At 46.0% G+C, this 57671-nt stretch carries 52 protein-coding genes (2 of these 52 running past the window's edge); 24 read left to right on the top strand and 28 right to left on the bottom strand.

The window, feature by feature from the left end; genetic code table 11:
- From obgE to AC1DFM_RS16220, 4 genes are all read left to right on the top strand, one after another.
- Positions 1-653 carry the 3' portion of a GTPase ObgE gene (obgE, locus tag AC1DFM_RS16235; RefSeq protein ID WP_477077778.1) on the top strand. 361 nt of this gene lie to the left of the window's left edge, so the window shows 653 of its 1014 coding nt (coding positions 362-1014); its start codon lies off the left edge, out of view; it ends in the stop codon at positions 651-653.
- 76 nt (positions 654-729) lie between these two features.
- Positions 730-1437: a hypothetical protein gene (locus AC1DFM_RS16230; RefSeq protein WP_477077777.1), complete on the top strand. Its 708-nt coding sequence runs from the start codon at positions 730-732 to the stop codon at positions 1435-1437.
- A gap of 29 nt (positions 1438-1466) precedes the next feature.
- The gene (locus tag AC1DFM_RS16225) at positions 1467-2216 is read left to right on the top strand and encodes a hypothetical protein (RefSeq protein WP_477077776.1); all 750 of its coding nucleotides are present in this window, start codon (positions 1467-1469) and stop codon (positions 2214-2216) included.
- A 1-nt stretch (position 2217) separates the two neighbouring features.
- Complete coding sequence (locus tag AC1DFM_RS16220; protein WP_477077775.1) at positions 2218-2901, top strand: DUF2306 domain-containing protein; 684 nt, start codon at positions 2218-2220, stop codon at positions 2899-2901.
- 6 nt (positions 2902-2907) lie between these two features.
- On the opposite strand, the gene AC1DFM_RS16215 is transcribed toward AC1DFM_RS16220, so the two are convergent.
- The 5 genes from AC1DFM_RS16215 to AC1DFM_RS16195 form a co-directional block, all read right to left on the bottom strand.
- Positions 2908-4032 (bottom strand): tetratricopeptide repeat protein, encoded by a 1125-nt coding sequence (locus AC1DFM_RS16215; RefSeq protein WP_477077774.1) that lies wholly within the window; start codon positions 4030-4032, stop codon positions 2908-2910.
- Positions 4033-4161: 129 nt separating this feature from the next.
- The gene (locus AC1DFM_RS16210) at positions 4162-4704 is read right to left on the bottom strand and encodes an N-acetyltransferase (protein ID WP_477077773.1); all 543 of its coding nucleotides are present in this window, start codon (positions 4702-4704) and stop codon (positions 4162-4164) included.
- Positions 4691-5056 (bottom strand): DUF7674 family protein, encoded by a 366-nt coding sequence (locus AC1DFM_RS16205; protein WP_477077772.1) that lies wholly within the window; start codon positions 5054-5056, stop codon positions 4691-4693. The genes AC1DFM_RS16210 and AC1DFM_RS16205 overlap by 14 nt, the downstream gene beginning before the upstream one ends.
- Positions 5057-5428: 372 nt before the next feature.
- Entirely contained in the window at positions 5429-6700 is a 1272-nt protein-coding gene (locus AC1DFM_RS16200; RefSeq protein WP_477077771.1) for a PepSY-associated TM helix domain-containing protein, read from the bottom strand.
- A gap of 164 nt (positions 6701-6864) precedes the next feature.
- Positions 6865-7164: a YbaB/EbfC family nucleoid-associated protein gene (locus AC1DFM_RS16195; protein ID WP_477077770.1), complete on the bottom strand. Its 300-nt coding sequence runs from the start codon at positions 7162-7164 to the stop codon at positions 6865-6867.
- Positions 7165-7329: 165 nt separating this feature from the next.
- On the opposite strand from AC1DFM_RS16195, the gene AC1DFM_RS16190 reads away from it, so the two are divergent.
- From AC1DFM_RS16190 to AC1DFM_RS16180, 3 genes are all read left to right on the top strand, one after another.
- On the top strand, positions 7330-8565 hold the full coding sequence (locus AC1DFM_RS16190; RefSeq protein WP_477077769.1) for an NAD(P)/FAD-dependent oxidoreductase: 1236 nt from the start codon (positions 7330-7332) through the stop codon (positions 8563-8565).
- Between the two features lie 63 nt (positions 8566-8628).
- A complete protein-coding gene (locus AC1DFM_RS16185) occupies positions 8629-9666 on the top strand; it encodes a DUF2891 domain-containing protein (RefSeq protein ID WP_477077768.1) in 1038 nt (345 codons plus the stop codon).
- Between the two features lie 95 nt (positions 9667-9761).
- Positions 9762-12290, top strand: a complete 2529-nt coding sequence (locus AC1DFM_RS16180; RefSeq protein ID WP_477077767.1) for a DUF3857 domain-containing protein — start codon at positions 9762-9764, stop codon at positions 12288-12290.
- Here AC1DFM_RS16180 and AC1DFM_RS16175 read toward each other — a convergent pair.
- The 3 genes from AC1DFM_RS16175 to AC1DFM_RS16165 form a co-directional block, all read right to left on the bottom strand.
- Complete coding sequence (locus tag AC1DFM_RS16175) at positions 12287-13480, bottom strand: FtsX-like permease family protein (RefSeq protein WP_477077766.1); 1194 nt, start codon at positions 13478-13480, stop codon at positions 12287-12289. The two genes, AC1DFM_RS16180 and AC1DFM_RS16175, sit on opposite strands and share 4 nt — an antisense overlap.
- 9 nt (positions 13481-13489) lie before the next feature.
- Positions 13490-14140, bottom strand: coding sequence for an ATP-binding cassette domain-containing protein (locus tag AC1DFM_RS16170; protein ID WP_477077765.1), 651 nt, complete (start codon positions 14138-14140; stop codon positions 13490-13492).
- Positions 14141-14257: 117 nt separating this feature from the next.
- Positions 14258-16063, bottom strand: a complete 1806-nt coding sequence (locus tag AC1DFM_RS16165; RefSeq protein ID WP_477077764.1) for a hypothetical protein — start codon at positions 16061-16063, stop codon at positions 14258-14260.
- A 226-nt stretch (positions 16064-16289) separates the two neighbouring features.
- On the opposite strand from AC1DFM_RS16165, the gene AC1DFM_RS16160 reads away from it, so the two are divergent.
- A complete protein-coding gene (locus AC1DFM_RS16160; RefSeq protein WP_477077763.1) occupies positions 16290-16556 on the top strand; it encodes a YciI family protein in 267 nt (88 codons plus the stop codon).
- Positions 16557-16611: 55 nt separating this feature from the next.
- Here AC1DFM_RS16160 and AC1DFM_RS16155 read toward each other — a convergent pair whose 3' ends face one another.
- Positions 16612-17628, bottom strand: coding sequence for an SRPBCC family protein (locus AC1DFM_RS16155; RefSeq protein WP_477077762.1), 1017 nt, complete (start codon positions 17626-17628; stop codon positions 16612-16614).
- Positions 17629-17716: 88 nt separating this feature from the next.
- Positions 17717-18208: a peptide-methionine (R)-S-oxide reductase MsrB gene (gene msrB, locus AC1DFM_RS16150; RefSeq protein WP_477077761.1), complete on the bottom strand. Its 492-nt coding sequence runs from the start codon at positions 18206-18208 to the stop codon at positions 17717-17719.
- Between the two features lie 323 nt (positions 18209-18531).
- On the opposite strand from msrB, the gene mutL reads away from it, so the two are divergent.
- Positions 18532-20436, top strand: a complete 1905-nt coding sequence (gene mutL, locus AC1DFM_RS16145) for a DNA mismatch repair endonuclease MutL (protein WP_477077760.1) — start codon at positions 18532-18534, stop codon at positions 20434-20436.
- An 81-nt stretch (positions 20437-20517) separates the two neighbouring features.
- Here mutL and AC1DFM_RS16140 read toward each other — a convergent pair whose 3' ends face one another.
- Complete coding sequence (locus AC1DFM_RS16140; RefSeq protein WP_477077759.1) at positions 20518-21993, bottom strand: gluconokinase; 1476 nt, start codon at positions 21991-21993, stop codon at positions 20518-20520.
- Positions 21994-22075: 82 nt separating this feature from the next.
- Between AC1DFM_RS16140 and AC1DFM_RS16135 the strand changes: the two genes are divergently transcribed.
- The 3 genes from AC1DFM_RS16135 to AC1DFM_RS16125 are packed head-to-tail and all read left to right on the top strand — an operon-like array spanning position 22076 to position 26022.
- The gene (locus AC1DFM_RS16135) at positions 22076-23815 is read left to right on the top strand and encodes a GMC family oxidoreductase (protein WP_477077758.1); all 1740 of its coding nucleotides are present in this window, start codon (positions 22076-22078) and stop codon (positions 23813-23815) included.
- A gap of 17 nt (positions 23816-23832) precedes the next feature.
- Entirely contained in the window at positions 23833-24525 is a 693-nt protein-coding gene (locus tag AC1DFM_RS16130; protein ID WP_477077757.1) for a gluconate 2-dehydrogenase subunit 3 family protein, read from the top strand.
- Between the two features lie 48 nt (positions 24526-24573).
- On the top strand, positions 24574-26022 hold the full coding sequence (locus tag AC1DFM_RS16125; RefSeq protein ID WP_477077756.1) for a Gfo/Idh/MocA family protein: 1449 nt from the start codon (positions 24574-24576) through the stop codon (positions 26020-26022).
- A gap of 74 nt (positions 26023-26096) precedes the next feature.
- On the opposite strand, the gene AC1DFM_RS16120 is transcribed toward AC1DFM_RS16125, so the two are convergent.
- Both AC1DFM_RS16120 and AC1DFM_RS16115 read right to left on the bottom strand, forming a co-directional pair.
- Complete coding sequence (locus AC1DFM_RS16120; RefSeq protein ID WP_477077755.1) at positions 26097-27860, bottom strand: RagB/SusD family nutrient uptake outer membrane protein; 1764 nt, start codon at positions 27858-27860, stop codon at positions 26097-26099.
- Positions 27861-27870: 10 nt separating this feature from the next.
- Positions 27871-30942, bottom strand: coding sequence for a SusC/RagA family TonB-linked outer membrane protein (locus tag AC1DFM_RS16115; protein ID WP_477077754.1), 3072 nt, complete (start codon positions 30940-30942; stop codon positions 27871-27873).
- Between the two features lie 702 nt (positions 30943-31644).
- On the opposite strand from AC1DFM_RS16115, the gene AC1DFM_RS16110 reads away from it, so the two are divergent.
- Complete coding sequence (locus AC1DFM_RS16110; protein ID WP_477077753.1) at positions 31645-33045, top strand: carboxypeptidase-like regulatory domain-containing protein; 1401 nt, start codon at positions 31645-31647, stop codon at positions 33043-33045.
- 105 nt (positions 33046-33150) lie between these two features.
- Entirely contained in the window at positions 33151-33804 is a 654-nt protein-coding gene (locus tag AC1DFM_RS16105) for a hypothetical protein (RefSeq protein WP_477077752.1), read from the top strand.
- On the opposite strand, the gene AC1DFM_RS16100 is transcribed toward AC1DFM_RS16105, so the two are convergent.
- The 3 genes from AC1DFM_RS16100 to AC1DFM_RS16090 form a co-directional block, all read right to left on the bottom strand.
- The gene (locus AC1DFM_RS16100; RefSeq protein ID WP_477077751.1) at positions 33801-35093 is read right to left on the bottom strand and encodes a D-alanyl-D-alanine carboxypeptidase/D-alanyl-D-alanine-endopeptidase; all 1293 of its coding nucleotides are present in this window, start codon (positions 35091-35093) and stop codon (positions 33801-33803) included. The two genes, AC1DFM_RS16105 and AC1DFM_RS16100, sit on opposite strands and share 4 nt — an antisense overlap.
- A 108-nt stretch (positions 35094-35201) precedes the next feature.
- Entirely contained in the window at positions 35202-36533 is a 1332-nt protein-coding gene (locus AC1DFM_RS16095) for a Gfo/Idh/MocA family protein (protein WP_477077750.1), read from the bottom strand.
- A 36-nt stretch (positions 36534-36569) separates the two neighbouring features.
- Entirely contained in the window at positions 36570-37535 is a 966-nt protein-coding gene (locus AC1DFM_RS16090) for a formylglycine-generating enzyme family protein (RefSeq protein ID WP_477077749.1), read from the bottom strand.
- Between the two features lie 180 nt (positions 37536-37715).
- Between AC1DFM_RS16090 and AC1DFM_RS16085 the strand changes: the two genes are divergently transcribed.
- From AC1DFM_RS16085 to AC1DFM_RS16070, 4 genes are all read left to right on the top strand, one after another.
- Positions 37716-38648 carry a hydroxypyruvate isomerase family protein gene (locus AC1DFM_RS16085; protein ID WP_477077748.1) on the top strand — a complete coding sequence of 311 codons (933 nt, stop codon included), beginning with the start codon at positions 37716-37718 and terminating at the stop codon, positions 38646-38648.
- 122 nt (positions 38649-38770) lie between these two features.
- Positions 38771-39121, top strand: coding sequence for a phage holin family protein (locus tag AC1DFM_RS16080; RefSeq protein ID WP_477077747.1), 351 nt, complete (start codon positions 38771-38773; stop codon positions 39119-39121).
- Positions 39122-39153: 32 nt separating this feature from the next.
- On the top strand, positions 39154-41127 hold the full coding sequence (locus AC1DFM_RS16075) for an alpha-ketoacid dehydrogenase subunit alpha/beta (RefSeq protein WP_477077746.1): 1974 nt from the start codon (positions 39154-39156) through the stop codon (positions 41125-41127).
- A 70-nt stretch (positions 41128-41197) separates the two neighbouring features.
- Positions 41198-41341 carry a hypothetical protein gene (locus tag AC1DFM_RS16070; protein WP_211970874.1) on the top strand — a complete coding sequence of 48 codons (144 nt, stop codon included), beginning with the start codon at positions 41198-41200 and terminating at the stop codon, positions 41339-41341.
- A gap of 85 nt (positions 41342-41426) precedes the next feature.
- Here AC1DFM_RS16070 and AC1DFM_RS16065 read toward each other — a convergent pair whose 3' ends face one another.
- The 4 genes from AC1DFM_RS16065 to AC1DFM_RS16050 all read right to left on the bottom strand — a co-directional run bounded on the left by AC1DFM_RS16065 (position 41427) and on the right by AC1DFM_RS16050 (position 44826).
- Positions 41427-42803: a redoxin family protein gene (locus tag AC1DFM_RS16065; RefSeq protein WP_477077745.1), complete on the bottom strand. Its 1377-nt coding sequence runs from the start codon at positions 42801-42803 to the stop codon at positions 41427-41429.
- Between the two features lie 100 nt (positions 42804-42903).
- Positions 42904-43446 (bottom strand): O-acetyl-ADP-ribose deacetylase, encoded by a 543-nt coding sequence (locus tag AC1DFM_RS16060; RefSeq protein WP_477077744.1) that lies wholly within the window; start codon positions 43444-43446, stop codon positions 42904-42906.
- A 3-nt stretch (positions 43447-43449) separates the two neighbouring features.
- Positions 43450-44232: an NYN domain-containing protein gene (locus AC1DFM_RS16055; protein ID WP_477077743.1), complete on the bottom strand. Its 783-nt coding sequence runs from the start codon at positions 44230-44232 to the stop codon at positions 43450-43452.
- 123 nt (positions 44233-44355) lie between these two features.
- Positions 44356-44826, bottom strand: a complete 471-nt coding sequence (locus AC1DFM_RS16050) for a Dps family protein (protein WP_291916070.1) — start codon at positions 44824-44826, stop codon at positions 44356-44358.
- 175 nt (positions 44827-45001) lie between these two features.
- Between AC1DFM_RS16050 and AC1DFM_RS16045 the strand changes: the two genes are divergently transcribed.
- A complete protein-coding gene (locus tag AC1DFM_RS16045) occupies positions 45002-46186 on the top strand; it encodes an MFS transporter (protein ID WP_477077742.1) in 1185 nt (394 codons plus the stop codon).
- 130 nt (positions 46187-46316) lie between these two features.
- Here the strand turns inward: AC1DFM_RS16045 and AC1DFM_RS16040 are convergent, their stop codons facing one another.
- The 4 genes from AC1DFM_RS16040 to AC1DFM_RS16025 form a co-directional block, all read right to left on the bottom strand.
- Entirely contained in the window at positions 46317-47816 is a 1500-nt protein-coding gene (locus AC1DFM_RS16040) for a DNA recombination protein RmuC (protein WP_477077741.1), read from the bottom strand.
- Positions 47817-48009: 193 nt separating this feature from the next.
- Positions 48010-49086 carry an iron-containing alcohol dehydrogenase family protein gene (locus AC1DFM_RS16035; RefSeq protein ID WP_477077740.1) on the bottom strand — a complete coding sequence of 359 codons (1077 nt, stop codon included), beginning with the start codon at positions 49084-49086 and terminating at the stop codon, positions 48010-48012.
- Between the two features lie 20 nt (positions 49087-49106).
- The gene (kdsB, locus tag AC1DFM_RS16030; RefSeq protein WP_477077739.1) at positions 49107-49832 is read right to left on the bottom strand and encodes a 3-deoxy-manno-octulosonate cytidylyltransferase; all 726 of its coding nucleotides are present in this window, start codon (positions 49830-49832) and stop codon (positions 49107-49109) included.
- Positions 49833-49926: 94 nt separating this feature from the next.
- Positions 49927-51117, bottom strand: a complete 1191-nt coding sequence (locus tag AC1DFM_RS16025; protein WP_477077738.1) for a DegT/DnrJ/EryC1/StrS family aminotransferase — start codon at positions 51115-51117, stop codon at positions 49927-49929.
- A gap of 118 nt (positions 51118-51235) precedes the next feature.
- Here AC1DFM_RS16025 and AC1DFM_RS16020 point away from each other — a divergent pair, with 118 nt between their 5' ends.
- Positions 51236-51673 (top strand): YybH family protein, encoded by a 438-nt coding sequence (locus AC1DFM_RS16020; protein WP_477077737.1) that lies wholly within the window; start codon positions 51236-51238, stop codon positions 51671-51673.
- Between the two features lie 472 nt (positions 51674-52145).
- Entirely contained in the window at positions 52146-52691 is a 546-nt protein-coding gene (locus AC1DFM_RS16015) for a CAP domain-containing protein (RefSeq protein WP_477077736.1), read from the top strand.
- Here AC1DFM_RS16015 and AC1DFM_RS16010 read toward each other — a convergent pair whose 3' ends face one another.
- Positions 52692-52979, bottom strand: coding sequence for a hypothetical protein (locus AC1DFM_RS16010; protein WP_477077735.1), 288 nt, complete (start codon positions 52977-52979; stop codon positions 52692-52694).
- Positions 52980-52997: 18 nt separating this feature from the next.
- Positions 52998-53738: a glycoside hydrolase family 25 protein gene (locus AC1DFM_RS16005; RefSeq protein WP_477077734.1), complete on the bottom strand. Its 741-nt coding sequence runs from the start codon at positions 53736-53738 to the stop codon at positions 52998-53000.
- 130 nt (positions 53739-53868) lie between these two features.
- Here AC1DFM_RS16005 and AC1DFM_RS16000 point away from each other — a divergent pair, with 130 nt between their 5' ends.
- From AC1DFM_RS16000 to AC1DFM_RS15990, 3 genes are all read left to right on the top strand, one after another.
- Positions 53869-54894, top strand: coding sequence for an SPASM domain-containing protein (locus AC1DFM_RS16000; RefSeq protein ID WP_477077733.1), 1026 nt, complete (start codon positions 53869-53871; stop codon positions 54892-54894).
- A gap of 113 nt (positions 54895-55007) precedes the next feature.
- Entirely contained in the window at positions 55008-55370 is a 363-nt protein-coding gene (locus AC1DFM_RS15995) for a BlaI/MecI/CopY family transcriptional regulator (protein WP_477077732.1), read from the top strand.
- A gap of 5 nt (positions 55371-55375) precedes the next feature.
- A complete protein-coding gene (locus AC1DFM_RS15990) occupies positions 55376-57034 on the top strand; it encodes a TonB family protein (protein WP_477077731.1) in 1659 nt (552 codons plus the stop codon).
- Here the strand turns inward: AC1DFM_RS15990 and AC1DFM_RS15985 are convergent, their stop codons facing one another.
- Positions 57035-57382, bottom strand: a complete 348-nt coding sequence (locus AC1DFM_RS15985) for a hypothetical protein (RefSeq protein ID WP_477077730.1) — start codon at positions 57380-57382, stop codon at positions 57035-57037.
- Positions 57383-57402: 20 nt separating this feature from the next.
- Positions 57403-57671: the 3' portion of a hypothetical protein gene (locus tag AC1DFM_RS15980; RefSeq protein ID WP_477077729.1), read on the bottom strand. 208 nt of this gene lie beyond the right edge of the window; only the last 269 of its 477 coding nucleotides appear in the window; its start codon lies beyond the right edge, outside the window; it ends in the stop codon at positions 57403-57405.

The following is a 57671-nucleotide window of genomic DNA, read 5'->3' as shown; positions in this document are numbered from 1 at the left end:
TTCCAGGCGGACAAGGAGGTAAAGGCAACGCTTATTTTAAGTCTGCCACCAACCAAACCCCCGAATATGCCCAACCAGGTATGCCAGGCACAGAAGGCTGGAAAGTAGTAGAATTGAAGGTGTTGGCAGATGTGGGCCTCGTTGGCTTCCCCAATGCCGGCAAATCCACCCTGTTGTCTACTATTACCGCGGCCAAACCCAAAGTGGCCGACTACGCCTTTACTACACTCACTCCCCAGCTGGGTATGGTGGAATACCGCGACAGCAAATCGTTCTGTATTGCCGATTTACCCGGTATCATCGAAGGCGCTCATGAAGGAAAAGGATTAGGTCATCGATTTTTACGACATATTGAAAGAAACGCCGTATTATTATTTCTTATTCCAGCAGATAGTGCCGATCACCGCAAAGACTTTGAGGTACTCGTCAACGAACTGGAACAATACAATCCCGAATTGCTGGATAAACAGTTTCTGCTGGCCATCAGTAAAAGCGACATGCTGGATGATGAGCTGAAAGCCGCTATATCAGCGGAGCTACCGGAAGATGTACCACATGTATTCATCTCCTCTGTTACCAACCAGGGCCTCAGTGAACTGAAAGACATTTTGTGGGAAGCCCTGAACAGAAAAATAGATACACAGGTACAGTAACCGCAGCATAACTGTTGCCGGATTTACGGGGAAAACTATTTTCGACGCCAATGTTCGTTACAGTATCCCGTATACCATGAAAACATCCTTTTTCTTTGCAGCGCCCCTGCTATGCGTAACTGCTTGTCAACACGCGCCCAAGCCTGAAAGGGCCAGAGCGGTACAAATTGATACGATGCAGCTGGTAGCACCCCCTGCTCCATCCGTCAAAGTGGCCTCCAACGAAGTACATGTAGTAACCCGCGATACTACTACGTATATCCGTTTCGGTGATTGCTATTTTTCACTTGACTGGATCAAACCGGATGCAAAACGGAACGACTTCGAATTGCATCCGGACACCCTTTTTTTTCAACAGGATTATACACACAGCATTGAAGGACAAATGCTCGCTGTAACCACCGGGGAAACACAGAAAATTCAGGTGGATCAATCTTACGAAACCAGCGCTGTTATTGATCAGGAGCCGTTGCTCCACTGGAAACATTACCGCTCCCCCTGGGAACATCTCTACCCCGAAGCCAGCAACTTCTTCATCTGTAAAAAATATACGCCGGCAGAAAAAAAACGCTTCCCTCCTGTCAGTATTTTTCAATTAAAACAATACCTGAAACAACATGGTTCCCCTGCGCAATACGCGGCAGTTGCCCATTTGAATAACTTCCCGGCGCCTCCCGTTCGCATTGCCATCACCCGCTACTACATCCGACTGGATGGATTCACCTCCAAACCAACCGATAAAATCAGTAAACTACTCATTATCGAAGTAGTATTTAAAAGCTGATAACATTTATATTTACAAAAAAACACCCTGTGAAATTATTATCCAGCGCACTGCTGGCTGTACTGCTGTTGATTTTTGCCTGCAAACCCGCAGCCACCAACACCACCGAACAGCCCACTGCCAATGACGACACACTTGCCGTAGTAAAACTGCCAGGTACCTATATGGGCGACTTCGGCAGTGGCAACATTTACATTACCCTGAACTACTCCAATGGGAAACAGGTAGCTGGCTATAACGTACACAAAGGCCTGCGCCGTAACCTGCGGGGAGAAGTAAAGAGAGATAACGATAACTGGATCGTTACCCTCACGGAACCCGGCGACCACCCCTTTGATGGAAAATTTGAACTCACCTTCGATCATCAGTTTGCCAAAGGAAAAGGATCATGGACACCGTTAAATAATACAACACTAAAAGCAAAATCATTCAACCTGCAAAGAACAGAGGACGGTGGTGGTATGAGTGGCAGCACCTTCAACATGTTCCTGATAGAATCTTCCAACAATAAAAGTGATCTCACTTTTGACTTAGATGGTAGCTGCTTATTACAGTACTATCCAAAAATTAATGACTCCACCTTTGCGGAACAAATGATTAAAATCAAAGGCACTTATCAAAAAGCGACAGATAGCACGGTGACTGTTAACTGGGAAAAAAATTCCCTTTTTAAAGAGCGCACCAACACCTACAAGCTAAAAGGTAATGAGGACAACAGCGGTACCCCTTATTACTATGGTATCGTCGTTGATAGCTTAGAATTTGTACAGGGACCTTAATATGTCATTGATAAAAAAAATTGGATGGGCACTAACAGCAGCGGCTATACTCTACGGGGCATGGCTGATGCTGTTACTCACCCTCCCTTATACTACATTTGAAAAGTATACCGACTTTCTCATCACGAAACAAAGAGTATATCCTATCCGCCACTGGCGTATTAGCTTTTACCTCCACGTTTTTGTAAGTATCTCTGTGCTGATCACCGGATTACTACAATTCAGCAAATATCTGCTGGATAAGCATCCCCGGCTACACCGCAATAGCGGAAAAATTTATGCAATAGTGGTCATTTTCCTGAGTGGCCCTTCCGGACTGGTAATGGGATTTTATGCCAATGGTGGGATCTATGCACGTATCAGCTTTGTATTGTTATCTATCCTCTGGATCTTTTTCACTGCCATGGGCTGGAGAACTGCGATGCAGGCTCGTTGGCCGGAACATATTACCTGGATGCTACGTAGTTATGCCCTGACTTTATCTGCCCTTACCCTTCGGCTTTATGCTTTATTACTGGGACTCATGCACATGCCATTAAGACCAGTAACAGCCTATATCACGATCTCCTGGTTAAGCTGGACGGTTAACTTGTTGCTGGCAGAATTATTATTGAAGCGGGTATTGATAAAAAGGATGGGGATAAAAACTGCGGTATCTCCGGATGGAAACACCGCAGCCATATAAATTTAACTAGCGATTGAGGGCCAGTTGTTGTGTTTTCGGTGTAAAGTGCCCGTCGTCTGTAATCGCGAAGGCGGTTCTTTTGGTTTCTGTTCTTGACTTTTCCGGATTGTTGACAAAGCCATTTTCTGAAGGATTTTTCTCATATTCAATATGATACTCCGTTACTTCAAACTCACTATTACCCGGCATTTTCAGCAGACGATACGGATCTTCAATAAGCCGCTGTCCTGATACCAACATTTTGTCAATCAGCTTTCCGGTGTTATCGTAACTCACTATGAAGTAGTAAGCTGGCACAGGTGATACCTGCTCATCTGTGTCATAGATCTCATCGCTTACCGCGTATATCAGGGTTTTGAAAGTTGCTGTTTTTTTCACCAGTCCTACATAATAAAAGTTGCTGCCTACGTCCCTTGAAAATTTGGAATCCCGCATTTCAGCTACATAGATTTCAAAGTCGTAAGGAATGAAGTTTTTACCCAGCTGCCGTACGTAAGCGGTGTCAATAGTAAGCGGCATCGGCAGTTGTTTGAACTGACTGGAAAACAGGTTCCATTCTATTTTATCCGTCTCCCCTGCTCCACTGAAGGCAGCCATCACTTCTGTCTTAAAATTATAATTCTCTCTAAAATAAGACAGATCCGGATCGTTCATGATATTCTTCATGTTATTATATCCAAATTCAATGGCGGCCAGCAGGCAATGGCGGGCAGAATCTGTTTTTTCAGAAAGGGAATAGGCACAGGCCTTGTTGTACAGCAATTTGGATAATGGCTTGTAATCCAGCGCTTCCGCCATATTATAGGCCTGGATAGCATCTGTAGTTTTACGGAGATCCAGTAATGCATTTCCCAGTTCATAATAGCTTTTCCCCTGCGGCTGCAGCAGAATGGATTTAATAAACTGATCAATACCACCTTTGGGGTTCTTCTTATTCCGATAGATATCAATGCCTTTCAGAAATTCTTTTTCTGCCGCATTGTTTTTCTGAGGCGTATTAGCAACTACCCATTTTACGGAGTCGGCATTATAGATGCTGGATAATGAAAGCTTTGCAGACTGGTCCACCTTATTTCCTGTATGGCAGGAGGCTAACAGTACACCAAATGCAAACAAAGGTATTAAGCGCATAAGGATAGAATTTGGGCTATAAAGATAGGGAGAAAAACCACGTTTCTATCAAAAGGAAAACCGGCCATGCAAAAGCAACGCCGGTGTTCAKGTTATTGGCTGTAATTTTTCACTGTAAATACTTCCTGTTTATTGTGGGTGGAACAGCATGGCTGTACACAAACAGTTTTTAAAGTTTTTAGCGGTCAGAATGGGATAGTTCACACAGCTTTTACAACCTTCCCAGAAAAGTGGGTCATGTGGCAGCTGATCATATGTGACTGGCTCAAACCCCAACCGGCTATTTAATTTCATGACTGGCAAGCCAGTGGTGATACTGAATATATCGGCAGACGGATACATCATTCGGCTTAACTCGAATATTTTGTGTTTGATAGCAGCGGCTACCTTCAGTTTCCGGAAGGCGGGTGCTACTATCAGTCCGCTGTTGGATACAAAATGGCCTTCTTCCCAGGCCTGTATATAGGAAAATCCTGCCCAGATACCATCTGCTGTAAAGGCGATCACCGCTTTTCCTTCCAGGATCTTTTTCCTGATAACGGCCGGATCTCTTTTAGCGATACCTGTACCTCTTGCTTTAGCAGATGCTTCCATTTCTGCTACAATGGGTAGGGCAAAATCTACGTCCATGGCAGTAGCCAGGCGGACGACTATTTCCTCATCTGTTTCCATTTCCTGTGAGTTGATGTTGTATGTAAAGTGGATAAATTGCGTCTGGAATAAGGCCATACAAGCGAATCCTGCTTACGGCATCTGCTAACGGAACGCTGCAGAGAACGGGTAGAAATACGCGGGTAATGGCTTCTTTCACCACCGGATTGCCCCGTTCATATAATTTACCGGCTACTTGCAAACAGGTGGCTGCCACCTGAAAGTTTTGTTCCCTTAGCTGCTGATCGGTGTACTCACTGAAGCAACTAACGGTGTCGTATATATGAAATGTAGCGGGGAACTGGTGAAGTGCTTTTCTCAATGCCGGTATAGCGTCTTCGATACAGGCTGGTACTTCATATTGATTAATCATAGTTCATTGTTTTACACCTTGTGTAATAATTCAACCAGAATAGAAATCGTAATAACGCCGACAGCTATATAATACATTGATCTGTGATTCGGAACCGGCGGCTTTGGATATGCTCGCATTGTTGTTTCATTTCTTACTGTATGCCAAATGCTATTCCAGATTGTAAACATGGAATGTTAAAACTTAGTACCCGCAAGGCTTTGCAAAAAAAATGTTAAAGGAAACGGGATGGGACCAACTGAAAAAGCCTTCCGTTTCTGAAGGGTCTTTTTAAAAATGGTAGCCCATTTTGCTGAAACAGAAAGGTATAAATAAGAAGAGGTGACCTCCTGACAGGAAATCACCTCTTCTCTTTGGGGAACTAAAATTAGTTTATGCCGTCTGCGTTACCAGGTTTTCCTGAGTGCGCTTAGCTGGTTTTGTTTTCTTCTTCTTCCGGGTTCTGTTGATCCACATGATGGTACCGGTAGCAGGGAAAATAGCGCCCAGTAAGGCCAGGCAGAGGGCAAATATTTTAGACGGCGTGCCAAAGATGGCGCCGGTATGTAACGGTTTAATGGTGCCGCGGATCTTTTGTCCGAGGTTTCTTTGCGCAAAAGTTTGCGACTGCAATACCTTTCCGCTAAACTGGTCCAGGTAATACGTGGTGGTAGCTGCTTCCTGGAAAGCATCTGCTGGCAACAGGCTTACCATAAAGGATGCGGCACTGTCTTTCGGCGCAGCCATGGAATAGAATATCGCATCCGGCACCTGTTGTTTAACGGTGGCCAATGCGGCTTCATAAGAGATATGCTGGTTGGTTGCTTCTGCCACTGGTGCCGACACCGGCGCCGCCATTGGCTTAGGAGAAGTACCCAGTGCCGCATAAAAGCCATTGCTGAACCACTCATACGACCAGGTTAAGCCCGTAAAAGCGGATACAAATAAAAAGATAGACGCGTAGAAACCTAATACCACATGCAGGTCGTTGGTCAGGCGTTTCCATCCGCCGTCCCATTTTACTTTCACGCGTTGCTTTAAAATATTCCTGGTTTTAGGCCACCAGAGAATAATACCGGTGATCAGGATGAATAAAAATATCAGGGTGCTGGCGCCAGTAATGGCTTTACCAGTAGGACCTGCCAGCAACCAGCGGTGCAGGGAAAATACCTGGTAATAAAATGTTTTGGAATAGCTATACAACTCTATCACCTTGCCGGTGTAAGGGTTTACAAAAGCTGTTCGGCCAGCTGCTTTTTCTTTTTTGGGGGCGCCTCCTTCTTTTTTATCTTTCTGGTCGCCCATGGAAGCTACTTTTCCTTCTTCTTTCCCAGCCGCTTTCCGCTCTCCTTTTGCCTCGCTTTTACCTTCTTTTTTTCCGCCTTTCTTTCCTTCTTCCAACTGTACCTGTAGCGTCCGTGACGGATCTGCAAAAAGCTGTATCCGGGAAATACGGGCGCCGGGCACTTGTTGTTGTACCATTTCGGCTACTTTGTCCAATGACAGCCGTTCGCCAGCTGGCTGCACATAGTAGCGGTCGTGGTTAAACATTTCTGTTAACTCTTTTTCAAAAACCAGTAATGCACCAGTCAGGCAGCTGATGGTGATTACCAGGCCGGCAGCGAGGCCCAGGTATAAGTGAATGCGTCTAAAAAAAATTTTCATATCCAAATTGGTCGTGGTGCAAAGAAACTACGCGCGCGGGGTATTGGCAGATCGAAACCGGAAAATGATTTATCTAAAGCGGAAATTCTGTGGAAATTGGCTGGTATAGGGCATAAAAAGGCGCCTCGCTTTCAGCGGAGGCGCCTTTTTATATTATAAATATATTACATTAAACCGCCCAGCATACCGCCGGCAGCGTTCTTCATTTCTGCTTCCCAGGAATTTTCCGCGTCTTTCAGTGCACGATTTAATGCTGTCAGCAGCAAATCTTCCATTTCTTCCTTGTTCTCTGGTGTTAACAGATGTGCAGCGACATCGATGCTTTTCACCTGGCGATTACCGTCAACGGTTACTTTTACTGCACCATCTCCGGCCTCTCCGGATAAAGTGATGGTGGCTAAACGCGTTTTCCCTTCCGCCATTTTTTGCTTGATCTGCGTCAGCTTTCCAAGTATATCAAACATGTTTCGTGTGTTTTATAAGAACCGCAAATATAATGTTTTCCGCCTTCGGCGGAAGAAATTGTCCGGTAACCACTTCTCAAATATTAATACTATTCAACATACAAAACGGGGCAAGCAACAATTACGTATCTTACTGGCACGTAACCATACATTTATTATAACCGGATGAAGACAAAAGTTTGTATCATAGGAGCAGGTCCCGGCGGAGCCACCGCAGCCCTGCAATTGGCCCAGCTTGGCATTGAGTGCATAGTAGTAGATAAAGCAGTATTTCCGAGAGATAAGGTTTGTGGAGATGGATTAAGCGGTAAAGTATTGACATTGCTCGAACGCATCGATAAAGGGATCGGACAACGCTTACAGGAAGCCATGTTTAAAATGGATAGCTGGGGCGTCACCTTCGTAGCGCCCAATCGCATTGGTATGGACATCCCCTACCGCCCGGACTACCAGCAGGATATGAGCAATCCCCGCGGGTTTGTATGCAAACGCATTGACTTCGATAACTTCCTGGTAGATGAACTGAAACGCCGCTCTGAAATTCGTTTATTCGAGGGCGTGAGCATCGATAAATACGACCTTCAACCGGATGGCTACCTGCTGTCCAGCAAAGACGGCACCTTCCAGGTAAAAGCAGATATCGTAATTGTAGCCAATGGCGCACACTCCGGCTTTACCAAAGATGTAGCCGGCATTAAAATGGAACCGGAGCACTATGTGGCCGGCATCCGCGCTTACTACAAAGGCATTACGGGCTTACATACCGATGCCTTCATAGAACTGCACTTCCTGAAAAATATGCTCCCGGGTTACCTGTGGATATTCCCGCTCCCCAACGGCGAAGCCAATGTGGGCGTAGGTATGCTCAGTAATTCCGCCCGTAATAAAAAGGTGAATCTGAAACAGCTGATGCTGGATACCCTGGCTACCGACCCGGTGATGAAAGAACGCTTTGCCAACGCAGAACTGGTGGGAACTATTGACGGCTACGGTCTTCCCCTGGGTAGTAAAAAAAGAAAGCTGCACGGCGACCGCTACATGCTCGTAGGTGATGCTGGTTATCTGATTGATCCTTTTACGGGAGAAGGAATAGGCAACGCGCTGTACTCTGGTAGAATTGCCGCCCAGCAGGCCGCTGCCGCTATTGCCGCCAACGACTATTCAGACAAATTCTTTGACGCCTACGATGAAAACGTATACCGCATCCTGGGTCCTGAACTACAGGTCAGTACCAAACTGCAGAAACTCATCAAATATCCGTGGCTGTTTAACATGCTGATGAAAATGGGTTCCCGCAAYAAACAGTTAAAAGATCTGATGTCATGTATGTTCCATGAAGTAGATTTGCGCAAGAAACTGGGTAAGCCTATGTTCTACGTAAAATTGTTATTTAACAGATAAACACATTTTCCCGAAGTGAAATTCCTTAGCCAATTATCTATCATCGTATTCACCTCATTGACTATGAGTGCACAAATACAACCGGCAGCTACCCGCCTTACACCTGAAATCGCTAACAAACTGGCGGAACTGCCCCTGAAATGCCTGGACCTGGAATTTCCTTACAAAACGGGCATTGTGTTTACCGATAGTTCGCTGCTCACCGCACCTAAAAACTATCATCCTGCTTTTTACGGCTGCTTCGACTGGCATAGCAGTGTACACGGCCACTGGATGCTGGTACGCCTCTTAAAATCCTACCCGGATCTGGCCAAAGCCAGTACCATCAGAAGCAAACTGGCCGCGCATCTATCTGCAGAAAATATAAAAATTGAACAACAACTGTTCAGCACCGCTGATAACAAAAGCTTTGAGCGTATCTATGGCTGGAGCTGGCTGCTGCAACTGCAAAATGAACTACTCACCTGGAATGACCCGCTGGGCAAAGAATTGAGCGGACACCTGCAACCGCTGGCTACGCAATTTTCTACCGCCTACATCCAATTCCTGGATAAAATCATGTACCCAATCCGGGTAGGCGAACATACCAATCTTGCATTCGGATTATGCCTGGCCTGGGATTACGCTATCACCGCCAAAGATGCGGCCCTTCAAAAAACCATACACGATGCGGCGATGCGCTTCTATGCCGCAGATAAAAACGCCCCTGTGGCCTGGGAACCCGGCGGATACGACTTCTTGTCGCCCAGCCTGGAAGAAGCGGACCTCATGCGTCGTGTAATGCCGCAGTCAGACTACCGGAAATGGCTATACGCATTTTTACCCGGCCTGTTTGAAAACAAGATAAGTATTCTGCACGTAGCACAGGTGAAAGACCGCACCGATGGTAAACTGGTGCACCTGGATGGCCTCAACTTAAGCCGTACCTGGTGTTTGGAAGCCATCGCTGAACATGGCGGCAAAAATGAAGCAGCAATCCGGCAACTGGCACATCAACACATGGAAGCCGGACTGCAACAGGTTTTCAGCGGCAATTACGCGGGTGAACACTGGCTCGCTTCTTTTGCTGTTTATATGCTAACTGTCGGAAAACAACCGTAATTTCCCTACTGATACTTATATCCCTGTTAAAGCTATAGTTCTGTCCGAAAGGAATATCAACCAACGCAATGATGCGCCCTAATACTGCCCTCGCCTTGAAATCAATATTATCAATATTGTTGATGATATCGTTCTTCATCGCTTCCGCCCAGAAAGTAAACACCAGCCCCACTCCGGCATGGCTGGTACCCTATTCCCCGGACCTGACAAAAAAGCCCAACGCTAAAAATATCAGCGATGGCTACTATTTACTGCTACTGGAAGAACAAAGACAAGTAGAGCTGAAAAGCAACTACCAACACTTTATCCGCCAGATTATTTCAGAAGCCGGTATCCAAAATGGCTCTGAAATTTCGGTCGACTACGACCCACAGTACGAAAAGCTCTCTTTCCATAAAATAGTAATCCACCGCGATGGCAAAGAAATCAACCGCCTGCCGAATGCGGCATTCAAGCTCTTACAGAAAGAACAGGACTTGTCGCGCTTTATTTACAGCGGCACTTATACCGCCTATCTTATATTAGAAGATGTGCGGAAAGGCGACCAGATTGAGTACGCCTATTCCATCACCGGCGACAACCCCATCTTTGATGGAAAACTCGATAGCCGCATTTACTTTGTGGCCTATGAGCCCATTGTTAACTACTATAAAAACCTGATTGTAAGCCCTCAAAGGCCCATCCGGTTTAAGTTATATAATAATGCCACAGCGCCCGTTCAGAAAAGTGTAAACGGATTAAATGTATATGAGTGGAATCATGTAGATGTGCGGGAAGCGGAAAACAACAACTATGTTCCTTCCTGGTACAATCCCTTTACCCGCGTGCAGGTGAGTCAGTACAGCTCCTGGAAAGAAGTAGCCGACTGGGCCCGGAAAATTAATACCATGCCGGCTCCCGGCCCTGCTTTGGCCCAAAAGATTGCAGCGCTCAAAAAAGCCGCCAATGGCAACAAAAACACCTACCTGTTGCAAACCTTGCGATTTGTGCAGGACGACATCCGGTATATGGGCATCGAAATGGGCGAATATTCCCATCGGCCCAATGTGCCAGACCGCGTGCTGACGCAGCGCTTCGGCGATTGTAAAGACAAGGCCCTCCTTCTTTGCACGATGCTCCGCGCCAACGGCATCACTGCGAACATGGCCTATGTGAATACGGATAATAAAGGCACTGTCACTGACGTACTACCTTCTCCCAATGCCTTCAACCATGCTATTGCACAGGTAATACTGGATAACAAAACCTATTGGCTGGATGGCACTATGTCGTATCAACGCGGTACCCTGGCCGATTTCTGCGAACCGGATTATCAACAGGCACTGGTGATTACTGATACCACTACGCAGCTCACGCCCATCATTCCCACTACCCGCGGCAGCATTGTGGTGCGTGAAACCTTCAACCTCCCCGACAATGAAAAGAAAGACGGAAGCCTGCAGGTGCAAACAGCCTATCACCGCGATGCGGCAGATGCCCAACGTGCAGACCTCGCCGGGACCAGCATGAAGGATAAAGAAAAATCCTATCTCAATTTTTATAAAAAACTATATGGAGATGTGGCTATCAAGGATTCTATCAACACCCAGGATTCCGGCAATGTGATCCATATTCGCGAAAGCTACCTGATTCACGACCTGTGGAAACGGGACAGCGTTACCAATAAACTGTTGTTTTCAGCCAATGCTCAGTCGTTTTATGATGTACTGTCTTTTGTTTCAGACGACAAACGAAAAGTACCGGTAACACTGCGCTACCCTTATGACCTGGACTATCAGCTCATTCTGTTTACGCCCATTGAATGGTCGCTGGATCAAACGCCGGTGCATATTCAAAATGATTACTACGCCTTCGACTATACGGCGTCCAAACGTGGTGACATGGTTACCCTGAGTTATCGCTTCAAAACCTTTAGCGATCATGTACCGGTGAAATTCATCCCGCAATACGTGAAAGATCTGAAGCGAATGAGCGAAATCACGTCGCTGGATTTAACCTGGAAACCGGATCTGACGCCCGTTCACCGGCCACGTGTACCCGGCAACTGGTTGGCTATCATACTGGCGGTGATATTTGCAGGCGTATTTGCCTGGCTGGGCACTGTTTACTATAAACACTCTGTAACACCCGCTACGGAAGTGCCTTCAGCTATTCCCATTGGTGGAGGGCTGGCGCTGTTGGCCATTGGCTTAATATTCAGTCCTATGGGAGAACTGATGGCGGTTTGTAAAATGACCGTGTTTGACTATGCTTTCTGGGTAGACATATCAGCCCGGAAGGATCTTGGCAATATCACGCTGGTACAGCTATTCCTGATCATGGAAATGGTGATCAGCGTATTTCTGCTGGCCTATAGTGTCCTGCTGGCGGTATTATTCTTTAACAGGCGGGATACCTTTCCATTTGCCCTTGCCACTTACTACTTTATTTCAGCGATATTTATTTATGCAGATAATTCCATCAGCAACTACTACTTCCATACGCACCAACCAGAAACCCTGCTCAGCGTAAATTCCATCCTGTGGCCGTTGCTGCGCATGGCTATCTGGGTGCCCTACCTGCTTACATCCGAGCGGGCAAAAACCACTTTTGTAGTGCCCTACCAAACGGAACGGGAATCTTAAATAGCGTTTACGTATTTGCGTACCGTTACCAGATTCACGATGTATACCAGTGCCAGCACCAATAAGGTACCTGCCAATACAGGAACGCCCGGCCAGGTGCTCACCTGCATCTGATGGGTAGCCAGTGTGGCTGATGCCCAGTATTGTAATCCGGTTACGATCACCAATGATAAAATGCCTATAATAATATAGATGGGCACAAATTGTTTCAGCAGGTAACGTTGTAATTGTTTCGGCGCGGTGCCCAATATTACCAGCAACTGAATTTCCCGCTTACAGGAAGCGATGACCAGTTGAATAAACATGCTGAACACCAACAGGGCAAAGAATAATAATATCAATCCGAAAAATCCTACTACAGATACAATGGTTTGGACTATCAGCCTGGTTTTGCTGAACTTCAGCTTATCCTGATTGGTGGTGTACCCATTGTCTTTCAGAAACTTCACCAGCGCAGGATTAGAAGGGTCCGGCGTTTTTATAATTACCCTGGAAGTACCTGCTACTGTGCCGGTACCATATTTTTCATTGGCCCAGGACATAAACGAAGCGGGTACCAGGAAAGAGGAGATACGATCGGAAAAACCCACCACATGGCCCATATAGGGATCGGTCACCAGATTATTGGAAATGCTTACCTGTAAGGGCAGCGCTTTCACTGTTTCCTGCGAAATCTGTGGCAGGTCCTGGCTCAGTGAAAATCCGAAGTTATAGAGATTGAGGAAGTCGTTCGGTAAAATAATGGGAATAGTGCGATCGCCGGCACTCCATTTCCAGTCTTCATTTTTCACATCTAAAAAGCTATCCGGTACGGCTTCAAAGAACATATCTGTGGCGAAATGCAGGTCGCCCGGCGCTTGTATCACTACTTTATATTGACTGGAGGTAACTAACCCAAAGGCCTGTACGAAAGGTTGTTGTTTAATGGTTGCTATTTCTTCCGGGGTAAAACTGCTTTTGGCGGATTGTCCCATCATAGCGTTGGTGATAGTTTTGTTGATCACCAGGAAGTCGGCCGTTTCATTTTGGTTTTTGGAGCTATACAGTAACTGGGAAAAATTGGTATGTGCCTGAATGGCAATGAGGATCAACAACATAGCGATGCCGAGTCCCACAGCGGCCATGAAGAAGCGGCTTTTACCTACTCCGGTTTGAATGATTTTCTTCAGTAAGTCAAAAAATGGACGCATGAAACAACATTAAAGGTGATAATGCACATCATAAGTGAAGTGCTGGTCATTATCCAGGTCTGTTAAAATAAACCCGGCATTGCGGGCTTTGCATTCTTCTGCAATCAGGGCGGCGGCACGCTGGGTATTTTCTTCATCCAGGTGGCTGAAGGGTTCATCCATAAAAAGCCACTGGAAAGGTTGAGCCAATGCCCTGATAATGGCGATGCGCTGCCGTTCGCCATAAGAAAGGGTGCTGCCACTTTGCTCCAGTATATGCGATACCTGGAGTTTAGCTGCCATTTCATTTATCTTTTCTACCGGATAATATGGTTTGGACTGCATCACATTTTTCAGAGAAATATTTTCACGGGCAGTGAGCTGTTCAAACAGGCGCAGATCCTGGAAAACAACGCTTACTTCCTGCTGCCGCATGAGGGCCAGTTCGTTTTTATTATAGGTCTGCCAGGGCTTTCCATCGATCTGTACTTTTCCCGTATAGTCGTAACGGATATGATACAGGTAGTGGATCAGGGTTGTTTTACCCGTGCCTGACGGCGCTTTTATTTTCACCCAACTGCCTGGCTTAAAAGTGACATCCTGGTTCCAGATGTCCGACGACCGTTGCCGGAGCTTGTCCTGCAAGGGAATGGGCATCAGGTGATTGAGCTGAATCTGCATAGTGGCATTTCCTTTTAAACGAAAGCGAATATATTGATAAATTTCACGCAGGGGTATAAAGAAAACAAGGGCGCAGAGGAAATACCCTGCGCCCTTGCTGATTTTATTGATAACAGATTAGTGAGCTGGTACGGCAACAGCAGTATCTACTGGTGCTGCAAAGAGGCTATCTTCATAAGCCTTTTCCTTTGCTTTCTTTGCCTGCATTACTTTAACGGTTTCTGTACCGAGGTTTACCAGTTGTACAAGGCTGTTCTGATCTTTATTTTTAAAGTTCAGTACGCCTTCTGCATGTTGTACATCACCGCCTTCGTTCTTGCTTACTACGGTAAAGTCTTTGAACAGATCTTTTACTTTCTTCAGCACGTCTTTTTCTTCTGCACCATCCACTTTATCTTCTGGCACTACTGCGATGATTTTTTCCAGGTTAGCGTAGCCACCCAGCATGCTGCCTTTTATTTTGCCTTCGATGCCTTCCGGTAATTTGGCGCTACCTTTTCCAGCCAGGTATTGTTGCAGCAGTACGCTGTCGGAGCCGAGGGTAACAAATTTTTCGGTGATAGACATTGCCGGCATAGTAGCTGCCGTAAATGGATTAGCTGGTACATAATGATCTCCTTCGCGGGTAAATACATCTTTCAGCATAGGGGAAGTCATTACTTTGTTGAACGCATCCTTGTTACCTACTTTCAGGTTGAATATCCATTTAGAGCTGGGTGTTTCGTAGAATTCGCCTGGGGAATAAGACAATTCTTTCTTAGTCATGGCAAAGTCGGACGCAACATACACCAGCTGACCATCAAAAGCATTCAGGATATCGTCCATGCTCAAACCGGATTTGCCGGAGATCGCCATGTTAACCACACCATCCAGACCGGTAGCTTTGATGATTTCACCGATCATGTGAAAATCGAACGCATAAGCAACGAAGCCAGTGATGTTGTCAGAAGGATACTTCTTCAACATATCCAGGTCGATTTCCTTTTTGCCATATTTTTTATAGATGGCTGCTATTTCTTTACCCAGGTAAGTGTTGCTGTTGAAAAGCATTTTACCATTCTGGAAATCAACAGTACCGGTATAGTAAGTACCTTCCATCAGTTTCTTTACGTTGGCAGGGATCATGGTAAATTGACCGCTATTATAAATAGCTTCCGGATTTACGAAGATACCAGCGTCTGCATTTTCTTTCAGCAATTTGGCGAATGGCTCAATAGAACCGGCAGACTCTTCTTTTTTCAGGTGGAAGAGGTGGTCTACTTCTGCTACCCATGTTTTCATGTCCGCATCATCTTCAGTGGCTCTGAGGGCAACTGGAGAAGCTGTAGCTGCATCAACGGTTGCAGCAGCAGAGTCTATTGCTGGTTGTTCTTCATCACCATCACCGCCCTGGTTACCGGGAACATAGCGCTCCAGGTTGTTTGGATCAACGGCATTTACATAAATCACAGTGGATTTAGTCCAACCCACTACCGCGTGTTGTTTGGCGATCCAGATATATTTAAAGTCATTCTGTGTTTTCAGGGAGAAGTCTTTCACCGTTTTTTTAAGGTAGGCCTCAAATTTGTCGGCATCTTTCAGGGTAGCGGTACCAGATACATAGGACTTATGTTCAGCAGGTTGGCCCTGGAAAACATAGGAAGCGAAGAAATGGCTCTGCAGGTCAATACCGGAATTTTCAGCATCTTTCCAGGCTTTCATCATCTCATTGGCAGTGTCTTTGCTCTGAGTAGCCTCAAACAGCTTATCTACAGTAATGCCATTCGTCACCAGTTTATTGGTCAATTGTTTGGCATTCAGGTCAATGATCAAACCGGCTGTTTTCGGAATATAGCGGCTCTCATCGGGGGTTTTAGAGCACGAAGACAGGATAACCGCTGCGGAAACAGCTGTTAACAACACTTTGGAAATTGTTCTTTTCATAAAAGATATAAAAATTAAAAAAATGATTCGGAGTTACTCGAGATCTAACAATACATTCCCACTATCGTGGTATTTCATTCGTGCAAAAGTACGTATATTTTTGTAGCCCATATGTCCTATTTTCCCGGGCAGCATACAATAATTCCTGACTGATTAAGTTTATACCTTTGCTACTAACTATGAAACTATTACTAAAAACCATAGAAAAACCATTATGTTCCTGATTATGTTACAATACATACGGCCTGTAGCGGCAGTAGAGCACTTCATGGAGGCACATACCGCCTTCCTTCAGAAGCACTATGAAAGCGGACGATTTATTTTGTCCGGGAGAAGAAAGCCCAAATCTGGCGCCGTTATTCTCTGCAATGCTTCCAGCCGGAAGGAGGTAGAAGAGATTATGAGCGAAGATCCACTGGAAAAATACCAGCTGGCGCTTTACGAGATCATAGAATTTGAGCCAACAATGTATACCAACCCACAGGTGAAATAGTTTTTCTGTCCTGTAATGCTTTGCCAACCGCTTACACTTCTTTATTTCCGGATAATTACTTCATAAAGTAGATGACCTTCGTGAGCCATTTGCTACTGTCCTTTTCTTTGCCCGGATCTGTTACATACATCTCTATTGTGGGTGGGATCATTTGTCTCCCCTTATCTGCAATGAACTTTTGAATAGCCACATGTGCATTGGCTATATTACTATAAGGCCCGTAGAAGTCGGCATATGCCGCCTGTGCTGCCGGTAGTTTAATAATTTCGTAGCCTCCGGCGGCTTTGCTGCCTTCGGGTACCGGTATGGCGGCGGCCATATCCGTTTGCTGCTGCTTTTTGTCCCAGCTAAAGAAGATACCACAAGGCACCCCTGGTTGCAATTTAGCCACAGTGGCTGCCTTGTAAATGGTGGGCAGGTTCTCATGATAATAGTCGGTAATCCTGCTCATGGGGATGGTTTTTCGTACAGCCGCATACGTGGTAGCGGGAAAGTTCATTTCCCGAACAGTAACATCGATGCCATTAGGGGTGCCTGGACCTTTGACTTCTGCTTCCGCCATACTTTTCAGATTGCGGAGGCCCTGGTCAAAATCATTCTCCAGCGCGCCTTTCATGAACAGCGTCATTACATTTTGTGGACGTTTGTAGCGGGTATCAAATCCCCAGGTTACTTTTGTTTTGCCGGCGGCTTCTGATAAATTAAAGTACACATCCGACTCTGAGGGAAAAGGGGTAATAAATGTGAGCTTCTGGGTKACAAACTTGTAGGTGTCCATTGATAAATGCTGGAGCTTCCCCTCCCCGATTTTACTTCCTTTCCAGGAGTCTGTTGCGCCAATTGTACCATCCTCGCCGGTAACAGTGAATCGGGCCGTGGAATCCATCTGTTTCCAGTTGTTCCACTCATTAAATTTCCCGAATCTGATAATATCGTTCCAAACAATCGTTGCAGGTGCGTTAATCTCTACAGTGCGCTCCACATGCATGGTAGTGGGTGCAAAAAAGATTAATGCGATTACAATAAACAGAATGATTCCTAAGATCCAGGCGAGTGTTTTAAGTACTTTCATGACTGTCGGGGGTTGATGATAATAAAAATACGCATTTTTTATTTTTCAACCGACACATCACGTTGGCAATCAGGTAGAAGAATGTTGGCTACTCGTACGCTTTATCGTTGGCTTTATCCTGTTGGTATTGCTCGTTTGCTTCCTGTGCTTTCTCAAAGTCCAGGATGACCGAGTTAATACAATAACGAAGGCCTGTTGGCGGCGGTCCATCGTCGAAAACATGTCCCAGGTGCGACTTACAGCGGCCACATAATACCTCAGTCCGGTGCATACCATGCGTGTTGTCTGGCGCATAAATTACACTGGTTTTGGTAAGCGGCTGAAAAAAGCTGGGCCATCCGCAGCTGCTTTCGAATTTGGCATCGGACACAAATAAAGGATTGCCGCAGGCGGCACAGTAATAAGTACCATTTTCTTTGCTGTTCCAAAACTTTCCGGTGAATGCCCATTCTGTTCCCTTTTCCCTGGCAATGTTAAAAACCTCCTTTGGTAGTACTTCCTTCCATTCTTCGTCTGTGAGATTTACTTTACTGGCATCTGTACGGGAGTAAATTCCTCCCTTCTTTTTTCCATCTTCCATTGATTTCTATTTTTCAACCCTATCGGGCAAGTACGGTTGGGTAACATGATAGAGATATTCAAAATTATTCGATTCCATAGGTATATATGTAAAGTTTTGATTCGTTAACTTCTCATTAACACTATCATTGTGAATTTGTCAGTCTGTTGTTAAGCAAAAAATATCCTTACTAAAATTACGTATGAACATGCATAATGGATTGTTATTTCCTGCAAATCAAGTGGGTATTTCACAAAACAGTGGGTTTTTTGTTTAAAACTGTCTGATAATCACCGATGAGCAACTGCATAGAAATTGTTAACTTTACAGCAAAAGGCTAGTAAGTGGCGGATATCATCAATTTATTACCAGACAATATAGCGAATCAGATAGCTGCAGGAGAAGTGATACAAAGACCGGCATCAGCGGTAAAGGAATTACTGGAAAATGCAGTGGATGCAGGCGCTACGGAGATTCAGCTGATCATAAAAGATGCCGGCAAAGAGTTAGTGCAGGTAATTGATAATGGCGGCGGTATGAGCGAAACGGATGCCCGGATGTGCTTTGAACGCCATGCTACCTCAAAAATACAATCCATCGACGATCTCTTCCAGATCACCACCATGGGATTCAGGGGTGAAGCCCTGGCTTCCATTGCCGCCGTATCCCAGGTTGAACTTAAAACCCGGAAAAAAGGCGCAGCAGTAGGTACCTACGTAGAAATCGATAATAGCTTCGTGAAAAAGCAGGAGCCCTGCCAAACAGCAGAAGGTACCAGCATTGCCATGAAAAACCTCTTCTTCAATGTGCCCGCCCGCAGAAACTTCCTCAAAAGCAATGCGGCCGAAATGAGACATATTGTAGACGAGTTCATCCGTGTGGCCATGTCTTTCCCTCAGCTGCAATTTTCACTCACCAGCAATAATCAACAGCTGTTCCACCTGGAAAAAGGATCGCTTAAACAGCGCATCGTTGCCATCCTGGGACAACATTATAACGCCCGGCTCGTCAGCGTAAAGGAAACTACCGACTACATGAATGTGTACGGATTTGTAGGTAAACCTGAAACTGCCAAGAAAACCCGGGGCGACCAATTCTTCTTCGTCAATAACCGCTTCATCAAAAGTTCTTACCTGAACCATGCAGTCATGAACGCCTTCGCCGATATCATCCCGGCAGACGGATTCCCCCTGTATGTGCTGTTTATTGACGTAAACCCTGAGCATGTCGACATCAACGTACATCCTACCAAACAGGAAATTAAGTTCGATGACGAAAAACTCATGTATGCTTTTGTTCAATCTGCCGTGAAACACTCCCTGGCACAGTTTAGCATCACCGCTACCCTCGATTTTGACCTGGACCCTAGTATCCAGGCGCTCGATGCCGTGAGTAAACCATTCACCGCCCAGCAGCAGAACGAGTCGACACAAAGCCCCCTGTACAAGTCCTTTACACAGGCCAATCAGGCGCACATGATCGACAAAAGCAGCAATAGCAGCAACCTCCGGCACTGGAAAGACTTATACGAAACCAATAGCAATAACAACGAGAACTATAGCAACAGTACCTATACTGCCGAACAGGAACCGGAAACGCGCCCTGCAGTTACGTATGAAAGTCAGCCCCATGCCACTGCTTCCGTAATTGATGAACGCTGGCAGGATACCGCCACCGATCAGAAAGTACCGGTACAGATTCAGCAACAGTATATTTTGTCCCAGATAAAATCGGGCTTTATATTAATAGATCAGCAGGCCGCCCATGAAAGAATCCTGTATGAACGCTACCAACGCGCCTTACTCGAAGCTCCCATGGCTACCCAGCAAAGCCTTTTCCCACAAACCCTGCAGCTTCCTCCGGCAGATGCAGCCCTGGTAAGTGAAATGCTCGGCGATCTGCAAACCCTGGGCTACGACCTGGAGCCATTTGGCAACAACACCTTCATTATCCGCGGTACCCCCGCCGATATCCAGAACGGTAACAACCAGGCTACCATCGAAAACCTGCTGGAACAATTCAAAAACTTCAGCCATGAGCTGAAAGTCAATACCCGCGAACAGCTGATCCGCTCTATGGCACGTAACAACGCCATCCCTGCTGGAAAAATACTGGCCGCCCGCGAAATGCAGAATATTATCGATGAACTGTTTGCCTGTAGTATGCCGAATGTGGCGCCAGGCGGCAAGTTCACCTTCATATCATTTAAACTCACTGACCTGGCGCGTATGTTTGAACGCGGCAACTAAGCGAAAGTTTTTTCAAAGGGAAAAGCGAAGAAGGGCCATCAGCAATGGTTTCTTTCTTCGCTTTTCTCTTTAGAAATATTACTATTCCATCTCCCCAAAACAACCTTCCAGTTGTTTATATAATAGCAGAAAGCGCCGGTATTTCCGTTGATATCCTTCCCACTTTTGCAGATCCGGCTTGAATACCTTATCTGTTGCGGCTTTGCCATTATCTGGCTCCGGCCATCCCAGCGCGCGGGCTGCCAATATAATAGCGCCCAAGGCAGAGGCATCACTTTCCTGTTGCAGGTACATTTCCTGCCCGAAGATGTCTGCCATCAGCTGAATCCAGCCAGGAGAGCTGGTAAAGCCGCCGCTCACGGATATTTTTCGCACCGGCCCTGCTGTTTCAGACAACGCTGTCTTAATGCTGTACAAGGCAAAACAAATCCCTTCCAACACCGCGCGGGTAAAATGTGCGGCCGTGTGCTGGGGCTGTATGCCAATGAAAGCCGCGCTGGCGTGGCTGTTCCATATCGGCGCCCGTTCTCCCAGAAGATATGGCAAACATAACAACTGGCCAGCATCGGCTGTTAATGCGTCATTTACCAGTTCATTCAAATCACTGAGTGGCCTTTGCAGAAAATCCCGCAGCAACCATTGCAATACCACACCGCCGTTGTTGGTGGCGCCGCCAGTGATATATACATCATCTGTGAGCAGATAGGTAAAAAGACGGGCCTGCGCATCCGTGAGGGGCTGCTGCCCTGCCATCCTTACGGCCCCACTGGTGCCGATAGTCAGGGTAGCATGGCCTGCGTCCATAGCGCCACTGCCCAATTGGGCCAGGCAGCCATCGCTGCCACCAATAACGAATGGCGTATTGGCCGGAATACCCAGTTCCCGGGCCATATCCGCTGTTAATCCACGGATCATATGGCTGGCAGGAACAGGAACCGGCAGCCGTTCTGCCGTAATCCCAGCAGCTGCTAACGCGGGCCCACTCCATTGTAGTGTGTGAATATTGAATAAGCCGGTGGCGGACGCAATAGAATGGTCTGTTATATAGTTTCGGAAGAAGTGATGAAAAACATATTCCTTGATGCCCACAAATAGTGCCCCTTGCGAAAACACAGCGGGCTCCTGCTCCCGCAGCCACATAATTTTGCATAATGGCGACATGGCGTGAACCGGGGTACCTGTTTGCTGGTATATCAGCTGTCCTTCGGGAGTATTGCGCAGCGCCAGTGCCTGGGGTTCGCTCCTGTTGTCGGCCCAGATGATGAGGGGTGTCAGTGGTATCCCCTCCGCATTGACCACCATCAGGCTATGCATGGCGCTACTAAAGGAAATGGCAGCGGGTGGCGCTCCCACTTTGGCCACTACGGCGCGGATACCGGCTTTTACGGCATCCAGGATAGCGGCCGGGTCCTGTTCACTATACCCGGGCTGGGGATGTTGGGTGGTATAGGCCTGCTGAAAAACAGCCAGAATTTCTCCGTTCATTCCCTGCACAATCGATTTTGTACTGCTGGTGCCGATATCTATGCCAATAATATACGATGTATGGTCATTCATATAAAAAACCTTCCTTTTTCCGCATTTAATTTATAGATTTAAAACCGGTGTTTCTTCTAAAAAGTCTAAAATATCYACGCAAATGGCTTTCGAAATCAAAAAACAGGGGAAGGTTTATGACGTTTGTATTGTTGGTTCCGGTGCCGGCGGCGGCATGGCAGCAAAGATGTTGTCTGATGCAGGGCTGAAAGTGGCCTTACTGGAAGCAGGTCCAAAGTATGATCCGGCTGATCCCGAGCAGGCCACTCAATTAAAATGGTCGTATGAATCGCCCAGGAGAGGCGCAAGTACTACCCGTCCATTCGGCGACTTTGACGCCGCCTACGGTGGGTGGGAAATTAACGGTGAACCATATACGAAAAAGAACGGCACTGAATTCGACTGGTTCCGCTCCCGCATGTTAGGTGGCCGAACCAACCACTGGGGCCGTATTTCACTGCGCTTTGGTCCCCGCGACTTTAAACATAAAAGCTATGATGGCCTCGGTGACGACTGGCCTATCAGCTATGAAGACGTAGCGCCTTATTACGACCGCGTTGATAAGATGATCGGCGTATTTGGCTCCAAAGAAAACCTACCCAACGAACCGGATGGCTTCTTCCTCCCTCCTCCCAAACCCAGGCTCCACGAGCTGATGATAAAAAAAGCGGGTGACCGTTTAGGCATCCCCGTTATTCCGGCGCGATTGTCGATCCTCACCCGTTCTGTAAATAAAGACCGCAGCCCTTGCTTCTACTGCAGCCAGTGTAGCCGCGGCTGTACCGTGTATGGCRATTTCTCCGCCTCTTCTGTACTGGTAAAACCAGCCATGAAAAGCGGTCATGTGGATCTGTATACCAACGCCATGGTGCGTGAAGTAATGACGGACAACAGCGGCAAGGCCACTGGTGTAGCTTATATCGACAAAACGGACATGCAGGAATATTCTGTTAATGCCCGTGTGGTGGTATTGGCCGCCAGCGCCTGCGAATCTGCCCGGTTGCTGCTCAACTCCAAATCGGCCAAACACCCGAATGGACTGGCCAACTCCAGCGGCATCGTAGGTAAATACTTACACGATTCTACCGGTTCTTCCCGTGGCGCGTTTTTGCCACACCTGATGGACCGCAAACGCTATAACGAAGACGGTGTGGGTGGTATGCACCTGTATATCCCCTGGTGGGCCGACAATAAAAAACTCGACTTCGCACGTGGCTACCACATTGAGTTTGGCGGAGGTATGCACATGCCCTCTTACGGCTACGGATTCAACATGGAGCGCATGAATGGTAAATATCCGGGAAGCGATGGCAAAACAAAAGCCGCTGGTGGCTACGGCGCCTCTCTGAAAGACGACTACCGTCGCTTTTATGGCGCCCAGATTGGCTTTGCAGGAAGAGGCGAATGTATTGCACGTGAAGATAACTATTGCGAAATAGATCCGAACGTGGTAGATAAGTTTGGTATTCCGGTACTCCGTTTCAACTACACCTGGAGCGATCATGAAATCAAACAGGCCAAACACATGCAGGATACCTTTGAGCAGATCATTCATGAAATGGGTGGTATCGCCAACGGCACCAAGCCTGGCGCAGATACTAAATACGGTCTGGAAAACCCCGGACGTATCATTCATGAAGTAGGTACTACCCGTATGGGCGATGATCCTGGCAAATCTGTGTTGAATAAATTCAACCAGGCACACGAAGTGAAAAATCTCTTCGTAGTAGACGGTGGCGCATTTGTATCACAGGCAGATAAAAATCCGACCTGGACTATATTGGCGCTGTCTATGCGGGCATCAGAATATATTGTAGACCAATTGAAAAAACAGAATCTCTAATCTTTTAAGTTTTTTTCATGGATAGAAGAGAATCACTTCGGGCCATTGCACTGGGTACGTTATCAGTAGGTACCATCTTATCCGCCACTGGTTGTGAGGATAAGAAGGGAACGGAAGGCAAAAAAGAGGAAGTTGCCAAAACGCCCGGCTATGGCCGTACACCAGACGAAGTAAAACGGGATAAAGCTTTGATGGAAGATAATTTCTTCACTCCGGAAGAAATGAAAACCATCACTATTCTGGCGGATATTATCATTCCGGCAGATGCTCATTCGGGCAGTGCTTCCGATGCCAAAGTACCTGAATTCATTGCTTTCATTGTAAAAGACATGCCGGAACATCAGTTGCCTATGCGGGGCGGCTTGCGTTGGCTGGATGTACAATGTGCCAAACGATATAATAAGTCATTTGCTGAATGCAATGAACAACAACGGATAGAAATCGTTGACCTGATTGCCTATCCGGAAAAAGCAAGCCCGGAAAACAGCCAGGGCGTTGCGTTTTTTAACCGGATGCGTAATCTTACGGCCACAGGATTTTTTACCAGTAAGATAGGTATGAAAGACCTGAACTATGTGGGCAATACCCCCAACGAATGGGATGGTGTACCCGCAGATGTGCTGAAGCAATATGGTTATGCCTATGATGAAAAAACATTGGCTACCTGCCTTAAAATAGAAGACAGGGGTAAGCTGATGACCTGGGACTAACGACTAAAATTGCTATTTCATAACTTAAATCCAGAAAACTTCACATCAATGATTCCAGAAAAAAAGAATGAGGGGGAAAACAGTGTCTCCCGCAGATCATTCCTGAGAAACGGCGCGCTTGCCGCTGCCGGTTTCATGATAGTTCCACGTCATGTATTAGGCCGGGGCTACGTAGCGCCCAGCGATCGCCTGCGTGTAGCAGGTATCGGTGTTGGCGGTAAAGGCTTCAGCGATATATCTGAATTTGCTAAAGGTCCGGCTGATATTACTTTCCTCTGTGACGTTGACTCCCGTCGCGCCGCCGAAGCAGTAAAGAAATTTCCTAAAGCGAAGTTCTATACCGACTTCCGGGAAATGTTTGACAAGGAACACAAAAATTTCGATGCCGTATCTGTATCCACACCAGACCACACCCACGCGGTGGCTGCCATGGGTGCTATGCAGCTGAAGAAAGATGTATACGTTCAGAAGCCGTTAACACACGACATCTACGAAGCCCGTATGCTTACACAAGGCGCCAACAAATACAAAGTGGTGAGCCAGATGGGTAACCAGGGCTCCTCCGGAGATGGTGTGCGTCAACTGATGGAGTGGTACAATGCCGGCTTAATTGGCGATGTACACACCGTTTACTGCTGGACAGATCGTCCGGTATGGCCACAGGGTGTGCCCTGGCCTACTACCCGCCAGGATGTTCCGAAAGAACTGAACTGGGACCTGTGGTTAGGTACCGCGCCTAAAAAAGATTACATAGATAACCTGGTGCCTTTCAACTGGCGTGGCTGGTGGGATTACGGTACCGGCGCTATCGGCGATATGGGTTGCCATATCATTGAACCTCCTTTCCGTGTATTGGGCCTCGGCTACCCTACTTCCGTAGAATGTAGTGTAGGTAGCGTATACGTAGGAGAATTCAATCGTGGCTACTTCCCTGAAAGCTGCCCTCCTTCTTCTCATGTGATCATGAAATTCCCTGGTAAAAACGGCAAGGAAGTAACCCTGCACTGGATGGATGGTGGTATTCAGCCAGAACGTCCTCCAGAACTGGGTCCTAATGAAGTAATGGGAGACGGTGGTAATGGCGCCATCTTCATTGGCGATAAAGGAAAAATGATGTGCGGCACCTATGGTATGTATCCTAAATTGTTGCCTACTACCCGCACAGACAGCGTTCCACAAACTATTGCACGCGTACCGGAAGGTCACTACGTACAATGGGTAAACGCCGCTATTGCCGGTTATGGTAGCAAACAGCAAAAATCGCTGAGCTCTCCGTTCGACATTGCAGGACCACTCACAGAAAGTATCCTGATGGCGAACCTCGCGATACGTAGCTTTGATATCCGCAAGGCTAAAGCCAACGGTAAAGGATTTGATTATCCTGGCCGTTATATCAAACTACTTTGGGATGGCGCTAATATGAAGATTACCAACTTCGATGAAGCTAACCAATTCGTGAAACGTAATTACCGCGATGGTTGGTCACTCGGCGTTTAACTTTTATTGAAGTACAGCAAAAATAAAAATGCAGCGGAAGAGCTCTCCGCTGCATTTCTTTTTATAGCCGCTGTTTATTGATAATCTTTTTGTTGTTCCAGGTTGGCGTTCTTCCTGATTTCACTGGCAGGAATCGGCAACAGATAGTTCTTCTGTTTTATAAATGCACGTGCCTGTATATCAATCACCCGGTAGGTAAATGGATGTCCCGCTATTTGTGACCCTAATACCTCTATGCCTTTGGCATCTTCATTAAAGGCCACAGGTGCTACATCATACCAGCGGCGGGCATCGAAAAAGCGGTGTTCTTCATATGCCAGCTCATAGCGCCGCTCATATTTCAAGGCTTCTTTCAGCGCATTACCGGTAGCATTAATTAACGGCATACCCGCTCTGGCCCTGATTTGATTAAGTACCCGTTGTCCTTCAGGCTCCTGGCCGAGCCAAATGCACGCTTCGGCATAATTCAACAATACTTCTGCATAACGGAAAAAGATCCAGTTCTGATCTCCCCGGAAGAACTGTGCATCCAGGTTTTTGTCCATAAACTTGCGGAGATAGTAACCGGAAAAGGTACCATTCCAGTTTTCAATGGTACTGTTGCGGGTATCCAATCCCCAAACACTGTCCTTTCCATTGAGGGCCTCATATTTCCCGGTTTGTATAATCCCAACGGGATCTATTTTGGCGCCATCAGCAGGACGGGGTTTCCATTTTGCACCATCATACAGAATAGTAGCGTAAAAGCGTGGATCACGATCTTTATATGGAGCCTTGGCCTGTGCCTGATTAGCCCAGGAAAAATTACTACCATCTTTCATCTGGTAGCCAGATACAAAGTTTTCGATGGGCACATTTCCTCCCCAGTTATGGTAACCATTAGGACCATTATACAGGTCATGTGAGGTGCCTAACAATGCTTTATCATACTGCTTTACAAAAATCAACTCCGGGTTATCCTTATCCAGGAAAACACGGGAATAGTTTTCTGCAGCGGAATCAGTGGGATGATAAAGGCTATACATTTGCCGCCCGTTCAAATTCATCACAGAATCTGCGGCATCTTTTGCCGCCTTTAACAGCACGGCTTGTTGCCCTGTGCCGGTGTATCCCATCAATTCGTTGGGCGCATGTCCATTAAACAAATCGCTGCCAGCAAACAGCAATATTCTTGACTTTAAAGCGTAAGCCGCGGCTCTTGTGAGCCGGCCTTTACTGGTGGGCGCCTCATAATTCAATGGCAGTTGTTTAGCCGCGCTATCACATTCTGCGGCAATGAAATCAATACAGGCTTTGAATGTAGCGCGTTTGATATTCAGTATTTCCTGTTCATTTCCTTTGATGTTGAATGTTTTAGTAATCAAAGGAACACCTCCGTAAAACCTCACCAACATATGATAATACCAGGCACGCATAAAATGCACTTCTCCTTTCATGCGTGTGCGTTGGCTTTCATCTGTAAAGGGTACAGAATCTACTTTTTCCAGGAACATGTTGCAGTTCCTTATCTCTTTATAATGTGCATCCCATCTGGCAAATTCATCTAATCTACCTATATCATCCGCAGAGGCATTGCCCTGTACCACACGTGAGGTGTTGTAGTCGTGGATAAAGCGGCTTTCATCCGACATAGAGGAAAGCATTACCTCATTAAATCCAGGACGCATCTGTACATACAGATCATTTACAAATGCCTGCACCAATCCCACATCTTTCCACACGTCGGATTCCTCATATTCATTGAGTGGCTTTTTTTCCAGGAAGTCTTTATTACAACTGGTAGCCGCAGTGATTAACAGTACGGCTGCTGCTATATATTTAATTGTTACTTTTTTCATGGCTCATTAATTAAAAGGTGACGTTTAATCCCACGTTGTAAATCTTGGTTTGAGGATAGTATTGGCCGCTTCCACTGGGCGCTTCCGGATCAAAGATTTTCACTTTGTCGATGGTCAGCAGGTTCTGTCCACTTACATATACCCGCAGATTTTGTAACCCAATACGCTTGCAAACTTTACCAGGAATGTTATATCCAAGATCCAGCGTTTTTAAACGCGCATAATCTGTATTCCAGTACCAGAAAGTATTTTGGCGATTTACCCAGTACTCACGGTCACGATCATACGCTCTTGGCCAGGAGGCATTGGGGTTGTCTTCTGTCCAGCGGTCTTTTACAAAAGCCATGGGGAAGTTGCCGATCAATCCTGATTCTGTGCGCAGGTACTGGCTGGCGCCGGTAGCACCTTGCCATAACATAGTAAAGTCGAAGTTTTTGAATTTCGCGGTGAAGGTTAAACCAAAGATCCAGGTAGGGTTTTCGGTACGATCCAGCCGCACGCGGTCCAAATCATCAATTACATCATCTTTGTCGTTGATGTTGGCAAAAATTACGTCACCGGGTCTTGCGCCACTGAGGTGGGGTGTATTTTTAACCTGGTCTGCATCCTTATAAATGCCGATGGCTTTATAATACAACGGTGCGCCTATTTGCTTGCCGGTAGACTGTTGCCAGGCTGGTACTCCCGGCGTTTCATCCCAATACAGGATTTTGTTTTTCGCGTGTGTAATAGTACCGATTACCTCATAATGGAATTTTTTGATATCATTTTTATGGGAGATGACCATCTCGAAACCTTTGTTTTCTACCCGGCCAATATTCTCTTGTGGTAAAGTCATACCGGTATATCCAGGCATGGATAAGCTGCGGCTAACAAGGATATTGGAACGACGGGTTAAAAAATAGTCGCCTTCAAACGCCAGTTTATCGCCGAGTATTTTGGCTTCAATGCCGACATCGTAGTTATTGGCTACTTCCCAGGTAATGGCACTATTGGGAGAACGCAGCTGATAGATACCTTTATTCAGGTCGCCACCAAACATTACACCGCCGCCGCTAAAGCCGTAGGTGCTGAGGTATTGGAAAGGATCAATCTGGTCGTTACCCATCTGGCCCCAGGAAGCACGGAGCTTAAAGTAATCCAATGTACGGATGCTTTTCTTCCAGAAGCCTTCATTTGATAATACCCAACCGGCGGATGCACCAGGGAACAAGCCCATACGTCTGCCTTCAGGGAAGTTCTGAGAGCCATCGTAGCGCATGTTGTAGTCGAACAGGTAGGTTTCTTTATAGTTATAGGAAATACGTCCGAAGTAATTGCGGCGGGCGTATTCAAATCCGCTACCGCTGTTACTCTTCTCTTTATCAGCGCCCAGGCTCAGCTGATCCAGCTTGTCACTGATAAAATATTTACGATTTGCTGAAAAGTTGTCATTCCTTAGCGTAGCCTGTTCAAAAGCGATAAAGCTGCTCAAATTATGTTTGCCGAAAGAACGTACATAATTCACTTTGAAGTTCACGGTCGTTTGTCGTAAGGTACCATATTGCTCTGTCAGTTCCGGCGCACTTACTCCTCTGGAAGCCGCATTCAGCTTATGTGTAGGGTCATTCACATCTGCCAGGGTGTATAAGGTCCATGGCTTAATAAACGATTTATAGAAGTCGAAATTCTGGTCATAGGCGAAGCTTCCATCTACAAATAATCCTTCTACCCATGGGATATTTACTACGGCCGACATATTAGTATTGATTACATAGTTCTTGTCGTTCGTGTAACCAATAGCGTTAGTTCCTGTTACTACGGGGTTGTCACCGTATTCAATATCCGGGCCGGGCAATCCATTGGGCCAGATAGCGTTTTCAGTAGGGCGTCCACGCATCAGTGAGCGGAAGATGGAACCGGCGCTGCGCGGCGGGAAGTTCCTGTTTTCCAGGCGGCCAGCCAGATCGAAGCGCAGGCGGATGTAATCATTCACTACCGCATCGAGGTTGGCTCGCACATTTTGTTGCTTGTAGTTGGTAGCACTGTGTTTATAGATACCATCCTGGAATAGGGAGCCCAGGGAAACGAAGTACGACATTCTATCGGTACCTCCACTGAGTGATAAATCATGTCTGTTCTGCAGTGAATATTTCTTGATAGCAGCATCGTACCAGTTGGTATTAGGATAGAGCCAGGGATCAGATCCATCGCCGAATTTCTTGATTTGTTCATCTGAATATTTGGGCGCATCGCCGCCATACTTAAGGATTTCGTTCACCACCTTTGCATAAGTAGGTGCGTCGGCCATTTTAGGCAGCCTGGTAGGTGTTACAAATGATTGGTTAAATCCATAACTCAGTGTAGGTTTACCACCTTTACCTCTTTTGGTGGTGACGAGGATAACACCGTTGGCTGCGCGGGAGCCGTAAATGGCTGCAGCCGCATCTTTCAGAATAGATACGCTTTCGATGTCGTTAGGGTTCATTCGCTCAAAACCATCTCTGGGAAAACCATCGATGACTACCAGCGGATTACTGTTACCCAGCGTGCTTCTACCGCGAATAAAAATACGCGAGCCATCATAACCCGGCTCACCACTGTTATTCACTGCAATAACGCCTGGAATACGCCCTACCAGTGAGTTAGAGATATTCACATTGGGCGACTGCTGTAACTCCGCCCCTTTTACAGAAGATACAGCGCCGGTTTTGGTGACTTTCTTTTGTGTACCGTAACCTACGACCACGTATTCATCCAGGGTTTTCTGATTTTCTTTCAACACCAGATTGATGCTGGCTTTTCCTTCTACTTTAACTTCCTGTGCATCAAAACCGATGTACTGAAATACGAGGATCGCATCTTTTTTTACATCGTTTAATACATAGTTTCCTTTTTCATCTGTGGTGGCGCCTTTTTTCGTGTCTTTCACCAACACGGTAACGCCGGGCAACGGGTTGCCATTGATGTCTTTCACCTTACCTTTTACAGTGAGGTTACCTTGCTGCCATACGCTGGGCATGGGCATACGTGCGTTAACGGCACGGGTAGTAGTTGCTAACAGGCATAGCAATAGCATAGCCTTAGCATAACGTGGATTCATGCTACAAGTGATTTAGAGGATGATGAAAATGCCGGTTATTACTTAGTTCTTATACAACTAAATGGTAAAGCATACATGTGTGGTTTTGTTAGTCAAATTTTGGTTTACTATCATGGTTTTTCTTGCCCCTGGAGGCAATTGCGCGCTACAATAAAATGTTGTTGTTGTTTATTTAATGTTCAAATTCTGGTTTGCTGCGATGGTTTTTCCTGTCCCAGAGGGCAATCGCGTAACAAGTTTTTTTTGATTTAAGTGATATTCAAATTTTGGTTTATCCGGGTTTTACTACTGCTACAAGGATGCCCGCGTCACAAGTGAAAAATATTACGTGGATTTTTATTTCTACAAATAGGTAATCATCAGTACGTAAGTTATTGCTAAATGCTTTAATTATTTTCTAAAAATAAATGTACTTTTTACAATTGTTCTAAATTTTCGAGTCCGGAACGCCATCGCATTCATTTTCATGATCCGGCCGTGAGAAAGTAACTTTTTTGTCCGCCATCCGTTTAGGGTATACGTATGAAAAAGAAGGCTTTATCGTTACCCGTCTCTGATAAATCCCTCCTTTTACTGTAAGTAATATTTTTTATTGCCATTTATCGGTGAACAATCGCTGTAGTAAAGGCTGTAGCACTAAAACAAAGAAAACGAAGCGGGAAAAGATTCCTATTTATCAACTTTTCAAATATTAAAACTTCTATGTTTAAGAAAAAGTTATGCTTGTTTATTCTTCCTGTAAGCATATTCATGGCCTGTAACAAGAGCAGCACTAATTTTAATTTTCCGGACCCTAATGCTAACAATGGTATACAATCTCCTATCCCGGACAAGAAAGTAAGCAGCGCTATCCAGGGTATCATACTGGATGAAACCAATAAGCCAGTAACCGGCGCCACCGTAAAATGCGGGGAGCTTACAGCTACCACCGATGCCAACGGCAGCTTCCAGTTTGCCAAAGTGAATGCCAACGAAGTAGCTGCGGTGGTTACTGCACAAAAAACAGGTTATTTCACCGGTGTTCGTACTTTTCGTATAGCCACACCCGATAAATTACAGTTTGTTCGCATACAATTATTGCCTAAAAAATCAGTGGGTGTATTTGATGCTGCTGCCGGTGGCACTATCACCGTTTCCAATACCCAGTTCACCTTTGTAGCCCAACAAGTGCTGGGAGCCGATAATAAGCCTTATTCCGGCAAAGTATCGCTGTTTTATGCCCCTGTTAATCCGGAGCGCGCTGATTACGCAGACATCATGCCCGGCGACCTGCGTGCCATCACTAAAAGCAATACACTCACGGCCATTCAGTCGTTCGGAATGATGGCGCTGGAACTTCAGAGCGAAAGCGGCGAAAAGCTGCATCTGGATACCAGCAAATCTGTTGCCTTTAAAATGTCGATTCCTGCCACCCTTAAAAGTATAGCACCAGATGCGGTTCCTCTCTGGCATTTCGAAGACAGCTCGCGCGTATGGCGCGAAGATGGCAGCGCTACCAAATCAGGCGATAACTATACCGGCACCTTAAAATACTTTACTACCTGGACACCGGCGCTGTCATTCAACACCGTGAACTTCCGTATAAGCGTGCAGGATGCCAATGGTACCCCATTGCGGAATGTATCCCTGGGTTTCAAAGGCGGTATTGGACATCACTCTTTTGGATCGACGAATGAAGAGGGCGTATTTGCCGGTCATATTTCAAAAAATGAAACCCTTACCCTGATGGTATCCAACGGATGTAACACCATTATTGAATCTCGTATTATCGGTCCCTTCCAGGATAGTACCAATCTGGGTGTATTGAGATTAAATCCGCTGACCGACCGCTATTTGCACTTCAGTGGTTTAGTCACCAACTGCAGCAAAGTGGCCGTTAAAAACGGTGCTGTATTTATTACCGTAGATGGCGTGGAATATCGCAGCCCATTAACTGACGGCAAGTACGCGATCGGCATTATCCGTTGCAATACCGACAACACCACCGCTTATTTCAAAGCAATAGATACCGATACCAATAAATCAGTATCCAGCGATATGGTGGTAACGCCTAAAGACTATATCAAAGATTTGTTGGCCTGCGATTTAACTTCCGCCCAATAATTAAGCATAACTAATTAGAAGCCATTAGCTTGATCGGCTAATGGCTTTTTTTGCATAAATTTATACTTAACAACGTTATAGAGATATCACAAAGCATATAGTGTTATGAAAAACCGTTACTTTCTCATCGCTATCCTTGCATCCATGTCCCTGCTATTTTCCTGTAGTAAGGAAATGAGCAGGGAAGATAATAATACCCCGCCAGCCAGCAACTGCGACTACGCCCCATATACTAAAGGCTCCTCCTTTTCCTACATGAATGTAAATAGTGCGAAAGACACCATCCGGTATACGTTTACGGTTTCAGGCGATACAACGATTAATGGCAATGTGTATAAAATTGTGGGCAACGACAGCGTTTTCACCTGCTCCAACTGTAAAGACGGTATTTATACCCAGGTAGCCAGCATCCTTACTTTTCAGGGATATAGCGCGGATGACCTGCGGCTCACTTATTTGAAAGATAATGCCCCTGCCGGTACTACCTGGAAAGATACCATCACCGTGAGTAACGGCGGCGCCACCAGTTCCGGCATCCTGGAATATACCATTACCCAGAAAGGGATTACTAAAAATGTAAACGGGAAAGATTTTGCGGAAGTGATCGCCGTAAGAATGGACGCCTACGCCATCATACTTAACAACCCTGTTTCTGTAGGCACCATCTCCACCAGCTATTACGGCCGGGGCGTGGGCCTGATAGAAGCAGACCAGTTGACTGATACCACTACTATTCTTGGATATACATTACTGCCTTAATATTCCTTCCACACCATAGTGAGTAACCGTTCTACTGCTCTTCTCACACTGGTGGCAGATTCGTGGTGATTGTTCACCAGTACACTAAATACCAGCTGCTTATTTTTCTTTGTTACCAGGTAGCCACTAAGCGTAACCACTCCGTTTATAGTGCCGGTTTTTGCATGTACAAATTGTTGCTGGTAGTAGTTCCTCAGTGTTCCTTTTCCACCAGTAGGCAGGATCTCCCATAGCCTTTCCTTCGGGAACTGCTGTTGCATCAATTGTAGCACGGCCACAAAATCAGCCGGGGAAAACAGGTTGTACCGCGAAAGCCCGGAGCCATCTTTCCATTGCGGCGAATCTGGTAGTCCTTTTAGGTCGTTCGCTAACAGGTAGTCGATCATTTTTTCACTGCTGATGGTATCCCATAGCAGCGACGAAGCCATCATCAGGGTTTGTTCCGCATAGAAGTTATCGCTGCGGTGCATCATGGGAACAAACAGGGAATCCACAGGTATGCTGCGGAGGATATTAAATTTTACTTTCGGCGGTGTAACAGCCAGCCCGACACGCTTATGCAATGTATCTTCCAGCCGCTGCCGCAAATCAGTTACAGACCCGGTAATAAAGGGCACCTCTGCATTGATGATTTCCTTGCTGCGGGGGTTATATTTCAGGAAGAAGAAATTATGGCGTTCGTCCCTGGTAGGGATAGCTTCACTGAGGGTGTCATCTACTGTAATATCCAGATCAAAGGTAGCAGGTACAATGCTGTTGCTATCGCCACGGTGGCGGATACGTGCCACGTTACCGTACATCGGCCATTCGTTAAGCTCTGGTTGGTAATCATCTGCATAATCATTCCAGGCCCAGCCTGAACCATAGCGCTGGTTCATATCTACGCCGKGTACCAGGTAAATCTTTTTATTGGTTTGCAATAGCAGCTGTAACAATGGCTGGTAGGCGAATTCCGGGTGCAGGAAAGACGGATCGCCCATCCCTTTTACAAACAACGCGGTATCATTTTCATAGTAGCGGGCAGCAGGTAGTGAGTCGCCCAGCAGCTTCAACCCTGTGTAGAGGGAGAAGATTTTCATGTTGGAAGCGGGCGTAAAAAACTTATGGTCCTGGTATTGGTACCAGTATTTTCCGGTAGCTGGTTCATAGATACAAATCCCTACATGGGCCTGCTCCATGGGGGTGCGATGTAACAATTCCGATTCTGCCCATTTCTTAATGGCCGCTACCTGTGCAGTAGCCGTGGTCAATAAAAACAGGGATGTTATCAGCAGGAACGTTCTTTTCATAGCAGGAAATTACGAATTGTACCTTACGAAATCAGGGATTTGTGAAAAGATCTGATGACAAATCCTTCCGCAAATCCCTGATCCGAAATGTTACTTGTTTACTTTTTCTCAGGTAAAATATTTGGTAATACCTGGTTTCGCATAAGCATAATTACCAGATGCGTCCGGCATTACTGGCGGTTGCGCATCAAATGAATATGTTTTAGGATGCAGATCCAGACCGGAGTTCAGCGCTACATTCCAATCGATGTTCTGACCGGAGTAGGTGGCCAGTCGGCCTATGATAGCACTCAGTGTTGCCTGGGCGCCTCTTTCTGCATCGGCAAATTTGTATTCTCCTTTTGCGATGGCGGCAAATAGTTCATCGTGCTCTGTTTGATAAGGATTGTTTTCCTTTTTCTTATCAAACTGGTACAATACTTTTCCTTTGTGATCCACAATCTGTGCTTTATCACAGAGGATACGGCCTTTTGTACCTACAATTTCCTCATCTACTTTGCTGGGCGCATCTTTCCAGTGGCGGCACTGGCTGTTCATGACTACACCGTTAGCATAGCGGTATTCTACATAGTGGTGATCATAAATTTCACCGTATTCTTTACCGGTACGTACAGCGCGACCGCCCATACCACCTGCTGATACTGGTGTTTCGCCCATGAACCAGTTACCCACATCAATGTTGTGAATATGTTGTTCTACGATATGATCTCCACACAACCAGTTGAAGTAGTACCAGTTGCGCATCTGGTATTCCATTTCGGTATACTCTGGTTTACGTGGTTTTACCCACAGGGCGCCCTGATTCCACCACACCTGTGCAGACAGCATATCGCCGATGATACCATCTTTATAGCGTTTGTACAGTTCGCGGTAAGAATTTTGGTAGCGGCGTTGCAGTCCTACTACTACGTTCAGTTTTTTAGTTTTAGCCACAGCTGCAGCTTCCAGCACTTTTTTAATACCGGCTGGATCAGTTGCTACCGGCTTTTCCATAAACACGTGTTTACCCTGGCGAATGGCTTCTTCAAAATGAAAAGGCCTGAAACCCGGAGGGGTAGCCAGTATTACCACATCAGCCAATGCGATGGCTTGTTTATATGCGTCGAAACCAATGAATTTATTGCTTTCCGGAACATTTACGCGGTTGGCTTTATCGCCTAGCGCTTCTTTGATATTGGCGTAGCTGTCGGCCAGTCTATCGGGGAATGCATCTGCCATGGCCACCAGTTGCACGTTTTCTTTGGTGCTCAGGGCCTGTGTAGCAGCGCCGGTACCACGGCCACCACAACCAATCAGTGCAATTTTAATGACATCATTAGATCCGGAGAAAAAGTTAGCTTTAGATAAGATAGGCATCGCCAGCAATCCACCCGCAAGCAAAGAAGTTTGCTTTACGAATTCGCGGCGGCCCTCACCGTGGAATTTCTTTTCGTTGTCCATGAATAGATTTTTTAGATTTTAGGATGTTGAGTTTTTCTAGCGTGCACCTTTATATTTCGCGATCATGTCTTCAAAAAACTGTTCCGCTTCTGCGGCTGTTGGTTGTTTCACCGGACGCACTATTCTAAATCCAACAAAAGGGGCGTCGGCGTTCCACCAGGAGCTTTTAGGTATCTGTGGATCGCGGCGATTCCAAATTGGATCTGATTTCAGGCGGGCGGCGCTGCGCAGCAGCGGGGCTTCATCCTGGAAGCTACCACCTTTCAGCAGTCGCGGGGTTTTGGCAGTGGGTACAGTCCAGGGGTTTTGCGCCTGCGCGGTAGCCACGCCATTTTCTTCGTATTGATCCATGGTCCATTCTTCTACGTTGCCGAGCATGTCATATAATCCCCATGCGTTGGGTTTCAACTGCGCTACCTTATGGTATTTCTGTTCGCTGTTGTTTTTGTACCAGGCGTAGTCTTTCAATTGGCCAGCATCTGCACCGAAAGGATAAGCGGTGGCAGAACCGGCTCTACAGGCATATTCCCATTCTGCCGCAGTAGGCAGTCGATAGAATACACCGGTTTTGATGTACAGCCATTTGCAATACATCAGGGCCGCGTACTGGCTCATGCTGTTGGCAGGAAAACCGCCAGCTTTGCCCATTCCCAAAGTAAGATCAATATATGGTGGGCTGGGACGGGTCATACCATCCGGTACGGGCGTTTTATCTTTTTCCGCATCGGAATAAATGTCGTATTCATCGAAAGTCACTTCTGTAGCTCCTATCCAAAAATCAGATACCTGTACCTCTTTAGCAGGGCCTTCATCATTCTTCCTGCCTTTTTCATTATCCGGACTACCCAGTTTAAAATTTCCGCCCTTGATGGCCACCATCTTGAAACTGACATCTGTGCCGGGAATTTGCTGGCTATAAGTTTCGAACGCCTGGCTTGATTGCGCTACTACTACCTGGCTGAGTAGACCACTCAGCAGTAAGGCCACATACGGTTTAGTCATCTAACGTGATTGAAAAAATATAAAGTGGGTGAATTTAAAAAAAAGCAATTTGGAAAGCAATATTTTTTGATGAATGTGAATAATGGCTGATGAATTGAAAATTTTTCATGAATATTAGCTTTTCCTTGCAAAACCTATTAAATTTAGCTCCTATCATTACCTATAATCAATTCTAACGTTATGGAAAGAAGAAAATTCCTGCAAAATGGCACCCTGGCCGGCATTTCAGCATTGGCACTGGGAAGCATTGGCAATAGCGCACAAGCCGCAGCAGGCAGTAACAGTAACGATGTGAAAGGAAAACCTTTTAACCTGAACTATGGTCCGCACGATGGCATGTTTAAAAATAATGCCGGCGAAAATTTCCTCGACCAGATAAAATACGCGTACGACCAGGGCTTCCGCTCTATCGAAGACAATGGTATGTTAGGACGCCCATCTGCCGAGCAATCCAAAATAGGAGAACTGCTGAACAAATTAGGTATGCAAATGGGCGTGTTTGTGGTAGACACCGGCAACAACTGGAAAACTTCACTGACTACCGGTAAGCAGGAATTTAAAGATGCGTTTATTAAAACCTGTAAAGACAGCGTAGAAACCGCTAAACGCTGTAATGCCAAATGGGCCACTGTTGTTCCGGGATTCTTTGACCGTAACCTTCCTATGGGTATCCAAACCGCGCATGTAGTAGACGCCCTGCGCGCCGGTGCAGAAATATTTGAGCCTCATGGTTTAGTGATGGTACTGGAACCACTGAGCGATACACCCGAATTGTTTCTCCGCACTGCAGAACAGAGCTTTGAAATTTGTAAAGCGGTGAAAAGTCCTTCCTGCAAAATTTTATACGACATCTATCACATGCAACGCAATGTGGGTAACCTGATTCCGGTATTGGATATGTGCTGGGATGAAATTGCCTACATACAGATTGGCGACAATCCAGGCCGTCAGGAACCAGGCACCGGTGAAATCAACTATAAAAATATTTTTAAGCATCTTCATAAAAAAGGATACAAAGGAGTACTCGGTATGGAACACGGCATCTCCGGAAAAGGTAAAGAAGGAGAAGCAGCCCTGATTAAAGCTTATAGAGACGCAGATAGTTTTCTGTAAATAATACAACCATAGCGGGGTGCAGAAAGGTAGCAGTCGGCTGCGCTTTCCGCACCCCGTTATTCGTGCCCCCGCTTTTCGTAATTCTTTTTTCGTTATCTTAACTAGTAAAACAATCTGCTATGGGTTTTCTGCTCCGCATACTAGTTAGTGCCTTAGCTGCCATGTTAACCGCTTACCTCTTAAAGCCTGCTGTAAAAGTTGATGACTTTATTACCGCCCTGATCCTGGCTTTGGTATTAGCCCTGTTAAATGCATTGGTAAAGCCATTGCTGGTAGTACTTACCTTCCCGGTTACCATCGTTACACTGGGTTTATTCCTTTTTGTTATCAATGCATTGATTATTCTGCTGGCGGCAAAGCTGGTACCAGGCTTCAAAGTAGATGGCTTCTGGTGGGCATTGCTGTTCAGTATTATCATGACCATCATCAATAGTGTGATGCTCAGTATTGCAGGCAATAACAACGATTAGTTTTACCTCACTGCCTGTTAAAAAACCAATCCATGTACTTTGACCGGTCGGACCTGAGCGATGCCCAATTACAATCCTTCTATAAAGCCCTGCTTTATCCGCGGCTGATAGAGGAAAAGATGCTGTTGCTATTGCGACAGGGAAGAATCAGTAAATGGTTTTCGGGCATAGGCCAGGAAGCTATTGCCGTAGGCGCAACCCTGGCGCTGGATGCAGACGAATGGATCATGCCACTGCATCGCAACCTTGGCGTATTTACCACCCGTGATATGCCACTGGACAAGCTATTGCTGCAGTGGCAGGGTAGCGAACATGGCTACAGCAAAGGGCGGGAACGCTCTTTTCATTTTGGCAGTCCCACACATCACATTTGCGGCATGATTTCGCACCTGGGGCCACAGCTGTCTATTGCCGATGGAATTGCCCTCGCACATCAACTGAAAAAAGAAAAGAAAGTATCCCTCGCTTTTACCGGCGAAGGAGGCACCAGTGAAGGCGAATTCCACGAAGCCCTCAATGTGGCTGCCGTATGGGGTCTTCCGGTTATCTTTCTCATTGAAAACAATGGCTACGGGCTGAGTACGCCCGTTGCAGAACAATATCATTGCGCCAGCCTGGTGGATAAAGCCATCGGGTATGGCATGGAAGGCGTACAAATTGATGGTAACAACCTGCTGGAAGTGTACCAAACGGTGCGTACCGCGCGGGCTTATGCTATTCAAGAGCAAAAGCCCGTGCTGATAGAAGCCATGACCTTCCGCATGCGGGGCCATGAAGAAGCCAGTGGCGTGAAATACGTGCCACCGGCCCTTTTTGAGGAATGGGGAAAGAAAGATCCTATTCTGCAATATGAAACCTGGCTACAAGAAGCCAATATCTATACTGCTGCAGACATTACCGCCATTCGCGAGGAACTGAAACACGACATTGAAGCGGCAGTAGCCCGTGGACTGGTAGACACGCCCATTATTGCCAATACCTCAACAGAAGTCAACGACCTGTATGCCCCCGCTCCCGCCGTGGTGGCCGCTGCGGGGCTATCTTCCGAAAAACGTTTTATCAACGCTATCTCCGATGGCTTAAAACAAGCCATGGAAAAGCATCCTGAGCTTATCCTCCTGGGACAGGATATTGCTGAATATGGGGGCGCCTTTAAAATCACAGAAGGTTTAGTAGAGATTTTTGGGAAAGACAGGGTACGCAACACGCCCTTATGTGAAAGCGCTATTGTGGGCGCGGCCCTGGGATTGTCTATTGGCGGCTTCAAAAGCGTGATGGAGATGCAGTTTGCCGATTTTGTGACGTGCGGTTTTAACCAGATTGTGAACAACCTGGCTAAAATACATTACCGCTGGGGACAACCCGCCGATGTAGTGATTCGCATGCCCACCGGCGCCGGCGTTGGGGCCGGCCCCTTCCACTCTCAGAGTAACGAAGCCTGGTTTACACATGTTCCCGGCCTGAAAGTAGTATATCCTGCCACCCCGGCTGATGCTAAAGGCCTACTGACCGCGGCTATTGCCGACCCGAACCCGGTTATGTTTTTTGAGCACAAAGCCCTTTACCGGAGCGTCACCGGCAGTGTACCAGAAGATTACTACACAATTGAAATAGGAAAGGCCGCACTCATACAGTCCGGAGAAGACATCAGCATTATCACCTATGGCAGTGGTGTTCACTGGGCTATGGAGTATGCCATTCAGCATCCGGAGATCTCTATTGGTATACTGGACCTGCGTACCCTGGTGCCTCTGGATTACACCGCTATCCGGGAAATAGTAGCGGCCACCGGCAAAGTGCTAGTACTCCACGAAGACACGCTCACCGGCGGCTTTGGCGCCGAAATAGCGGCCTGGATTGCCGAACACTGCTTTTCCCTGCTAGATGCCCCGGTAATGCGATGCGCCAGCCTGGATACCCCCATTCCGTTTGCAGGGGCGCTGGAAAAAAATTTTCTCGCCAAATCAAGGCTGGATGAGTGTATTGGACAATTAACCACATGGTAATAGTACCTTTGATTGGGAATTTGGGCCGAAAGTTTTAATTTGCATCCGGAATTAATTAAATCATTATACTATGTTGACGAATCTTTTAACAGTAGTACACACCACTAACTTTTATAAAGTTGGCGATAGTATTGGTCACTTTTTGGCGCCTGTAGCCATTATTGTTTTTGCTGCAATGTTTATTTACGCCTGGGTGAAGTACGCAAAAATCTAACAACATCCGCTTTTTCACATCGCACTATACAACAAAAGGCTTCCTGTAATGGGAAGCCTTTTGTATGTCTGCTATCGGAACTTTTTTATCCCTTAGCCAATACTTTCTCTATCAAAGTCTTCAGCGCCGGCTCAGACGGACGAGGTGCATCAATAGTTACAATGTTGCCCTGCTGGTCAAATACCATGAACCGGGGAATCCCTTTGATATCATAGTTTTTGGTGATATCACTCCAGCCGCTCATGAAAATCTGTGTCCCTTTCATTTCCTGCTTATTCACAAAATCAACCCATTTTTGTTTGTCTTTGGCTTCATCTACGGAGCAGCCCAGGAATACTACATTTTTTCCTTCCATTTCTTCCTCCAGCTTGCTCAGATGAGGCATTTCTGCTTTGCAGGGACCACACCAGGTAGCCCAAACATCTACTACTACTACCTTTCCTTTCAAATCTTTCAAGGCAACCTTTTTACCACTTACGTCTTCCCCAGAGAAGTCGATCGCTGGCTCACCAGCAGCAAAGTGGCGGAGGCTTTTTTCATAAGCCTTATAACGCTCTTTCTGCAGATCTGTAACCAGGTATTGCTGCACCGGCGCAATTGCCTCTGTAAGCGCTTCAAAAGTATTGTACGCGCTCAGAAATTGGGTGATAGCAACTGCCTTCACACTGTCGTTGCCAAATAAGGCAGCGGTATTCCGTAAGCGGTCAGTTGCTTTAGCCTTTTCCTTTAGCTCAACTGTGATCAACTGAAAGGTGGCGTAAAGATTAATAATAGCCGCTCCATCGCCATCCAGGAGTAAGCGGGCATCATTGTACTTTTGATCCTGTATCACCTGTTTGTAATACGCGGGGCGCTGCGCTATGGTTGGATGAACAGTGTGCGGTGTKAGCAAAAACAGCATAGCTGCATACTCTACATCATTGTCCATGGTGTATTTCAGCAGGTCGTTGAATTTCTTGTTGGGCGTATTTACTGCTTTTTTCAAAGCAGCAACTTTAGGCGTAAAAGCTTCCAACTTCGGGAAATACGACATATAAGTGGAGGTATCCATCCCCGCTCCTTGTGTTATAATGGGTTTCAGCTGCTGCTCCCATTGCTGCAGGGCTTTGTTTTCAGCAGATCCAGCCTGTACGGTGTAGTCGCTGCCATTTAAAGTAAGCTGCAGTTGATCGCCGGATTTCAGGTATACCCGGGCATCCCGTCCCCTCGTACCTGTAGACAAGTAATAGAATCCTTCTTTAGGTGCAGGTAATGCAAAGGCGAAGTTGTGGCTTTCATTCACCACTGCGGTGGCAACTTCTTCTTTACGTCCTTCAGCTACAGCGTAGAGGGTTACTTTCTTTACTTTTTCATTAACGGCTTTGCCCTGAATAACGGCAAGGGAAGATCCGGGTACAGGTCCGGCGTACGCACCGGTAAAAGCCATAGCGGCCATCACCGGCATTAGTCGATGTAACTTCATTACTGGTTTCTTTTAATGGTTGGTGGTTTATGATATATGCTTTCAAATATAGGGAAGCTTCCTTGATCAGCGACTGCATTTTATACTAGCGGACAGAAACTTATTCTTCCGGGCGTATATGCAGGTTATAATACTGTTCCGTATATCGGAGATTTTCGGCATCAAAGCACACAAATATCACTTCTTCCATTTCAGGATGGGCTTCCAGGTATTTCACCACGGTATTCATCGCAATAAAGGCGGCGAGGTCTTTAGGGAAATGATAAATTCCTGTGCTGATATTGGGAAAGGCCACCGACTTCAGATGATGGCGTGACGCCAGCTCCAGCGAGTGCTGGTAGCAATTGGCCAGTAACGTTTCTTCCTGATGGATACCATTATTCCATACGGGGCCAACAGTGTGAATAACGTGTTGGGCCTGTAAATGACCAGCGGTGGTAATCACCGCTTCACCGGTTTTACAACCTCCCTGCCGGGCCACAATAGCCCTGCAATCAGCCAGTATAGCCGGTCCGCCGGCCCTGTGAATTGCGCCATCTACTCCACCGCCACCTAACAAAGAAGAATTAGCTGCATTAACAATAGCGTCTGCCTTTACTTTGGTGATATCGCCCTGTATTATTTTGATTTTTCGATATGCCATCAGTTATACAGTTCTTACGTATACAAGTTTCCCGGTTTTCTTTCCACTTTCCCGGATATCTATTTCGAAATTCGGGAAGCTTTTCAGCAGCTGTAACAGCTTATTGAAGCCATAGTTACGGGAATCAAAGTCAGGTTGCTTCTTCAGTAACAGATTTCCCAATTCGCCCAGGTACGCCCATCCATCTTCATCAGCGATATCGTTTACACTGGTGGATAACAGGGATATCAATTGCTTGTCGGCCTTGCTGATGCTATTATTCCGTTTGCCTTTGGAAGATTTTGCTTTGCCACCAGTATCGGCATCTCCATCCATATCTGTATCCGCATCCGCTTTTTTCCTCACCTGCAATATTTCCAGGTAAATGAATTTATCACACGCCGCCCGGAATGCGCTGGGTGTTTTCTTCTCACCCATGCCATACACCCGCATCCCTGCTTCGCGAAGACGAGTAGCTAAACGGGTAAAATCACTATCACTGGATACCAGGCAAAAGCCATCTACGCGACCGGTGTATAAAATATCCATGGCGTCTATGATCATGGCCGAATCGGTGGCGTTTTTTCCGGAAGTATAACTGTACTGCTGAATGGGAGTAATCGCATAGTCGAGTAACACGCCCTTCCAGCCCACTACTGTGGGTTTGGTCCAGTCGCCATAAATTCTTTTAAAGGTAGGGTTGCCATATTTGGCTACTTCTTCAAGCATACCCTTGATATTATGATACGGTATATTGTCTGCGTCTATCAGTACCGCCAGGCGGAGGTCACTTGTTGTATTATCCATTGTTTTGAATTTTTGGGATGAAGGGTCAACACATAACAAATGTAACCAATTACTGAAAACTAAAAACGTGTTAGTGACAGCCTGTTTTACTGTAACTAACACGTTTTTTATATTGCTGAAAAACTATTTGAGATAAGAACGGATCATCCAGGCCAGCTTGAGGTGCTTTTGCAGCATTTGCGTAGCAAAATCCGCGGCTCCCTTGTCTTTGTACTTGGTATCAAATTCGTCGATCAGTCTGCGCAGGTTACGGATAATGGTTTCATGATCATCCAGTAATTCCTGCAGTTGTGTTTTCTGATTGTTGGAATATTCAGACTCCAACAGGTTAGTGAGTTTCAATACATCTGCATAGCGCCCTTGAGCATAATGTCCGATGGAACGGATGTATTCTGCTACTTCATCTCCGTATTCTTCCAGTTCTTCATATTGCTCTTCGAAGAACTTGTGCATTTCCATGAAATTGCTGCCTTCGATATTCCAGTGGGAGTTTCTTGTTTTAGCATAGATCAACAATTCATCTGCCAGTACTTTATTTAATTCTAATGCTATTTGCTTCGTGTGTTCTGCTGATACCCCAATATTGATTTTCATATCACAGTGTTTTTTTGGTTACTATAAATTTACAAAATCCGCTAACAGATAGTTATGATTGTTGTCATGATTTAACAACTGGTTAATATAAACAGGTACGCCCCTGTTTTTGTTCATGCTGTTGCGGCGTCAATTACTTTGCTAAAATTGTACCATAGTTCCTAATTTTGCGTACATGTATCAGTCGACAGGGAGAATTTATACGCTTCATTTCATACTTCTTTGCCTCAGCAATGCCCTCTTTTCCGCCAGCTTCAACATGATGATTCCAGAGCTGCCGGCTTATTTAACCCGGATGGGCGGCGAAGATTATAAAGGATATATCATTGGTTTGTTTACATTAATGGCAGGGCTTTCACGTCCATTCAGCGGTAAGCTGACGGATACCATTGGGCGTGTGCCGGTAATGATTTTCGGATCACTTATCTGTGTAATTTGTAGCCTGTTATACCCAATGATCAGCACTGTAGGCGCGTTCCTGTTATTGCGTTTCTTTCATGGATTTTCAACGGGTTTTAAACCAACGGGAACATCGGCCTATGTATCTGATATGGTACCTGTGAACCGACGCGGAGAAGCCATGGGCATGGTTGGTTTGTTCAGTACCATTGGTATGGCCATGGGACCGGCTATCGGGGGCTTTGTAGCGGTACGATGGAATATTAACATTATGTTCCAGTTGTCGGCTGTGTTTGCGTTATTGTCAGTAGTGATACTGATTGGCATGAAAGAAACACTGACAAATAAGCAGCCTTTCCGATTTTCGCTACTGAAAATTTCCAAGGATGAAATTTTTGAGCCGCTGGTATGGTCGCCAGTAATTGTTTGTTTTCTTACCTATTTCAGTTACGGTGTCGTACTTACTATTATCCCCGACTTCTGCGCCTTCCTGGGCATTTCCAATAAAGGTGTATTCTATACTTTCTTTACGGCCAGTTCTATTGGTATCCGGCTGTTAGCAGGCAAGGTGTCTGACCAATATGGGCGGGTACCTATATTGAAAGCTTCTTCCATCCTGATGGCAGGTTCCATGCTAATGATGGGACTTGCGGACAGCAGTACTTTGTTGATGGCATCAGCGGTGGTATATGGTATTTCCGTAGGGCTTAACTCTCCGGCGGTTACCGCATGGACGGTTGATCTCGGTCAGCCGCAGCACCGTGGACGCGCATTGGCGAGCATGTATATTGCGATGGAAGCGGGTATTGGATTAGGAGCTTATTTCTCGGCGTTTATTTACAACAACAAGTCGACTAACTTCCCCATCACGTTTTATGTGATGGCTGGTATTACGTTGCTGGCTACTTTATATCTCAGCTTTATTTATCGGCCCCGGAAAGCGGAGCAGTCGGTGATGTAGCCTGTGTGTAAGCTATCCTGCAAAAACTGTAGGTCTATTATCAAAACCGTAGCCTATTATCAAAACGCCCTCCATGCTTTTCGGCAATGCCTTATTGCGATGCTTTATTGCAATGGAGGGCGATATCATTTTAGGATTCGAATATCCTGTTTTCTTCAGACGTGGGTGGCTCTGGTATTGCTTCTTCGCCGGATGGTAAGTCGGCGGGGATTACCGTGATGGCCTCTTCTTCTGATGGCAGCGAATCCGCGGTCATTTCTTTGGGCAGTATTTTCTTGTTATCCAGCCCCAGTTTACGCATTTTTTCTGCACGCCCTACCAGGTTGCCGTTGCCGGTGATGAGCTTATTCATAGCGCCATCATACACGTTCTGGCTACGTTTCAGGTGCTCCCCAATCAGGCCCATATCTTCTGCGAAGCCTACAAACTTATCATAGAGGGCACTACCCTGCCGTACAATTTCTTCCGCATTTTTATTCTGCTTATCCAATCGCCACATGTTATCAATTACCCGCAGCGTAGCCAGTAATGATGGCACACTTACCAATATGATTCTTTTACGGAAAGCAAAGTCGTACAAATCTTCATCCTGCTGCATGATGGCCAGCGCATAAGCCGGCTCAATGGGGATAAACAGCATTACAAAGTCGGTGGTGTTTTTATAGAGTGTATGATATGCTTTGGCGCTTAATTCGCTGATATGGTTTTTAACCGACTGCAGGTGCATTTTCAGTGCATACTTTTTATCGTCTTCCGTGGTAGCGCTGCAATATTGTTCATACGCTTTCAGGGATACTTTGGAGTCGATAACCAGTTGCCGGTTTTCAGGCAATTGCAGTACCATATCCGGTTTTCTCAGCTGCCCGGTTTCATCTCTTTGTGCGTCCTGTGTAAAGTAATGCACACCCTTTTCCAGGCCTGATGCTTCCAACACCCGCTCCAGTATCATTTCTCCCCAATTCCCCTGTTTCTTGGTATCTGCTTTCAGCGCATTGGTCAGGTTGTTGGCTTCTTTAGAAAGGGTTTGATTAAGTAGCAGTAACCGCTGCAATTCATTTTTCAGCTCTGTACGCTGGGCCGTTTCCGCCAGCAACGATTGTTGCACGCTACTACGGAAGTTATCTATCTTCTCAGATAACGGCTTCAGTACATCATCCATCTTCACCTTATTCTGTTCCATAAAGGTGCCGGATATCCGCTGTAATAGCTGCTGGGCAATATTCTCAAATTGTACTTTAAAGTCCTGCTGTACCTGTTGCAGCCGTTCCTTTTCTCCCAGCAATTGTTGCTGCAGGTATTTATTTTGCTCCATCAACCGGCCTTGCTCTGACATCAGCACAGAAAACTCTTCGTTTATCCGTTCCAGTTGCTGCTGTTTCTCTTTCACCAATGCCGCTTTATCATCCAGCATACTTTGCAGGTAGTCTTGTTTGGCTTCCAGCAGGTGATATTGTTCCTGCTGAGCAGCATAACTGGCCTGCAGACCGGTATAACTGGTTTGCACAGCAGTAAGTTGCGCTGTCTGCGCCGCTTCCTGTGCCTGCAGCGTTTTTTGTTGCTGTTTCACGGTAAACAAAGCATACCCCAGCACCAGCAAACCTATTCCCGAAATAATCAATAGTATCAGCATGATAATCTTCCCCCTTTAACAATAATACTTTTTTTCTACGCATTGAATTTGCGTTGCAGATCCGCATTAAGCTGATTAGACTGCTTTTACTTAAAACAACGCAAAAAAATTCGGGAAGACATAAGCGCACAAATTCACTTATATCTTCCCGAAACTTATAAAATCAGGTTAATCCTGATCCGGATAATATCTACTATAACCGCTCGTACAGCTTACGCAGTCTTTCGCGGGTCATGATTTCTTTCCAGTCTTTACCCAGGGCGTTTTCCCAGAGTGGCGCCATACCCAATGATACATTGATCATAGTGTCGAACTGCTCGTCGGTTAAGCCTTTGGTGATACCCTGCGGTATCTCAATGTTATGCTTTTTCACCATTTCCTTGAACTTGGCCACGCCTTCCGGATAAAACTCTTCCAGCTTGTCGAACACAATACAGTTACCGATACCGTGTTTAGTACCCAGCAGGTACGCCAGGCCATAGCTCACCGCATGCGCTACCCCTACCTGAGAATAAGCAATGCTCATTCCACCGGCATAAGATGCCATCATCAGTTTCTCATCTGCATCATCATCCCATTGCTCTTTCTGCAGGAAAATTTCTTCACACAGCTCCTGTGCTTTTTCCCCGTAAGATTGACTGAATGCGTTCAGATAAGTACCCTGCAACGATTCCACGCAGTGGATGAAGCAGTCCATGGCCGTATAAAAGCGCTGGTTAGGCTCCACTGTTTTAGTTAGCGAAGGGTCCAGTACAATTTGATCAAAAGGAGTAAAGTCAGAGTTCATACCCAGTTTACGGGTAGGGCCGGTTAATACGCAGGTACGGCTTACTTCCGCACCGGTACCGGAAATTGTAGGAATACCTACTTTATATACACCCGCTACCTTCACGAGATCCCAACCCTGGTAGTCGGCAGAAGAACCTACGTTCGTCATCATCAAAGCTACTGCCTTGGCCATGTCCATCACGGAACCGCCACCAATACCAATGATACCGGATACAGTGCCAAATTCAGCCTTCAGCTCATCCCGGATTTTATCTACCGTTTTGGTTTTAGGCTCATCCGTTACATCAATCACCACAATCTTGTCCTTCCCCTGTAACGGTATACGGGACAAAAATTCCTGCTTATCCTGGAAATACTCATCCACAAAAAATATCATGGGAGCATCACCTACGCGCTTAGGGGCCAGTATTTCACCCAGCTGATCAAAACATCCGCTGCCGTAAACTACGTAGTCCACCATTTTAAAGTTCCTGAATTTCATATATCCCTGTTAGTTAGATGTTATAAAAGTTTTGCCGCTTTCTCCAGGTCTTCCGGAGTATCAATTTCTACGCCCATGTAAGACGTTACCACCATTTTCATGGGGATACCATTCTCCAGGTAGCGCAAACATTCAATCTTTTCTGCCGCTTCCAACGGGGTTACCGCCATTTGCGTGAAGTCGAGTAACGTTTGTTTGCGGAAAGCATAAATGCCGATATGCTCGTAGTAGATCGACTGCACATTTTTATCCCGTGGATAAGGAATCACAGAGCGGGAGAAAAATAACGCGTTGAAGTTTTTGTCTACCGCTACTTTCACGTAGTTAGGATCTTCAATGGAAACAGGATCTTTCAATACCTGCATCAATGATGCTACCTGTACTTTTTTCCCTTCTTCCCCTTCAAATACCTTCAGCAACTTTTCCAGTGGCTCCTTCTGTGTAAATGGCTCATCTCCCTGAACATTCACTACAATATCCACCTCCATGTCTACAACAGCTTCGGCTATACGATCGGTACCGCATTCATGTTCCTTCTGGCTCATGACAGCCTTTCCGCCATTATTAACAATTTCATTGTAGATCAGTTCACTGTCTGTTACCACCATGACCTCATCAAAAACCCCGGTATTTACAGCGGATTCGTAGGTACGCAGAATCACTGTTTTATCGCCCAGTTTTGCCATCATTTTACCTGGAAAACGGGAGGCGCCATAACGGGCAGGTATCAACGCAACTTTTCTCATGTTGTATAATTTTGATCGCGCAACGAAGCTGAGCAGCAAAGACGTAAAAAATTAAATTACAAATTTCCTGACGTCTTTACTGCCTTATGTGTTCTTACAATGCGCTTTTAACAGCCTTCACCAGCTTTTCAGCTCTTTCCTGAATTTCGGCATCGCTCCAGCCCAGGTTAATAGGTGTGGAAATGTTTCTGCCGATAATGATATCAGAAGCTGGGAATTCTTTTGTTTTATACACTTCCATGGCCTGTTTCAGCTCTTTCGCAAAAGGACTTAATACCGCTCCTTCTTTGAAGTGCTGCCACTGACGGATGTAGTGCCAGTTGTTATTGTAGTAGTGGAATGCCGCCAGGCCAGCCGCCTTCATAGCCGCTGCTGCCTTCTCTGCACTGGCCGTATCCGGCAGGAAGAACGACAGGAAAGTAGCGCTATCGCCAGCTTCATCCGGTAAGCGACGGAAAGTTACGCCAGGCACAGTAGCCAGCGCATCTTTGAATATTTTCTTGGTTTTACGTTGTATCTCCAGGAAGTTGTCGAGCTTGCGGATTTGCGCCAGCCCTACTGCCGCATGCAGTTCCGAAATACGATAGTTGTAACCAATAAACGGATGCAGGTCAGCACCACGATCAACGCCGAGGTGATCATGTCCATGGTCCGTGTATCCGTCACATTTAGTATAAACGTCTTTGTTGTTGGTAATGATGGCACCACCTTCTGCGCAGGTAATGGTTTTTACAAAGTCGAAAGAGAACGTACCGGCGTCACCGATAGATCCCAATGCTTTGCCTTTGTAAGAGGCGCCAAACGACTGGCACGCATCTTCCAGCAGGAGGAGGTTATGTTTTTTGCAGATCGCCTGCAGGGCGTCCAGATCGGCCATAGCACCGCACATATGCACTGGCATTACGGCTTTGGTACGTGGCGTGATAGCCGCTTCCACTGCTTTAGGGTCCAGGGTGAGGGTATCATCCACATCTACCAGTACCGGGATGGCGCCTACAGAAAATACGGATTCAAAGCTGGCAACAAATGTAAAGGTGGGCATGATGATTTCATCGCCGGCACCGAGTCCGAGTGCAGCCATCGCTGTGGTTAATGCAGCAGTACCACTGGAAGCAAGCTGGGTATACTGTACATTCAGTTTATCGCAAATGGCCTGTTCCAGCTCTTTTGCTTTCCAGATGCCTTTACGCGGACCATCAAATCCGTAACGCATCATGATACCGGTTTCCAGTACGTCGTTTACTTCTTTCCTTTCCTCGGCTCCAAATAGTTCATATCCGGGCATAAACTGTTGATTTTTAAATATAATTGTAAGTGATGTGCAAAAAATAATGTTGCAAAGTTACTATAATCAGCATTGCGTTACATCGGAAAAACTGTTTATCTTTTGCTAAAAATTTAACATGCGTTTTATTCTGTTCCTTATGTTATTGGGCGCTACAGCAGCCTTGCCCGCCCAGGCTCAGCAGGCTCCTTCCGGCGATCAACAAAAAATAACCGCCCTGATGACAGCCCAAACCACCGCCTGGAACAACGGAGATATCGATGGCTTCATGCAAACCTACTGGCATTCCGATTCCTTGCTTTTCGTTGGTAAAAGCGGCATTACTTACGGCTGGCAAGCCACTTTGGACCGCTACAAGAAAACTTATCCCGATGCCGCCACCATGGGTAAACTGGATTTCAAATTACTGGAATTCAAACCCCTCGCCACTGATGTATACCTGTTAGTTGGTAAATGGCATCTGCAACGCAGCATTGGTGACCTGGAAGGCCATTTCAGCCTGATATTGAAGAAAATAAAGGGAGAATGGAAAATTATAGAAGACCACACGAGTTAAAAAAAAACCATCCTGTGACCAGGATGGCCGTTATACACCACAACATTAAAGAAGTTCGGACTTCTTCATGAAAAAAAGTAGGGCCTTCAAATCCGATATGGTAATATGTTCAATGCTCTTGCATTTGTTTCATATAGCGGCTCACAAAGACTATTCCATCCCGGAAACAGGCCATTTCCGGGAGGATAGCGAACTGTATACGGGGCACCCTCTCCACAAAAGGCTGATTCACAATGGGAAAGAAACACAACGAACAGCTGCTGAAATATAGCAGTTGTGATTAACATTAGATTTACAAAAGCTATAATCAATTTTTCATATCTACTTCCTATCTTTGGTCCTCGTTTTAACCCATAACCTCTGGTCAACCAACTATAGTTTTAATCACGTTCCTTTCCTAAAGCCTCTTTTTAGTTTTAATCCAAGTCCTGTTTAGAGCCCGTTATCTATTTACTATAACTTATTACTGGTTATGTACGGGAAAATTATGCGTACTGCCGTCATTATGATGGCCACTATTTTTTATTGCAGTTGCACCAAAACCGCTGGTGTTACCCCTCTTGAAGCAGGCAAAAATCCGCCGGCAGACACTTCTATCGTTCCTGAAAACAAGGTAGACCGTAGCGCCTTGCTGGTACTGGTGAATGGACTACGCAGCCGTGGCTGCAAATGTGGAACGGATCAAATGCCGGCAGTAGGAACACTTACCTGGAATGGCTTGCTCGAAAAAGCGGCTTACGATCATAGCAAAGACATGTCGATCAATAAATACTTCGATCACAACTCTCCCACTGGCTCTACACCTGGCGCCCGGCTGGATGCAGCCGGTTATAAGTGGAATTACTACGGAGAAAATATTGCCACTGGCAACATGGATGAGCAGGCAGTGGTGCTAGGCTGGTTAAATAGCCCGAAGCACTGTCATAATATGATGGACCCTACGTTTACAGAAATTGGTGTGGGACGCTACAATAGCAGCTGGACCATGGAGTTGGGTAAAAGAGGCGCTGCACATTAATCAGGGCGCGCTCATTTTTTTACGCCATGCGCGCCGTAAATAGTAGAGGTATGCCAGCAGTGTAATACCAAACCAGCAATAGAAAAAAATCATCCGGCCGGGGGTGGACGCCTCTGGCTCTGCAAAGCCGAGATACAGGCCCAGGAATACATTGCTCAACGCCCAGAATAAACCAATGAAGATGGTGCGCATGATTTTTATGAGAAAATGAAATAACTCATAATCCATCTTGTTAGGATCTTCCGGCGGTATTTCCTGGTTTTCTGTTATAGCGGGTTCTTCTGCCATAGTGAATGATATGCGCTACTAAGGTATGCACAGTTTTGCAAGTGCAGCACTATCTCCCTTAAATACGTTGAAATCGACGGTGGTCCGGATACCATTTACCCGGCCAATGTCGCTGTGCTGCCAAAACAGCCAGGCCCGGTCAGAACGGGGCTTTTCTTTCTGGTAGTAGTGCGCAATCCATAATGGGTAACGGTCGAATTCATCGCCCAAATAGGTTTCATAAAAATGAATATTGGTGTAGATAATGGGCTTTACCTTATACACTTTCTCCATTTCTTCCAGCCAGATCTTTGCAGTGCTGCGGATTACAGCCGCCGGCTGGTTATTACTGGTTTCTATGTCCAGCACCGGGGGTAGATCTCCGGATTGCAGGTCGGCTACGTTGTGAAAATTAATGGCTTGTTTCAACGGATCGCGGGTAGCATAAAAAAAGTGGTACGCCCCCCTGATAATACCGGCCTTCCCTGCCCTGTCCCAATTTTGCTTAAAAGCAGCATCCTGGCGGGTGATGCCCTCTGTAGCCTTAATAAAGGCAAAGGATATACGAATTTTATCTACCTGCATTTGTTTAACAGCTTGCCAGTTAATATCCTTCTGAAACTTTGACACATCAATTCCGTGAATTTTGTAATTCACCGGCATATCTATTCCAAATTCCTCATACCTCACAAAGGTGATCCCTTTATCTCGCTCCTTCCACCATAAATAGGCCAATACAGCCACTATTACTAATAATAATCTGATCCAGATGCTTTTCACTTTGCTTCAGTTAGTTGCAGGGTAATTGGGTAAGGGTGCTGTAATAATTGCCGACAGCCCTTTTTTTTCAGCAAGTATAGGCTATAATTTGTTTAAAGGGGCTACTTTTACAATGGTCAAGTGAATTTTTATGCCCGATTTTAACCTGAAGGATACCCTTAATTTGTTTTCCAAATTCACCTTTCGCCGCGGTATTAACGCAGGAAAAGTGCTTGGCAGCTATTTTATGAGCAAGTGGACCGGAAAGCCTGTTCAATGGGGATATCCTATTTCTATCTCCTTTGAGCCTACCACCTCCTGCAATCTTCGCTGTCCGGAATGTCCCAGTGGATTAAGGGCTTTTACACGCCCCACCGGTATGCTGGAACAGGATTTCTTCAGAAAAACGATCGATGAAATTTCAAAAGAGCTGCTGTACCTGATTTTTTATTTTCAGGGAGAACCCTACCTAAACACCAGCTTCCTTGACATGGTAAAATATGCTTCTTCCAAAGGCATTTACACCGCCACTTCCACCAATGCCCATTATCTGACAGATGCCAATGCTAAAAAAACCGTAGAAAGTGGGTTGGACAGACTCATTATCTCTATTGACGGTACTACCCAGGACGTATACACGCAGTATCGGGTAGGTGGCCATCTGGACAAGGTGATCCAGGGCGCTAAAAACATTGTGAAGTGGAAAAAAGAATTGAATTCTTCCAAACCCTTTGTATTCTTCCAGTTCCTGGTGGTAAAACCCAATGAACACCAGATAGAAGAGATAAAGCAACTGGCCAAAGAAATAGGTGTAGACCAGGTGCGGTTTAAAACAGCTCAGGTATATGATTATGAAGAAGGCAACCGCTTAATTCCTACTATCGACAAATACTCCCGGTACCATCGTAATGAAGACGGTACTTACGCCATTAAAAACAAGCTTGGTAACCATTGCTGGCGCTTATGGCATTCTCCGGTAGTTACCTGGGATGGCCTGGTGGTGCCCTGCTGCTTCGATAAAGATGCACAACACCGCCTCGGTGATCTGAAAAAAGAATCTTTCAAAGCACTATGGCATAACAAAGAGTATATCCGTTTCCGTAGTCAGATCCTCGAAACCCGTAAAAACATAGATATCTGCGCTAACTGTAGTGAAGGCACCAAAGTGTGGGGCTAAACCTATCCAGTTAAATTATTTTTTCTGATTGACAACCAATCAATTACTACGTTTATAGTTTATATACTACAAAAATAGTTTTTAAACTACAAAAATAGTAATAGATTAGTGTTATGAAGAAACTATCCCGTAAAGAAGAAGAATTAATGCAGGTAATATGGGACCTGGAAAAAGCATTTGTAAAAGATGCCATTGAGCATTTACCCGACCCCAAGCCTCATTACAACACCATTGCTACGCTCATGAAGCGGCTGGAAGAAAAAGGATATCTCGCCCATCATGAATATGGTGGCTCCTACGAGTATTATCCGATCATTAAAAAAGAAAGCTATAAAGACACCTTCATGAAAAAGGTGCTCAACACCTTCTTTGATAACTCCTATCTCAATATGCTGGCTTATTTCGCCAAAGAAGAAAAAATCAGCCCGGAAGAAATGAAGGAACTGGTAAAGATGATTGAGAAAGATAAAAAATAACGTGTATGCCTACCCTGTTCTTATATCTCCTGCAAGCGTCAGGATGCATGACGCTCTTATATCTCCTTTATATCACCTGCTTTAAGCAAGAGACATTTTATCGTTACAACAGGATACTGTTGCTCAGCGCATTTATCTGCTCTGCGATACTACCGCTGCTGCCCGTTCCAGCCTTTCAATGGGCATCAGCGCCTGCAACGGATGCTCCAACTGCCATGGTGTATTTCAATAATGCTCCTTCCGCCCAGATACATACGTCCGAACATCCGGGTGCAGTAGCGCATTTCTGGTGGGAACCATTGATGCAGTATGCTGTTACCGGGATGCTGGCCGTATATATTGGTGTAGCGCTGATACTCCTGTTGGTACACATACAGCAGCTGATAAAGATCCGGCAACTGGCAAAAACAGGACATGCATACACAAAAAATAATATCCGCTATGTGCAAATAACCGGACTTACTGCACCCTTCTCTTTTCTACAGACTATCTTTTTTGATCCTAACGCCCACGAGCCTACGGAATTACAACATATACTCAGGCATGAAGAAGCGCATGTACAACAGCGGCATTCTGTCGATATCCTGCTGTCATCGCTGTACTGTTGCATTTGCTGGATAAACCCATTTGCCTGGATGTGCAAAAAGTCGCTGCAGCTGAACCTGGAGTTTCTGGCAGATGAGGCGGCGCTACAGGCTTTTGACAGGTCTACTGCTTACCAGTACAGTTTACTAAAGATGGGGGCCCGGCGCAGCCCCGTGGCCATTGTGAGTCATTTCAGTAAATCATTCATTAAAAACAGAATACTTATGATGAACAAAACCCAATCCTCCCGTAAGCGTACCTGGCGGTACCTGTTGTTGCTGCCAGTGCTTGGCCTCACAGCGGGCCTGCTGTCTGCCACGGCCCCCGTCATTAGTTCACAGGAATCAGGAGCAAACAAGTACCTACTCTCTGAAAATGGTACCATCAACGGTATGGTGACCCGCCTGACCACTGATCAGGATTTGGCAGACATGAAAACTGCATTACGTGAAAAAGGTATCAATATGACCTATTCAAAGTTGAAACGCAATGCCGCCGGCGAAATTATCAACATTGACTTTGATGCGAAAGACCATCGTAGTGGGCTCAGTGAACAATCCTTCACTTCTCCTATTACCACTTTCTTCTTCTTTTTTAACGACACGATGAGCGGTATAGGACCACGCCCTTTCTTCATAACACCTAAAACGCTGATTGATCGTGGAATTGCGGAAAGCAATGGCTGGATAAGAGGCGTTACTACAGATAGCACTTTTCTTACCCGTTTTCCAGGAGGCAAAGAAGCTTATAGAAAAACAATTGCGAAGAATGTACGTTATCCCAGGGTTTGCCAGGAAAATAATATTGCGGGAGATGTATTGGTTCAGTACAAAATCCAGTCCAATGGTGCGGTAACAGATGTGGAAGTATTAGAAACGCCGCATAAGGCTTTAGGAGAAGAAGTAAAGCGGGTTGTGTCGTCTTTCCCTTCTTTTATGGCAAGTTCCACAGGTAAAACGGAAACAGTCACCCTTTCTGTGGCATATATACTGGAAGGTGATTCTCCAGACAAACGCATCGAGGGGAAACATGATAGGAACCCCGATGTAACCGTTATGGGCTATGCCGCTAAGAAATAATTATTCCGCCACAGGTTCCTTCTTCTTTTTCCTGGATTTAGTCACTTTATTAAACAGGTTGATACCCAGTTGAACGCCGATAAATTCCAGGACAGTCATTAACGCCCCGGTAGCAAAATTCTTTACTTTACCACTTCCCCAGGCCATCTTAGCCATATTAAAGGCTATGTTGAAGGCACCCGTATGTTTGGCGCTACCGGGGATCACTGCATTCAGGGCCATCTTTTTATAGTTGTCCCTGAAATAATCTACCCGGTTCCCCATTTCATTTTCTAACTCTTTGGAGCGCATTTTCAAACGGGTAATTTCCAACTCCAGTGTTTCGAAGCTGTTTATTTTTTTAGGCATGTGTAAAGGTTTTGCATTGATTATCCTCTTGCGGTGTTTTCTGTAGCTTCATCATCAGGAACATACCCATGATCCTCCGCCGCCGTCACAGGTGGTGCCTGTTTTGGGCGTTGGTTATGAATGTGGTTGGAGCGTTCATCGCTGTCGGTCATCTCATCCACTAATTCTGCAATCAATAAATTAGCCAGCGGCCGTTGTATCAATTGCTTACGGAATATCAGGATGATGAGRAATAACAACACAAACAAGCCGGCAGCACAGCTAAACCCAATGGTAAAGCTACCTGTCA

This window comes from Chitinophaga sp. 05T412 (genome assembly GCF_056396465.1).
Note: the sequence above shows the minus strand (reverse complement) of the source record. Positions and strands in the feature narration are given on the sequence as shown.

Excerpts from the sequence above, each read along its gene's own strand:
- AC1DFM_RS16230 (WP_477077777.1), top strand. The coding sequence starts at position 730 with ATGAAAACATCCTTTTTCTTTGCAGCGCCCCTGCTATGCGTAACTGCT.
- AC1DFM_RS16220 (WP_477077775.1), top strand. The coding sequence starts at position 2,218 with ATGTCATTGATAAAAAAAATTGGATGGGCACTAACAGCAGCGGCTATA.
- AC1DFM_RS16215 (WP_477077774.1), bottom strand. The coding sequence starts at position 4,032 with ATGCGCTTAATACCTTTGTTTGCATTTGGTGTACTGTTAGCCTCCTGC.
- AC1DFM_RS16210 (WP_477077773.1), bottom strand. The coding sequence starts at position 4,704 with ATGGAAACAGATGAGGAAATAGTCGTCCGCCTGGCTACTGCCATGGAC.
- AC1DFM_RS16205 (WP_477077772.1), bottom strand. The coding sequence starts at position 5,056 with ATGATTAATCAATATGAAGTACCAGCCTGTATCGAAGACGCTATACCG.
- AC1DFM_RS16200 (WP_477077771.1), bottom strand. The coding sequence starts at position 6,700 with ATGAAAATTTTTTTTAGACGCATTCACTTATACCTGGGCCTCGCTGCC.
- AC1DFM_RS16195 (WP_477077770.1), bottom strand. The coding sequence starts at position 7,164 with ATGTTTGATATACTTGGAAAGCTGACGCAGATCAAGCAAAAAATGGCG.
- AC1DFM_RS16185 (WP_477077768.1), top strand. The coding sequence starts at position 8,629 with ATGAGTGCACAAATACAACCGGCAGCTACCCGCCTTACACCTGAAATC.
- AC1DFM_RS16175 (WP_477077766.1), bottom strand. The coding sequence starts at position 13,480 with ATGCGTCCATTTTTTGACTTACTGAAGAAAATCATTCAAACCGGAGTA.
- AC1DFM_RS16170 (WP_477077765.1), bottom strand. The coding sequence starts at position 14,140 with ATGCAGATTCAGCTCAATCACCTGATGCCCATTCCCTTGCAGGACAAG.
- AC1DFM_RS16165 (WP_477077764.1), bottom strand. The coding sequence starts at position 16,063 with ATGAAAAGAACAATTTCCAAAGTGTTGTTAACAGCTGTTTCCGCAGCG.
- AC1DFM_RS16160 (WP_477077763.1), top strand. The coding sequence starts at position 16,290 with ATGTTACAATACATACGGCCTGTAGCGGCAGTAGAGCACTTCATGGAG.
- msrB (WP_477077761.1), bottom strand. The coding sequence starts at position 18,208 with ATGGAAGATGGAAAAAAGAAGGGAGGAATTTACTCCCGTACAGATGCC.
- AC1DFM_RS16140 (WP_477077759.1), bottom strand. The coding sequence starts at position 21,993 with ATGAATGACCATACATCGTATATTATTGGCATAGATATCGGCACCAGC.
- AC1DFM_RS16130 (WP_477077757.1), top strand. The coding sequence starts at position 23,833 with ATGGATAGAAGAGAATCACTTCGGGCCATTGCACTGGGTACGTTATCA.
- AC1DFM_RS16125 (WP_477077756.1), top strand. The coding sequence starts at position 24,574 with ATGATTCCAGAAAAAAAGAATGAGGGGGAAAACAGTGTCTCCCGCAGA.
- AC1DFM_RS16120 (WP_477077755.1), bottom strand. The coding sequence starts at position 27,860 with ATGAAAAAAGTAACAATTAAATATATAGCAGCAGCCGTACTGTTAATC.
- AC1DFM_RS16115 (WP_477077754.1), bottom strand. The coding sequence starts at position 30,942 with ATGAATCCACGTTATGCTAAGGCTATGCTATTGCTATGCCTGTTAGCA.
- AC1DFM_RS16110 (WP_477077753.1), top strand. The coding sequence starts at position 31,645 with ATGTTTAAGAAAAAGTTATGCTTGTTTATTCTTCCTGTAAGCATATTC.
- AC1DFM_RS16105 (WP_477077752.1), top strand. The coding sequence starts at position 33,151 with ATGAAAAACCGTTACTTTCTCATCGCTATCCTTGCATCCATGTCCCTG.
- AC1DFM_RS16095 (WP_477077750.1), bottom strand. The coding sequence starts at position 36,533 with ATGGACAACGAAAAGAAATTCCACGGTGAGGGCCGCCGCGAATTCGTA.
- AC1DFM_RS16090 (WP_477077749.1), bottom strand. The coding sequence starts at position 37,535 with ATGACTAAACCGTATGTGGCCTTACTGCTGAGTGGTCTACTCAGCCAG.
- AC1DFM_RS16085 (WP_477077748.1), top strand. The coding sequence starts at position 37,716 with ATGGAAAGAAGAAAATTCCTGCAAAATGGCACCCTGGCCGGCATTTCA.
- AC1DFM_RS16080 (WP_477077747.1), top strand. The coding sequence starts at position 38,771 with ATGGGTTTTCTGCTCCGCATACTAGTTAGTGCCTTAGCTGCCATGTTA.
- AC1DFM_RS16075 (WP_477077746.1), top strand. The coding sequence starts at position 39,154 with ATGTACTTTGACCGGTCGGACCTGAGCGATGCCCAATTACAATCCTTC.
- AC1DFM_RS16070 (WP_211970874.1), top strand. The coding sequence starts at position 41,198 with ATGTTGACGAATCTTTTAACAGTAGTACACACCACTAACTTTTATAAA.
- AC1DFM_RS16060 (WP_477077744.1), bottom strand. The coding sequence starts at position 43,446 with ATGGCATATCGAAAAATCAAAATAATACAGGGCGATATCACCAAAGTA.
- AC1DFM_RS16055 (WP_477077743.1), bottom strand. The coding sequence starts at position 44,232 with ATGGATAATACAACAAGTGACCTCCGCCTGGCGGTACTGATAGACGCA.
- AC1DFM_RS16050 (WP_291916070.1), bottom strand. The coding sequence starts at position 44,826 with ATGAAAATCAATATTGGGGTATCAGCAGAACACACGAAGCAAATAGCA.
- AC1DFM_RS16045 (WP_477077742.1), top strand. The coding sequence starts at position 45,002 with ATGTATCAGTCGACAGGGAGAATTTATACGCTTCATTTCATACTTCTT.
- AC1DFM_RS16040 (WP_477077741.1), bottom strand. The coding sequence starts at position 47,816 with ATGCTGATACTATTGATTATTTCGGGAATAGGTTTGCTGGTGCTGGGG.
- AC1DFM_RS16035 (WP_477077740.1), bottom strand. The coding sequence starts at position 49,086 with ATGAAATTCAGGAACTTTAAAATGGTGGACTACGTAGTTTACGGCAGC.
- kdsB (WP_477077739.1), bottom strand. The coding sequence starts at position 49,832 with ATGAGAAAAGTTGCGTTGATACCTGCCCGTTATGGCGCCTCCCGTTTT.
- AC1DFM_RS16025 (WP_477077738.1), bottom strand. The coding sequence starts at position 51,117 with ATGCCCGGATATGAACTATTTGGAGCCGAGGAAAGGAAAGAAGTAAAC.
- AC1DFM_RS16020 (WP_477077737.1), top strand. The coding sequence starts at position 51,236 with ATGCGTTTTATTCTGTTCCTTATGTTATTGGGCGCTACAGCAGCCTTG.
- AC1DFM_RS16015 (WP_477077736.1), top strand. The coding sequence starts at position 52,146 with ATGTACGGGAAAATTATGCGTACTGCCGTCATTATGATGGCCACTATT.
- AC1DFM_RS16010 (WP_477077735.1), bottom strand. The coding sequence starts at position 52,979 with ATGGCAGAAGAACCCGCTATAACAGAAAACCAGGAAATACCGCCGGAA.
- AC1DFM_RS16000 (WP_477077733.1), top strand. The coding sequence starts at position 53,869 with ATGCCCGATTTTAACCTGAAGGATACCCTTAATTTGTTTTCCAAATTC.
- AC1DFM_RS15995 (WP_477077732.1), top strand. The coding sequence starts at position 55,008 with ATGAAGAAACTATCCCGTAAAGAAGAAGAATTAATGCAGGTAATATGG.
- AC1DFM_RS15990 (WP_477077731.1), top strand. The coding sequence starts at position 55,376 with ATGCCTACCCTGTTCTTATATCTCCTGCAAGCGTCAGGATGCATGACG.
- AC1DFM_RS15985 (WP_477077730.1), bottom strand. The coding sequence starts at position 57,382 with ATGCCTAAAAAAATAAACAGCTTCGAAACACTGGAGTTGGAAATTACC.